Annotated in this window: 38 protein-coding genes (1 of these 38 running past the window's edge); 17 read left to right on the plus strand and 21 right to left on the minus strand. The window is 61.3% G+C overall.

The window, feature by feature from the left end:
- Nucleotides 1-479 precede the first annotated feature (479 nt).
- Nucleotides 480-1,379 (minus strand): DMT family transporter, encoded by a 900-nt coding sequence (locus ACMQ11_RS09410; RefSeq protein WP_418992513.1) that lies wholly within the window; start codon nucleotides 1,377-1,379, stop codon nucleotides 480-482.
- Between the two features lie 123 nt (nucleotides 1,380-1,502).
- Between ACMQ11_RS09410 and ACMQ11_RS09415 the strand changes: the two genes are divergently transcribed.
- On the plus strand, nucleotides 1,503-2,024 hold the full coding sequence (locus ACMQ11_RS09415; protein ID WP_418992514.1) for a ferritin-like domain-containing protein: 522 nt from the start codon (nucleotides 1,503-1,505) through the stop codon (nucleotides 2,022-2,024).
- Between the two features lie 59 nt (nucleotides 2,025-2,083).
- Here the strand turns inward: ACMQ11_RS09415 and ACMQ11_RS09420 are convergent, their stop codons facing one another.
- A complete protein-coding gene (locus ACMQ11_RS09420) occupies nucleotides 2,084-2,710 on the minus strand; it encodes a DKNYY domain-containing protein (protein ID WP_418992515.1) in 627 nt (208 codons plus the stop codon).
- A 112-nt stretch (nucleotides 2,711-2,822) separates the two neighbouring features.
- Nucleotides 2,823-4,652 (minus strand): 30S ribosomal protein S1, encoded by a 1,830-nt coding sequence (gene rpsA / locus ACMQ11_RS09425; RefSeq protein WP_418992516.1) that lies wholly within the window; start codon nucleotides 4,650-4,652, stop codon nucleotides 2,823-2,825.
- A gap of 225 nt (nucleotides 4,653-4,877) precedes the next feature.
- Between rpsA and ACMQ11_RS09430 the strand changes: the two genes are divergently transcribed.
- Nucleotides 4,878-5,462: a hypothetical protein gene (locus ACMQ11_RS09430; protein ID WP_418992517.1), complete on the plus strand. Its 585-nt coding sequence runs from the start codon at nucleotides 4,878-4,880 to the stop codon at nucleotides 5,460-5,462.
- 346 nt (nucleotides 5,463-5,808) lie between these two features.
- The gene (locus tag ACMQ11_RS09435; RefSeq protein ID WP_418992518.1) at nucleotides 5,809-7,905 is read left to right on the plus strand and encodes a KamA family radical SAM protein; all 2,097 of its coding nucleotides are present in this window, start codon (nucleotides 5,809-5,811) and stop codon (nucleotides 7,903-7,905) included.
- 116 nt (nucleotides 7,906-8,021) lie between these two features.
- On the opposite strand, the gene ACMQ11_RS09440 is transcribed toward ACMQ11_RS09435, so the two are convergent.
- Both ACMQ11_RS09440 and nadB read right to left on the minus strand, forming a co-directional pair.
- Entirely contained in the window at nucleotides 8,022-9,605 is a 1,584-nt protein-coding gene (locus ACMQ11_RS09440) for a peptide chain release factor 3 (protein ID WP_418992519.1), read from the minus strand.
- A 163-nt stretch (nucleotides 9,606-9,768) separates the two neighbouring features.
- Nucleotides 9,769-11,328, minus strand: a complete 1,560-nt coding sequence (nadB, locus tag ACMQ11_RS09445; RefSeq protein WP_418992520.1) for an L-aspartate oxidase — start codon at nucleotides 11,326-11,328, stop codon at nucleotides 9,769-9,771.
- 330 nt (nucleotides 11,329-11,658) lie between these two features.
- Between nadB and ACMQ11_RS09450 the strand changes: the two genes are divergently transcribed.
- Nucleotides 11,659-13,983: a beta-N-acetylhexosaminidase gene (locus tag ACMQ11_RS09450; RefSeq protein ID WP_418992521.1), complete on the plus strand. Its 2,325-nt coding sequence runs from the start codon at nucleotides 11,659-11,661 to the stop codon at nucleotides 13,981-13,983.
- 99 nt (nucleotides 13,984-14,082) lie between these two features.
- A complete protein-coding gene (locus tag ACMQ11_RS09455; RefSeq protein ID WP_418992522.1) occupies nucleotides 14,083-15,282 on the plus strand; it encodes an S-adenosylmethionine:tRNA ribosyltransferase-isomerase in 1,200 nt (399 codons plus the stop codon).
- Nucleotides 15,283-15,358: 76 nt separating this feature from the next.
- Here ACMQ11_RS09455 and ACMQ11_RS09460 read toward each other — a convergent pair whose 3' ends face one another.
- The 5 genes from ACMQ11_RS09460 to ACMQ11_RS09480 form a co-directional block, all read right to left on the minus strand.
- The gene (locus tag ACMQ11_RS09460) at nucleotides 15,359-15,712 is read right to left on the minus strand and encodes a hypothetical protein (protein WP_418992523.1); all 354 of its coding nucleotides are present in this window, start codon (nucleotides 15,710-15,712) and stop codon (nucleotides 15,359-15,361) included.
- Between the two features lie 10 nt (nucleotides 15,713-15,722).
- Nucleotides 15,723-16,400, minus strand: a complete 678-nt coding sequence (locus tag ACMQ11_RS09465) for a PKD domain-containing protein (protein WP_418992524.1) — start codon at nucleotides 16,398-16,400, stop codon at nucleotides 15,723-15,725.
- A 121-nt stretch (nucleotides 16,401-16,521) separates the two neighbouring features.
- Nucleotides 16,522-17,202, minus strand: coding sequence for a hypothetical protein (locus tag ACMQ11_RS09470; RefSeq protein ID WP_418992525.1), 681 nt, complete (start codon nucleotides 17,200-17,202; stop codon nucleotides 16,522-16,524).
- Nucleotides 17,203-17,221: 19 nt separating this feature from the next.
- Entirely contained in the window at nucleotides 17,222-17,800 is a 579-nt protein-coding gene (locus ACMQ11_RS09475; protein ID WP_418992526.1) for a hypothetical protein, read from the minus strand.
- A gap of 815 nt (nucleotides 17,801-18,615) precedes the next feature.
- Nucleotides 18,616-19,812 (minus strand): sodium:proton antiporter, encoded by a 1,197-nt coding sequence (locus ACMQ11_RS09480; RefSeq protein WP_418992527.1) that lies wholly within the window; start codon nucleotides 19,810-19,812, stop codon nucleotides 18,616-18,618.
- A 196-nt stretch (nucleotides 19,813-20,008) separates the two neighbouring features.
- Here ACMQ11_RS09480 and eno point away from each other — a divergent pair, with 196 nt between their 5' ends.
- The 9 genes from eno to ACMQ11_RS09525 all read left to right on the plus strand — a co-directional run bounded on the left by eno (nucleotide 20,009) and on the right by ACMQ11_RS09525 (nucleotide 37,925).
- Nucleotides 20,009-21,295 carry a phosphopyruvate hydratase gene (gene eno / locus ACMQ11_RS09485; RefSeq protein ID WP_418992528.1) on the plus strand — a complete coding sequence of 429 codons (1,287 nt, stop codon included), beginning with the start codon at nucleotides 20,009-20,011 and terminating at the stop codon, nucleotides 21,293-21,295.
- Between the two features lie 102 nt (nucleotides 21,296-21,397).
- Nucleotides 21,398-22,795 carry an alpha-L-fucosidase gene (locus ACMQ11_RS09490; RefSeq protein WP_418992529.1) on the plus strand — a complete coding sequence of 466 codons (1,398 nt, stop codon included), beginning with the start codon at nucleotides 21,398-21,400 and terminating at the stop codon, nucleotides 22,793-22,795.
- Between the two features lie 781 nt (nucleotides 22,796-23,576).
- Nucleotides 23,577-25,823 carry a hypothetical protein gene (locus ACMQ11_RS09495; RefSeq protein ID WP_418992530.1) on the plus strand — a complete coding sequence of 749 codons (2,247 nt, stop codon included), beginning with the start codon at nucleotides 23,577-23,579 and terminating at the stop codon, nucleotides 25,821-25,823.
- Nucleotides 25,824-25,891: 68 nt separating this feature from the next.
- Nucleotides 25,892-27,808: a hypothetical protein gene (locus ACMQ11_RS09500; protein ID WP_418992531.1), complete on the plus strand. Its 1,917-nt coding sequence runs from the start codon at nucleotides 25,892-25,894 to the stop codon at nucleotides 27,806-27,808.
- 160 nt (nucleotides 27,809-27,968) lie between these two features.
- Nucleotides 27,969-31,172 carry a SusC/RagA family TonB-linked outer membrane protein gene (locus ACMQ11_RS09505; RefSeq protein WP_418992532.1) on the plus strand — a complete coding sequence of 1,068 codons (3,204 nt, stop codon included), beginning with the start codon at nucleotides 27,969-27,971 and terminating at the stop codon, nucleotides 31,170-31,172.
- A gap of 6 nt (nucleotides 31,173-31,178) precedes the next feature.
- A complete protein-coding gene (locus ACMQ11_RS09510) occupies nucleotides 31,179-32,801 on the plus strand; it encodes a RagB/SusD family nutrient uptake outer membrane protein (RefSeq protein WP_418992533.1) in 1,623 nt (540 codons plus the stop codon).
- A gap of 38 nt (nucleotides 32,802-32,839) precedes the next feature.
- Nucleotides 32,840-35,335, plus strand: coding sequence for a hypothetical protein (locus ACMQ11_RS09515; protein WP_418992534.1), 2,496 nt, complete (start codon nucleotides 32,840-32,842; stop codon nucleotides 35,333-35,335).
- A gap of 93 nt (nucleotides 35,336-35,428) precedes the next feature.
- Nucleotides 35,429-37,441 (plus strand): S8 family peptidase, encoded by a 2,013-nt coding sequence (locus ACMQ11_RS09520; protein ID WP_418992535.1) that lies wholly within the window; start codon nucleotides 35,429-35,431, stop codon nucleotides 37,439-37,441.
- A gap of 19 nt (nucleotides 37,442-37,460) precedes the next feature.
- Nucleotides 37,461-37,925, plus strand: coding sequence for a lipocalin family protein (locus ACMQ11_RS09525; protein WP_418992536.1), 465 nt, complete (start codon nucleotides 37,461-37,463; stop codon nucleotides 37,923-37,925).
- Between the two features lie 72 nt (nucleotides 37,926-37,997).
- On the opposite strand, the gene ACMQ11_RS09530 is transcribed toward ACMQ11_RS09525, so the two are convergent.
- A complete protein-coding gene (locus tag ACMQ11_RS09530; RefSeq protein ID WP_418992537.1) occupies nucleotides 37,998-39,506 on the minus strand; it encodes a nucleoside hydrolase in 1,509 nt (502 codons plus the stop codon).
- Nucleotides 39,507-39,510: 4 nt separating this feature from the next.
- Nucleotides 39,511-41,409, minus strand: a complete 1,899-nt coding sequence (locus ACMQ11_RS09535) for a TonB-dependent receptor plug domain-containing protein (protein ID WP_418992538.1) — start codon at nucleotides 41,407-41,409, stop codon at nucleotides 39,511-39,513.
- Nucleotides 41,410-41,974: 565 nt separating this feature from the next.
- Here ACMQ11_RS09535 and ACMQ11_RS09540 point away from each other — a divergent pair.
- Both ACMQ11_RS09540 and ACMQ11_RS09545 read left to right on the plus strand, forming a co-directional pair.
- Complete coding sequence (locus ACMQ11_RS09540; RefSeq protein WP_418992539.1) at nucleotides 41,975-42,415, plus strand: cold-shock protein; 441 nt, start codon at nucleotides 41,975-41,977, stop codon at nucleotides 42,413-42,415.
- Between the two features lie 39 nt (nucleotides 42,416-42,454).
- Complete coding sequence (locus ACMQ11_RS09545) at nucleotides 42,455-42,775, plus strand: RNA recognition motif domain-containing protein (protein ID WP_418992540.1); 321 nt, start codon at nucleotides 42,455-42,457, stop codon at nucleotides 42,773-42,775.
- A 208-nt stretch (nucleotides 42,776-42,983) separates the two neighbouring features.
- Here ACMQ11_RS09545 and ACMQ11_RS09550 read toward each other — a convergent pair whose 3' ends face one another.
- The 7 genes from ACMQ11_RS09550 to ACMQ11_RS09580 form a co-directional block, all read right to left on the minus strand.
- On the minus strand, nucleotides 42,984-44,675 hold the full coding sequence (locus ACMQ11_RS09550) for a glycosyl hydrolase family 18 protein (RefSeq protein WP_418992541.1): 1,692 nt from the start codon (nucleotides 44,673-44,675) through the stop codon (nucleotides 42,984-42,986).
- Nucleotides 44,676-44,691: 16 nt separating this feature from the next.
- Entirely contained in the window at nucleotides 44,692-45,930 is a 1,239-nt protein-coding gene (locus tag ACMQ11_RS09555) for a DUF1735 and LamG domain-containing protein (protein WP_418992542.1), read from the minus strand.
- A gap of 5 nt (nucleotides 45,931-45,935) precedes the next feature.
- Entirely contained in the window at nucleotides 45,936-46,790 is an 855-nt protein-coding gene (locus tag ACMQ11_RS09560) for a glycoside hydrolase family 18 (protein WP_418992543.1), read from the minus strand.
- A 10-nt stretch (nucleotides 46,791-46,800) separates the two neighbouring features.
- Nucleotides 46,801-48,381, minus strand: coding sequence for a RagB/SusD family nutrient uptake outer membrane protein (locus tag ACMQ11_RS09565; RefSeq protein WP_418992544.1), 1,581 nt, complete (start codon nucleotides 48,379-48,381; stop codon nucleotides 46,801-46,803).
- Nucleotides 48,382-48,389: 8 nt separating this feature from the next.
- Complete coding sequence (locus ACMQ11_RS09570; RefSeq protein ID WP_418992545.1) at nucleotides 48,390-51,728, minus strand: SusC/RagA family TonB-linked outer membrane protein; 3,339 nt, start codon at nucleotides 51,726-51,728, stop codon at nucleotides 48,390-48,392.
- A gap of 150 nt (nucleotides 51,729-51,878) precedes the next feature.
- Nucleotides 51,879-52,820, minus strand: coding sequence for a FecR family protein (locus ACMQ11_RS09575; protein ID WP_418992546.1), 942 nt, complete (start codon nucleotides 52,818-52,820; stop codon nucleotides 51,879-51,881).
- A 72-nt stretch (nucleotides 52,821-52,892) separates the two neighbouring features.
- Nucleotides 52,893-53,489, minus strand: a complete 597-nt coding sequence (locus ACMQ11_RS09580) for a sigma-70 family RNA polymerase sigma factor (RefSeq protein WP_418992547.1) — start codon at nucleotides 53,487-53,489, stop codon at nucleotides 52,893-52,895.
- A gap of 309 nt (nucleotides 53,490-53,798) precedes the next feature.
- On the opposite strand from ACMQ11_RS09580, the gene ACMQ11_RS09585 reads away from it, so the two are divergent.
- Nucleotides 53,799-55,202, plus strand: coding sequence for an alanine/glycine:cation symporter family protein (locus ACMQ11_RS09585; protein WP_418992548.1), 1,404 nt, complete (start codon nucleotides 53,799-53,801; stop codon nucleotides 55,200-55,202).
- A 2-nt stretch (nucleotides 55,203-55,204) separates the two neighbouring features.
- Here the strand turns inward: ACMQ11_RS09585 and pflA are convergent, their stop codons facing one another.
- Nucleotides 55,205-55,930, minus strand: coding sequence for a pyruvate formate-lyase-activating protein (pflA, locus tag ACMQ11_RS09590; protein WP_418992549.1), 726 nt, complete (start codon nucleotides 55,928-55,930; stop codon nucleotides 55,205-55,207).
- A 17-nt stretch (nucleotides 55,931-55,947) separates the two neighbouring features.
- Nucleotides 55,948-57,671: the 3' portion of a formate C-acetyltransferase gene (gene pflB / locus ACMQ11_RS09595; RefSeq protein WP_418992550.1), read on the minus strand. 505 nt of this gene lie beyond the right edge of the window; 1,724 of the gene's 2,229 nt are visible here — the last part of the coding sequence; its start codon lies beyond the right edge, outside the window; its stop codon occupies nucleotides 55,948-55,950.

Genomic DNA, 57,671 nt, shown 5'->3' on the forward strand with positions numbered 1-57,671 from the left:
AAAAATCCGGCCAAACCCTTGACATCGCCTCTTCGATGTTGTATCTTTGTTCCGTCCCCCGCCGGGCGGGCCGTCGGAACTTGCGCGCAAACTCTCTTTCATGAACGACGGCAGCTATGCATGGCACCACTTGGCGATCCCGGATAACTATTCCACTTACCGATCGGTCTTCGCAGCGAACTCCCATCCAGAGTTCCTGGTCGTACACCGGATGCGGGCTTCGCGCCTCCTCCCTTTTCTCCCCCGACAAGCCGCGGGTTGTGCACGATGAACGGAAGTCGTGTACACGGTGAAATCCTCGGTCTTGCGGCTTCGGCTCAAGAAACCGTCGCTTCGGACGGAAAACCGCGCAGGAGGTTCCGAGACTCCCGTCCAAATAGTTCAAAGGCCTACCCGGCGCCGTGATGGCGGCCCCGGGCAGGCCCTTTTTTGTGGCCGCAAGCCAACGGCCCCGACAACCTGTCAAAATGCCCCTCCCGTCATTTCGCCGTTCGCCCGGACGCGACATAGGATCGCAGCACCAGCCCGACGCCGATGAAGATCACCACGGCGAAGAGCACCGTGTCGAGGTGGAGCCTGTCCAGCCCGAGCGCCACCGTAACGGCGATGGCGAGGATGGGTTGCAGGTAGGTGTAGATGCTCGATACGGTGGGAGCCACGCTTTTGAGCGCATAGTTGAGCATCAGGTTGGGAATGTAGGTCGGTACGATCAACACGAAGAGCGCCGGAAAAAGCACGTGCCGCGCGACGTCGGCGTAATCGACGTGGAGAATGGCGTCGAAACCGATGGGCAGCATGATGGCTGCCGAGATGCAGTAGATCCACCGGAGCAGGGTGGTGATGCGGTATTTGGAGACCACGCGTTTGAACCAGACCATGTAGACCGACGAGGCCAGTGCGCTCAGGAGGATCATCAGGTTGCCCCACAGGTGGGAGTGGGTGTGCGAGGCCGACACGCCGGTCAGCACCACCGCCACCGCACCGGCCATGCCTAACAGCAGCCCGATGACTTTCAGGCGCGTGAAGCGGTCGATCCCGAGGATGACCGAAAGCAGCAGCACCAGCAGCGGGACGACGGTGTCGATGATCGAACCGTCGATGGGGGAGGTCTTCGAGAGTCCGAACATGATGAAACCCTTGCGCATCACGCCGATCAAAAGCGCGGCTCCGATCATCTTCCGCACGTCTGCGCGCTCGATCCGCTCGGCCCGCTGCCAGAGGAGCGGCACGAGCGAAATGAGGGCCGTGACGGTCAGCGAACCCGCCACCATCGCGAGGGGATGGATGTAGTGCCCGAGGACCATGTTGTAAAAGGGGTAATCCAGGGCCCAGATCACATTGCACACCAACAGGGCCAGGTGGGGTTTGAGTCTGTTCATCCGAAAAGCGTTTATCCCGCTGAGGAATCAAAAACAGTGCCTTGCGCCATGCAGATGCAGCCGGCCGGGCCTGGCATAGAAATTGCCTGCAAAAGAGTATAAAACCGATAAAAAACGACTTTTATGAACACGAAAAATCAAACCGCATCCGAATCCGCCGCTTTCCGGGAGTTCTTCATCGATCAGATCAAGGATATTTACTGGGCCGAAAAACACCTGATTTCGGGCATGAAAAAGATGAAGCGGGCCGCCACGAGCCCCAAGCTGGCCGAGGCTTTCACCAACCACATCGAGGAGTCCGAGGGGCAGATCGACCGGCTGAAAAGGGTCTTCGAGCTGCTGGGCAAGCGTGCGCAGGCCAAGCGCTGCGAAGCGATGGAGGGTATCGTCGCCGAGGCCGAAGAGGTGATCGCCGACACCGAGAAAGACACCTATACGCGCGACGCCGCGCTGATTATGGCCGCACAAAAGGCCGAGCACTACGAAATCGCCTCCTACGGCACGCTGAAATACTATGCCGAGTTGATGGGCGAGGACGAGATCAGCCGCGAGCTGGACGCCACCTTGCAGGAGGAGAAGAACACCGACTCGCTGCTCACGTGCCTTACGGAAGAGGGCGTGCGCGAAATGGCGATGGCCGATTAGTTCGTAATCCCTTGTCTATTGAAAAAAGAGCTTTCCCGATGGGAGAGCTCTTTTTTGCGTCAGAAGAGGCGCCTGTGCGGAACCCGGAACGTGGCGGGCGAGGCCCCCGAAAGTTCCTTTCCGTTGCTGAAGACTTTCCAGTTGTCCCTGGCATACCCCTGTCCGAGCGTCGTGAACGACGAGGCCGAAGCACCGGCCACGATATGACCGCGGTAAAAAACTTTCCAGGCGTCCCTCGCGTAGCCGTCTTCGAGGTATTCGAAAGTCTGAGCCGAGGCGGCCTCCAGCGCGCGGTCGCGGTAGTAGACTTTCCAAGCGTCCTTGGTGTAGCCGCCGCCGAGCGGCTGCTTCGGGTCGCCCGGCCGTGACTTTTCACCCAGGTAGTAGCTGTTCCACGCATCCCGTGCGCGCCCTTTGCCCAGGTACTCGAAAGTCCGGGCCGAGGCGCCCTCGATCGCGCGGCCGCGGTAAAAGACTTTCCAGGCGTCCTTGCCGTAGCCGCCGCCCAGATCGGTGAAAGTGGAGGCCGATGCGCCCGCGACCTCCCGATCGCGGTACCATACCGTCCAACTGTCTTTGGAATAGCCTCCGCGCTCGCTTGCGGGGTCGGGACGTTGCGGCGGGCCGGCCGCGAAAACGGGGCCGAACGCCAGGGCGAGGAGCAGGAGGAGGATCGGGTTCTTCATCGGAGCGTTTTTTTAACCAACGTAAAGGTAGGGTTATTATTTTGTTTTCCAATCCGCGACGAAAAAAGGCTGCACCGTCGGTGCAACCTTTCGCTATCGTGAAGACGGGAAATTACTCCTCGCTCTTCTCCTTTTTGGCCTTGGCCGACTTGGCTTCGGCGGCCTCCATCGCGCTCTTCAGCGCAGCCAGGCCGGCGATGTCGCCCAGGGTGGTCTTCTCGACCGAAGCGTTGATCTTCTTGACGGTCGACTTGGTGGCGTCCGCAGCAGCACGCTTCTCGGCTTTCTCGGCAGCGACCTCGGCGCGCCTGGCCTCCTCGTAGGTGCGCAGGTGCGAGAGAGTGATGCGCTTGGTGGCTTTCGAGAACTCGATCACCTTGAAAGCGAGCTTGTCGCCCACTTTCGGGGTCGTGCCGTCCTCCTTGACCAGCTGGCGTGCGGGGCAGAAGCCCTCGACGCTCTCGCTCAGGGCCACGACGGCGCCCTTGTCGGTCAGCTCGGTGATGGTGCCCTCGTGGATGGTGTCGATGGAGAAGCGGCCCTCGATCTCGTTCCAGGGGTTCTCCTCCAGCTGCTTGTGGCCCAGCGACAGACGGCGGTTGTCCTTGTCGATCTCCAGCACGACGACCTCGATGTCGGCGCCCACCGACGTGAACTCGCCGGGGTGCTTGACTTTCTTGGTCCAGCTCAGGTCCGAAATGTGGATCAGTCCGTCGATGCCCTCCTCGATCTCGACGAAGACGCCGAAATTGGTAAAGTTACGCACCTTGGCCTTGCATTTCGTACCCACGGGGTATTTGGTCTCGATAAGCTCCCACGGATCGGGCGTGAGCTGCTTGATGCCCAGCGACATTTTGCGGTCTTCGCGGTCGAGCGTCAAGATGACGGCCTCGACCTCGTCGCCGACTTTCATGAACTCCTGGGCCGAACGCAGGTGCTGGCTCCACGACATCTCCGAGACGTGGATCAGCCCCTCGACACCCGGGGCGATCTCGACGAACGCGCCGTAGTCGGCCATGACGACCACGCGGCCGCGCACCTTGTCGCCAACCTTGAGCGACTGGTCGAGGGCCTCCCACGGATGGGCGGTCAGCTGCTTCAGACCCAGCGCGATGCGCTTCTTCTGATCGTCGAAATCGAGGATCACGACCTGGATCTTCTGGTCGAGTGCAACGACCTCTTCGGGGTGGTTGACACGGCCCCACGACAGGTCGGTGATGTGGATCAGACCGTCGACACCGCCCAGGTCGACGAAGACGCCGTAGGAGGTGATGTTCTTGACCGTACCCTCGAGAATCTGGCCCTTTTCGAGTTTCGACATGATGACCTGCTTCTGCGCCTCCAATTCGGCCTCGATGAGTGCCTTGTGCGAGACGACCACGTTGCGGAACTCCTGGTTGATCTTCACCACCTTGAACTCCATGGTCTTGTCGACGTATACGTCGTAGTCGCGGATGGGCTTCACGTCGATCTGCGAGCCGGGCAGGAACGCCTCGATGCCGAACACGTCGACGATCATGCCGCCCTTGGTGCGGCACTTGATGTAGCCCTTGATGATCTCGTCCTTTTCGAGGGCCTCGTTGACGCGGTCCCACGACTTGAGCTGGCGCGCTTTCTTGTGCGAAAGCGAGAGCTGGCCGTTCTTGTCTTCGGCCGAGTCGACATAGACCTCGATCTTGTCGCCGACCTGCAGATCGGGGTTGTAGCGGAACTCCGAAATGGAGATCACGCCCTCGCTCTTGTAGCCGATGTTGACCAGCACCTCGCGCTTGGTTACGGCCGTGACGGTACCCTCGACCACCTCGCCGACGTTGACGTTCGAAAGCGTCTTGTCATAGGCTTCGGCGATCTCCTCTTTGGGCTGATCGTAGACGCCCAGGTCGTTTTCGTAGGCGTTCCAGTCGAAATCCGCGTTGGCGACTACGTTCTTCGTTTCTTCCATGTGGAAAATTGTTTGCGATACAATCGCTCGTTAAATGTTAATAATGAATAGTTTATCCCTTTCGAACTGCGCTTCGTGCGCATTCGCAGGGGCTACAAAGGTAACTCTTTTCGAGGAATTTGCAAAAAAATAACAGAATCTGTGCGGGAATCGGGAATTATGCTTATTTTTGCGACTAAAATAAATATTAAATTGAATCAAATGCAATATATAATAGACTAAATGATGAAAAGAATCCGATTCGAGATCGAGAGCGACGGGCCGCTGTTGCAGCACGACGACAAGGCGGCCAATCCGTTCAATGAGTATGCCAAACGGCTGAAAGTCCTCTCGACCAAAGGGGTAAGGGGCGAAGAGGAGCTGATGGAAGCGGCGCGCACGGAGTGGATGGCCGCCCTCTACCACTCGCCCGAGCGGGGCTATTTCCTCAAGGCGGCCTGTTTCGAGGGGGCCCTCGCCGAAGCGGCCGGGGCGCGCAGGCGGGGCAAGGTATTCCGCGAGGCGGTGCGCGTGGCGGACGATCCGGCGCTGCGGTTCAAGCACGAAAAACTCGCGCCCGAGGGGTTGTTCCTCCGGGAGGAGTACAAGGATTTTCGGACCGTGAAGAGGCGGGGCGAGCGGATTCTGCGCTGCCGGCCGATCTTCAGGCAGTGGAGCTGCCGGGTCGAGGTGTGGTACGATCCGTCCCGGCTGCACGGGCAGGAGGTCGTCGAGGCGATGGAGTATGCGGGCCGCTACATCGGGCTGTGCGACTACCGGCCCCGATACGGGCGGTTCGCGGTGACGGGCGTGGAGCACCCCGAAGAGTAGACAACGGGACGGGATAGGGCGCGGTGCGGTGCCGCGGGGCGTGGTCGGGTAGGGTGAAACGGAACATGGCAGGGCAGGGCGCGGCTCGGTTTTTCCGGGATGCGGCAGCAGGAGCTGTTGTTTTGCGGGAGAACGCGGGCCGGAAAGAGACGGAACGTCGGGCAGGAAACCGGCTGCGGACAAACAAAATGCGAGAAATTTGCAGGATAGTTTGGAATTGTGGCGGATTTTGACGAAATTATCGCGCAAGGTTCCGGTGCAGTGCCGGGCCGAAGCGGGGGATCGCAGGCGCCGGACAGTCCGGATGCGCGGAGCGGTCTTGCCCAATGAAAAATACCATCTATCCATGAAACAGCGAAAAATACTTGCCTACACCCTCTCGCAGCTTGCGCAGCTCTACGGCCGGGAGTTTCCGGCGCTGAAAACGGCGGCGTTCGAGAGCGCGTCGCCCGGCGAATTCCGCCGCCGGCTGAAATATTATGTCGCCGAGCGGGCCGCGAACGCCGAGGCGGCGGAGGCGATGCGCGAGCTGATCGCCTCGGACGGACAGCAGATCGACGAACTCTCGACCGGGGAGCGGATGACGGTCGAAACTTTCGCCCTCCTGTGGCACTTTCTGCGCGGCACGCTGGAGAATCCCGAAATGCCCACCGATCTGTTCGTCGATCTCTACTGGCTGTTCCGCCGGCTGGAGGGGCCCGGACCGGCGGCCCCCTCGGCGCAGCGCGTGCGCAGCCGGATGGAGCGCTGGCCCTCGGGGTTGGACGCCGCCGTGCGGGAGGTGCGGGCCGAAAACCGCGAGCGGATGCTCCACCTCCTTATCCAGAAGATCGAGAGCCGCCCCTCGAAGATCGCCTCGCGCTTCCGCTTCGAGCCCGGAATGTCGTACGACGAGAAATACGCCCGGGTGGCGGCGTGGTGGTCGGATTTCCGCTTCCAGCTCGCCATGGCCGTGAAGAGCCCCGCGGAGTTGAACCGCCTGCTGGGCGGGACGCTTTCGCCCGAGACCATGTACCTGCTTTCGAAAGCCCGCAAGAAAGGGATGCCCTTTTTCGCCACGCCCTACTACCTCTCGCTGCTGGATGCCGCGGGCGGAAACTACGACGACCGGGCCGTTCGCAGCTACATCCTCTACTCGCCGCAGCTGGTCGAAGCCTACGGCACGATCCGGGCCTGGGAAAAGGAGGATGCGGTCGAAGCCGGTAAACCCAACGCCGCGGGGTGGCTGCTGCCCGACGGACGCAATATCCACCGCCGCTATCCGGAGGTAGCCATCCTGATCCCCGATACGATGGGACGCGCCTGCGGCGGGTTGTGCGCCTCGTGTCAGCGGATGTACGATTTCCAGAGCCAGCGACTCAATTTCGAGTTCGAGGAGCTGCGGCCCCGGGAGTCGTGGGAGCACAAGTTAGGGCGGCTGATGGCCTATTTCGAGCAGGACACCCAGCTGCGCGACCTGCTTATCACCGGAGGCGACGCGCTGATGAGCCAGAACAAGACCCTCCGCAACCTGCTCGATGCCGTCTGCCGCATGGCCGCACGCAAGCGGCGGGCCAACCGCGAGCGGCCGGAGGGCGAGAAATACGCCGAGTTGCAGCGCGTCCGGCTCGGGTCGCGCCTGCCGGCCTACCTGCCGATGCGCGTGGATGACGAGTTGGTCGAGATTCTCCGCGAGTTCCGCGAAAAGGCTTCGGCGGTCGGGGTCGGGCAGTTCATCCTCCAGACCCATTTCCAGTCGCCGTTAGAGGTGACGCCCGAGGCTGCGGAGGCCATCCGCAAGATTCTCTCGGCGGGATGGCTGGTGACCAACCAGCTCGTATTTACGGTGGCCGCATCGCGCCGCGGGCATACGGCGCGCCTGAGGCAGGTGTTGAACTCGCTCGGGGTGCTCTGCTACTACACGTTCACGGTCAAGGGGTTCGACGAAAACCGCGCCGTATTCACGCCCAACAGCCGGTCGATCGAGGAGCAGCACGAGGAGAAAATCTGCGGACGGCTCACAGCGGAGCAGTCGGCCGAACTGGCCGCGCTGGTGGCCGACGGACGCGATACGGCCGAGAAGATCCGCCGGTTCATGCGGCGGCACCGGCTGCCCTTTCTTGCGACCGACCGCAGCGTGATGAACCTGCCGGGGATCGGCAAGAGCATGACGTTCCGCGTCGTGGGCATGACGGCCGGGGGACGGCGCATCCTGCGGTTCGACCACGACCCCACGCGGCGCCACAGCCCGGCGATCGACCGCATGGGGGCGATCCATATCGTCGAGAACAAGTCGGTGGCGGCCTACCTGCGCCAGCTGGCGCAGATGGGCGAGGATCCGGAGGAGTACGCGACCGTGTGGGAGTACATGCGCGGGGAGACCGAGCCGCGCTTCGGGCTCTACGACTACCCCGTGCTGCCGTTCGTAAAGACCGACCGGGTGAGCAACCTGGAGCTCAAGTAGGGATTCACCGCGGGAAAACGAGCGCGCCGGGGCATCGGGCTCCGGCGCGTTTTGTGCGTGCCGACGAGCGGCGGACTGCGGCGCGCTATGTTTTCACGGTGGCTACTGCGGTGCGGTCAGAACTCCGAGGTGAAATGGAAGCGGATGTGCTTGAAATTCTCCTGCGCGAGCGCCAGGGCGTAGCTCGTGTCGGCCAGAAAGACATCGCGGCCGTGCTTGTCCACGGCCATGTTCGTGTGCTTGCGGCGCTTGAAATCGCTCAGTTGGGCTGCGTCGTCGCTCTCGATCCAGCACGCCTTGTAGATCGAGATCGGCTCCCAGCGGCACGAGGCGTTGTATTCGTGTTCGAGCCGGTACTGGATGACCTCGAACTGGAGCGCGCCGACCGTGCCGATGATCTTGCGGCCGTTGAGCGAGGAGGTGAAGAGCTGCGCTACGCCCTCGTCCATCAGCTGGTCGACACCCTTGGCCAGCTGCTTGAATTTCAGCGGGTCGGCATTCTCGATGTAGCGGAACTGCTCGGGAGCGAACGAGGGGATGCCCGTGAAGCGGAGACGCTCCCCCTCTGTGAACGTGTCGCCGATCTTGAAATTGCCCGTGTCGTGCAGGCCCACGATGTCGCCCGGGTAGGCCGTGTCGATGACCGATTTCTTCTCGGCCATGAAAGCCGTGGGCGAGGAGAACTTGAGCTGTTTGCCGCTGCGGACGTGGAGGTAGTTGCGGTTGCGCTCGAACACCCCCGAACAGATCTTCAGAAAGGCGATTCGGTCGCGGTGGTTGGGGTCCATGTTGGCGTGTATCTTGAAGATGAAGCCCGTCATTTTCTCCTCGGCGGGTTCCACCGTGCGCGTCACGGTCGGGGCCGGGCGCGGCGAGGGGGCGATCCGCACGAAGCAGTCCAGAAGCTCGCGCACGCCGAAATTGTTGACCGCCGAGCCGAAAAACACCGGGGCCAGCTCGCCCCTGAGGTAAGCCTCGCGGTCGAACGCATCGTAGACCCCCTCGACCAGCTCGACGTCGGAGCGCAGCTGGGCGGCCAGCTTTTCGCCCACGCGGCTGTCGAGCGTCGCATCCGAAAGGTCGGCGATCTCGACGGTCGAGGCGTCGGCAGTCAGCTTCTCTTCGGAGGTGAACAGCGACAAGTTCTTTTCGTACAGGTTGTAGACGCCTTTGAACGTCGGGCCGTTGGAGATGGGGAACGCCAGCGGCCGCACGCGGATGTGCAGCTCGCGCTCGACCTCGTCCAGGAGGTCGAACGGCTCCTTGGAGGGGCGGTCGAGCTTGTTGATGAAGACGATCACGGGGGTCTGGCGCATGCGGCATACCTCCATCAGTTTGCGCGTCTGCGCCTCGACGCCCTTGGCGCCGTCGATGACGATGATGACCGAGTCGACGGCCGTGAGCGTGCGGTAGGTGTCCTCGGCGAAATCCTCGTGGCCCGGAGTGTCGAGGATGTTGATCTTGCAGTCGCGGTATTCGAAGCCCATCACGGAGGTGGCCACCGAGATGCCGCGCTGGCGCTCGATCTCCATGAAATCGGACGTGGCGCCTTTCTTGATCTTGTTGCTCTTGACGGCCCCGGCCACGTGGATGGCGCCGCCGAAAAGGAGCAATTTTTCGGTCAGGGTCGTCTTGCCCGCGTCGGGGTGGGCGATGACCGCAAAGGTGCGGCGGCGGGCAATCTCTTCTTGTAAAGACATACTGCGTAATTAAGAATTAAAAATTAAGAATTAAAATTGGCCTCTTCGGCGAGAGAAAAGAGACGGGTCGTGGATATGCGTTATCGAAAGACCTGCGCTTCGGACGGGTTGCCGGTAAATCCCATTTTTTACTTTTTCATTCTTAATTTTTAATATGTGCGGATTATCCCTCTTTGGGATAATCCGCATTGTAGTGGCACCCCACGGACTCTTTCAGTTCGCGGCCCTGCTTGATGACCAGGTAGGCCACGGCGATCATGTTCCGCAGCTCGCACAGCTCGCGGTTGGGCTTGGTCTTGTTGTAGAGTTCCTCGGTCTCCTCGTAGAGGATTTCGAGACGCCGCATGGCGCGCTTCAGGGAGAGGTTCGAGCGCACGATGCCCACGTAGTTGGACATGATCTGCTGCACCTCGCGCTTCGACTGGATCAGCATCAGCATCTCCTCGGTGTGCTGCGTGCCCTCGAAATCCCAGTCGGGGATGCCCTCCTGAATCTGCACCCGGTCGAGCTCGGAGGCGGCGTGGCGCGCGGCCCGGTCGGCGTAGACCACGGCCTCGATAAGCGAATTGGATGCCAGCCTGTTGGCGCCGTGCAGGCCCGTGCAGGCCGTTTCGCCCAGGGCGTAGAGCCGCTGGATGGAGGTTCGGCCGTCGGTGTCGACCTTTACCCCGCCGCAGCAGTAGTGGGCCGCGGGGGTGACGGGAATCCAGTCGCGCGTGATGTCGATGCCGATCGAGAGGCATTTTTCGTAGATATTGGGAAAATGGCTGCGGATGGCCTCCGGGTCCTTGTGCGTAACGTCGAGGTAGACGAAATCCTCGCCCCGGCGCGTCATTTCGCGGTAGATGGCCCGGGCCACCACGTCGCGCGGAGCCAGCGATTTCATCGGATGGTAGTGATCCATGAACTCCTCGCCCGATTGCAGGCGCAGGATGGCCCCGAAGCCGCGCATGGCCTCGGTGATGAGGAAGTTGGGCTTCTCGGCGGGGTTGTAGAGCGTGGTGGGGTGGAACTGGATGAACTCCATGTTCTCGGTGATGGCCTTGGCGCGGTGGCACATGGCGATGCCGTCGCCCGTGGCCACGACCGGGTTGGAGGTCGTGGAGTAGATGTTGCCGCAGCCTCCGGTGGCGACGATCGTGAATTTCGAGAGCACGGTGACGATCTCGCGCGTCCGCTCGTCGAGGACGTAGGCTCCGAATGCGGCCAGGCCCCGCGTGTGGCGCGTGACGAACTCGCCGAGGTGGTGCTGCGTCAAGAGGTCGATGGCGAAATGGTGCTCCAGGACGGTGATGTTCGGGTGGCGGCGGACCGATTCGATGAGCGCGCGTTCGATCTCGGCGCCCGTGAGGTCCTGGTGATGGAGGATGCGGTGCTCGGTGTGGCCGCCCTCGCGGTTCAATTCGAAGCGGCCGTCGGGGGTCTTGTCGAAGCGCGTGCCCCAGTCGATCAGGTCGGCGATCAGCTCGGGGGCGTGCCGTACGACCAGCTCCACGGCCCGCTCGTCGCACTTGCCCGCACCGCAGACCAGCGTGTCGCGGATGTGCTTCTCAAACGAGTCGGGGGCGTAGGTCACCGAGCAGATGCCGCCCTGCGCGTAGTTGGTGTTGCATTCGGCCATCTCGCCTTTGGTGACCACGGTGACGTGGCCGCGGGAGGCGGCTTTCAGCGCGAACGAAAGTCCCGCGGCGCCGGAACCGATAACCAGAAAGTCGGTTTTCATAATTCTCAACAAGAGCAGAGACGCATTCGGGCTGTACGTAATAGCGACATCCCTCGATACGAAATCCGTCTCTGCTCTTGTCGAGGGGGACTGCGTCCCCGATTTCGTATCGACAATCCCTCTAAATCTCCCTTTGAGAAGGGAGACTTTGTGCTTTTTCAGAGTGAGCGCCGCAAAGTTACGAATAATTGGCCGATATTTCCATCCCGCGGGAACAAAAAAACGGATGGCGGCACCCCGGCGTATGACCGGGATGAGGAAAAAATCGGGGCGGGCCGAGGAAGATCGGGAAATTTTGCTACTTTTGCTTTTCGAACCAACCACCGGCTTATGAAAAAAATACTGCTGATCCTTGCCTCGGGCGTCGCGCTGGCCGCCTGCGGCGACTCGGCACGTCCCGTTGCGATCGTGCCCTATCCCAACTCGATCCAAACCCGCTCCGGCGTCTTCGACGTCCGCGGCCGGACCGTTGCGTGCGACAGCCGCGCCGACGAGCGCACGCAGCGCGCCGCATCCGAATTCGCCCGGCAGGTCGCCGCTGCCAGCAGCGCCGAAAATCCGTTCGTCGTGACCGACGAGCTGCCCGCCAGGGGGATTCGCTTCGAACTGTGCGACACGCTGCCAGAGGAGGCGTACCGGCTCGACATTACGCGCCGTGCGGTGACGGTCCGCGCCTCCGCTTTTCCGGGTTTCTTCCACGCCGTTCAAACGCTGAAGCAGCTGCTGCCGGCGGCCGTGTTCGGCGGGGAGTCGGACCCCGGCGCGGAGTGGACGCTGCCGTGTCTGGAGATCGCCGACGCGCCGCGCTTCGCCTACCGCGGGATGCACCTCGACGTGTCGCGCCATTTCTTCGGGGTCGAGGAGGTCAAGCGCTACATCGACCTCTTGGCCCTGCACAAGCTCAACCGCCTGCACTGGCACCTGACCGATGACCAGGGGTGGCGGATCGAGATTCGCCGCTACCCCGAGCTGACCGAAATCGGCAGCATCCGCCCCAAGACGATGATCCGCAAGGAGTGGGACAACTACGATACGACGCCCTACGGCGGATATTATACGCAGGACCAGATTCGTGAGGTAGTGGCCTATGCCGCCGACCGGGCCATCGAGGTGATCCCCGAGATCGACCTGCCGGGCCACATGCTCGCGGCGCTGGCGGCTTACCCGCAGCTGGGGTGTACGGGCGGTCCCTACACCGTCTGGGGGCAGTGGGGCGTGGCCGACGACGTGCTTTGCGCCGGACGCGAGGAGACGTTCGAATTCATCGAGGGGGTCCTTGCGGAGGTGATCGAACTCTTCCCCTCGCCGCTGATCCACATCGGCGGCGACGAGTGCCCGAAGGTGCGCTGGGAACGGTGTCCCCGCTGCCAGGCCCGCATCCGGCAGCTGGGGCTCAAAGACGACGTGCAGCACACGGCCGAACACTACCTCCAGAGCTACGTCATGGCCCGCGTCGGAGAGTTCCTCGCGCGCAACGGACGACGGATCATCGGCTGGGATGAGATCCTCGAGGGCGAGGCGCCCGCCGACGCCACGATCATGTCGTGGCGCGGCGACGAGGGCGGCGTGGCGGCTGCCAGGCAGGGGCACGAGGTGGTGATGACCCCTACGAGCCATTTCTATTTCGACTACTACCAGTCGCTCGATACCGAAAACGAGCCGTTCGGAATCGGCGGCTACGTGCCCGTCGAACAGGTCTACTCCTACGAGCCGCCTTTCGGGGAGCTCACGCCCGAGGAGCGGCAGCGCATCGTCGGCGTGCAGGCGAACCTCTGGACCGAGTACATCGCTTCGAACGAACACCTCGAATACATGCTGCTGCCGCGTCTGGCGGCCCTGAGCGAGGTGCAGTGGTGCCGGCCCGGAGTGCGCGACTGGCAGCGTTTCGCGGCCAATTTCCCGCTGGCTCCGATCTACCGGGCGATGGGGTGCAATTTCGCCCGCCACTTGTTCGGCGTGACGGGGGCGTGCGAGGTGGATACGGACGAGCACTGCCTGAGAATGACCCTCTCGACGCAGGGCGATGCACCGATCCGCTACACCACGGACGGCTCGGACCCCGCTCTGGCGGGAACGCCCTACACCGGCCCGGTCCGGATCGCCAAGAGCTGCCGCTTCCGGGCCGCGGCCCTGCGCGACGATGTGGAGGGGCCGCAGTACGAGCGGGAGTTCGCTTTCAGCAAGTCCACGGCCCGCCACGCCGTGCTCAATACCTCTCCGACGCCCAAATACACCTACGGCGGGGCGTCGCTGCTCGTAGACGGCTACTGCGGAGTTCCGGTCTACGCCAACGGGGCGTGGGTGGGCTTCATGCGGGAGCCACTGGACGCGACGATCGACATGCAGGGCGCCGGGCCCTATGAAGCGGTCGAACTGGAGACCCTCGTGCAGCGGGGCGAGTGGATCTTCCCGCCCGCACGGATCGAGGTGCTGACCTCGGACGACGGAACGGAGTTCGTAGCGGCCGGGTCGCTCGACGTGGCGGAGGAGCCGGCCGAAGCCGAGAACGGCATACGCCGCTACACGGTGCGCTTCCCTGCGACCGAAGCCCCGTTCCTGCGCGTGGTGGCCCGGACGGTCGCGCGGATGCCGGCCTGGCACCCGGCTGCCGGGCTGCCGGGGCACCTGTTCGTGGGAGAGATCGCCGTGAATTAGGGCGGATGGTACGCCTTGGGGCTGCGCGGCAGGAGGCCGCGCGGCCCTTTTTGCGCGAGAATGGGATCGGATGGTGAAAAAATATGTAATTTTGCGGCCATGATCGACATCAGACAATACGACTACGACCTGCCCGAGGAGCGGATCGCCAAGTTTCCGCTCGCGGAGCGCAGCGCCTCGAAGCTGCTCGTCTACCGTGCCGGTGAGATTACGGAGCGGCATTTCGCCGATCTGGGCGACGTGCTGCCCGTGGGACAGCTCGTGGTCTTCAACAACACGCGGGTCATCCGCGCGCGGATCATCATGCACAAGCCCACGGGGGCCCGCGTCGAGGTGTTCTGCCTCGAGCCGCACGACCCGGCCGACTACGAGCGGGCGTTCGCCGTGCGGGGCGCGTGCGAATGGTCGTGCATCGTGGGCAACCTCAAAAAGTGGAAAGAGGGGGACGTGCAGATCGAATTTCGCGTCGGGGAGCGTGACGAAAAGCTGCGGGCCCGGATCGTCCGTCGCGGCGGCCGCGAGCAGACGGTGCGTTTCGAGTGGACGGCGCCGATGACTTTCGGCGAGCTGCTGGAACACCTGGGGCGCATACCGATTCCGCCCTACCTCAACCGCGAGAGCGAGGAGATCGACAACACGCGCTACCAGACGGTCTACTCCCGGTTCGAGGGTTCGGTGGCCGCGCCGACGGCGGGGCTGCATTTCACGTCCGAGCTGATCGAGGGGATGCGGCTGCGCGGATTCGCGTTCGAGGAGGTGACGCTCCACGTGGGAGCGGGGACCTTTCTGCCGGTCAAGGAGCAGGACGCGACGCGCCACGCGATGCACACCGAGCATTTCGAGGTGCGCCGCCGGACGGTCGGGGCGCTGCTCTCGAAATGGGGCGCGATCACGGCGGTCGGGACTACCTCGGTCCGTACGCTCGAATCTTTGACGGCGCTGGCGTGGCGCATCCGCACGACGGGTTCGCCCGACGCGGAGCGCGCGGTAGGGCAGTGGGAACTCTACGACATTCCGTCCGCTTTCACGGGCCGCGAAGCGCTGGAGGTGCTGCTCGGGTACATGGAGCGCGAGGGGCTCGATGCACTGAAAGCCTCCACGCAGATCATGATCACCCCCGAGGGGTACGAATTCCGGATCGTAACGAATATCGTCACCAATTTCCACCAGCCCGCGTCGACGCTGCTGCTCCTGGTGTCTGCCTATGCGGGCGACGATTGGCGGCGCATCTACGACTATGCCTTGGGGCACGATTTCCGTTTTCTGAGCTACGGCGACTCGTCGGTGCTGATGCGGTAGGCGGGGCCGCGCGAAGACGCATCGAGGGCGGAACCGCAACGGTTCCGCCCTCGATGCAAATAATCGTTTGTGGTTGTCAAAGATTAAAATAATAGGTGATGGAAAGCGGTTTGGCACAATAGCGATAAAGCTTCTTGGGGTCTCTCCCAGTATAAGAGGAGTTATAGGTCGAATTTTTTGAGCAGATGGCATAATTCTTCGATTTACCGACCGTGGCATAAAAATCACTCCCTTTTCTGTAAATTTTCAAAGTCGCGGAGGTAACGGCAGCGGTACTTCCGGCATACCCAGTGATTGTTTTCACATAGGTATATTCGTTTGCAGGATTTGAATTTTCGGTGCCGGGTTCTATCCTCTCGGAATTTTCCGAACAACCGGTAAATGTAATAGATGCCGATAGGCAAAGCAGGATAGTAAGAATTTTTTTCATGATCTGCAAATTAATAGGAGAGCGAAATCTTTTTTTCAGCGCCGAAGACATCCCCATAGGTATGACCCCCGGGTTTGACCGCATAGGCTTGGTAGGTCAGCGTCTCGCTTCTGTTGTTGGTATAATGCTTTACCTCGAGCGTGGATATTCCGTCGGATTTTGCATCCCAAGAACTGTATGTCGTATTGGTCCTCAATCCCCATTTGGATGCCGATTTGTAGCCGTAATAGGAGTTCTTAATCTTGATGGTAAATTCGTATTTGTATGTTTTGCCGTTGACCAACTTGCCTGACGAATAGTATTTCTTTCCGGCGAGAGTCGCAGAAATGGTCGTTAATTCGATCGTTTTGCTGGTAACTTTTATTAGCTTGGCAGTTTTATGGTAGGCCGTTCCGTTGTATGCAGTCAGGGACGCGGAGAAAGAGCCGTATTCCGAATAGGTGTGCGTGGGGCTTTCTTCGGTGGAAACCGAGCCGTCACCGAAATTCCATTCGTATCTTTCTGCATCGGATGACGTGTTGGAAAAGGTGACCGGGGAACCGTTATAAGGTTCATCCTCTGAAACCGAGAACGAAGCCTTGGGAGTGGATCCTTTCCCACCGTATCCACTATCATCCGCATCCTCTGAGCAACCCGATAATCCGCAGCATACCAATGCGCAAAGAAATATGGTTTTTGTTTTTTTCATTTACCTCGTGTGATTATGGTTTTCGCTAAACGTCTGAGTGCCTTTTACTGTCTGCGCAATCGCCCGGTGAAAGGGCGATTGCGCAGAACAATAAAAAGATGATTATTCACGGTGCGGTACCTCAAAATTTGAGTCCGACCTTGACGAAGAAGGAGTTGATGCCGGCCTTTTCGCTCTCCTCGTCGCCGCGGTAGCTCTCCGTGAATTTCAGACCCTGGTGCTGGATGCCGAAGCCGAAATTGAGCCTTTTGTAGGTGAAGCCCAGCCCGTACTCGGCGTAGAAACCTCCTTTGAGTTTCTGTTCGACCCTACCGTCGTCCTCGCTCCACGAATCGTCCATCGAGGAGGTGGCGCAGAAACTGCCGCCGAAGCTCAGAGAGAGGTAGGGTGCGAAATGTTCCGTGACGGGGTAGCTGCCCTTGAGGTTGAGGAAGACGGGAATCATCAGCGTGTTCCACTTGTCGGACTCCTCCGAGTCGGGCGAGATTTTGCCCAGGGCATACTGCACGCTTACGCCCAGACCGGCGTACATGTAGTCGTTGAACCGGACGCCGTGTACGGTCTCGATGAACGGACGCGAGTAGTTGGTCTTCTCCTTGTCGCCGCCATCGGCCCATTTGAGCTTGCCGCCCGTGGCGAAACCGAGGTTCAGCTCGCCCTCGTAGCGGGGATCGAACCACTTGTTCGTGGAGATGTTGCGCGTCTTCTCGCGCGTGATGGTCGTGCTGGTGATTTTCTGACCGAAAGAGGTCAGGGGTGCGCACAGGACGAGTGCCAGTGCGAGGGTCGTGATTTTTTTCATGGTTTGGATGATTTGCTTGTTATTGTTTGGTGTTGGAAGCCGCTGTGTTTTTGAGAATATCCTGCACTTTCTCGATGTTGACGTAGATGTGCTGGTCGCCGTCGCGCATCTGGCCCAGGCTGTACATGTGTTTGATCCAGATGTCCTCTTTCTTCGTGGGCTGGAAATCGGTGTACTTGCCGGGGTAACCCTGCATCTGCACGTGGATGGTGTAGGTGTAGACCTCGCCCGAGACGTCGGGTTCGCCCGTGGTCTTCAGCGAGCAGAGCGAGCAGACGATCATGTCGGCCTTTTCCTGCTGCGTGAAATCGAAGAGCGCCTGCGCCTGGATGGCCTCCACGGAGGCGAAACCCTTGTTGCGGCCCGTCGGATCGACGATCAGCGGATAGTCCCTTTCGAAATAGGCCCGCTCGGCCGTGACGGCTACCTGGGCCGTGACGGGTGCGATCAGCATTTCGTGCGAGGCTCCGAGGTTGACGGCTTCGGTCTGGTTGAATGAGATTTTTTCTTCGGCTTTCTGGCGCTTGACCTGGGCCGACACGCTGCCGCTGCCGCAGATGAGGGCGGCGGCGAAAAAGAATAAGGCTATTCTTTTCATGACGAGATGTTTGGGTACATCCCGGCTCCGCGAATGTGATTTATTAAAAAAGAAAGTGTGGAGCCGTTCGTTTATCTGACGGGAGGTTCTGGAATACCTTAGGACAAATAAACAATACCCCACACTTGTACAGCATGGGGTGCAAGATGCAACCCGCATGCCGATACAAGTGATGAGTGTTGTCGTTTACCTTGCCCTACGAAAAATTTTCCAGATTTCCCGTCAAGGATAAAAGCGAAACACTTTCATCAATATGTCTTGCCGCCCTGAGACGACACGACAAAGGTAAAAAATGTTTTGCAAAACGCAACACCCGCGGGGTATCGAACGACAAATTAAGGCTATTTTTTATTGAAAATCAAGATTGAATACCGATTTTTTCTGTTTTAATTTGGCCCTTTCCGTCCACCGGGTGCAGGCGGAGAGGCGCTGGGCGCGGACGAATAGGAGGTATGCAAGATGGAAAGGTGGCGGGATGGAGGTGGGTCGGCGGGGTAATGGGAGGGAGTATTTGCCGAGACGAGACGGAGAGTCTGCGGGTGCGGACGGAGAGGCGCTGGGCGCGGATAAAGAGGAGGTACGCAAGATGGAAAGGCAGCAGGATGGAGGCGTTTGTCGGCGGGGTAATGGGAGGAGGTATTTGCCGAGACGAGACGGAGAGTTTGCGGGTGCGGGCGGAGAGGCGCTGTGCGCGGATGAATAGGAGGGATGGAGGCGTGTTGGCGCGGGACTGAAGAGGGTATGTCGTGACAGGGCGAAGATAAAGGAAGCATCCGACCGTCGGATGCTTCTTTTGGGACATAGAAGCGGCCCGGTCAGGCTGCCGAAGCGTCGGCCTCCTCCTGAGCGGGGTTGTAGCTGCGCAGCGCCAGGCGGCGGACCCAGAGGACGAAAATTCCCGTCAGGACGAGGTTCAGGACCAGCGTGAGCACCGAAATCAGCAGCGCCGGGCCGCCCAGGTTGTAGCCCAGGGCGATGAAGATGACGCCGGCACCCACCTCGCCGCGCGTGAACATGCCGATCGAGAGGGCCAGCCGTTCGCTCAGGAGGCGGTCGCGGTAGAAGAAGAGCGGGACCAGCTTGCCCAGGTTCGAGAGCGCCGAGACGGCCACCACGTGCAGCAGCAGCGTGCCCCACGGCATCATCGGCTGCGAAGCGGTGACAGAACCCGGGTCGGAGGAGCCGCCGTCGCCGATGAGCGGCATGCTCAGCCCCACGAGCAGCATGAACAGAAACGAGATACCCGTCGTGGCGCGCCGTTCGCCCGCCGAGTCGGTGTGGCGGTGGCGCATGAGCATCCCCACGACAAAGGCCGGAAGCAGCACCTCGATGTGGATGCTTTCGTCGGGTCCGTAGAGGCTCTTGGTGACCACATATATCAATTGAGTGGCAGCGCACACCACCACGGCCCAGCCCAGGATGGCCGGCCACTCCTGGCGGGCGTTCCACCGCCCCTGCCACCGCCAGCCGACCGCCAGAAGCACGACGACCACGGCCAGCAGCGCGCCCATCTGCCATTTCAGACCGATCATCAGCACTTGCAGGGGGATCATCAAGAGGATGGTGTCCAGGTCGTCGAAGATGGCAAGGACCTGAATCTTGCGGTAGATCCAGCTGCGCTTGAGTTGCAGCGCCGCCAGCATCGTGAAGAGGATGCCCGCGGAGGTGGGGGCGGCGAAGCGGCTCAGCAGCAGGTTCTCTTTCCACGCCTCGGGGCTGCTCCACAGCGATTCGGGCAGCAGGACAAAAATATAATAGACCACGATCAGCAGCCACGGAAGCGCCGCGGTGGCCATGGCGATGAAATAGTCGGCCGTGTAGCTCCGCCAGCGCGACTTGTCGATCTCGAACTCGCGGCCGACGTTGATCATGATGAATGCCAGCGCGACGTAGAGCAACGTGTCGGTGTAGGTTTTCAGCGAGGCGTAGGCTTCGCCCAGCACGCCCGGGAGCAGCTGGGACAGGACGAGGCCCAGCAGGAGGAAAAACGAGAACGAAAGGATCTTTCGCATTGACGGAATGTAGTTTACGTGGTTTGTACGCGCAACTTGCGGCGCCAAGATAGTGATTTGTCCCCGATTCTGAAAATCGCGTGCCGCAATCGTGAAAAAAATAACAGCTCCCGGCGGCAATTCACAATAATTTTGTACCTTTGCACCGGAAAATGCGAAAAAAAGAAATTTCAACCATAATCAAATTCTTACAGCTATGCAGATTGTAGAGATTCACGCAAGAGAGATCCTCGATTCACGAGGCAATCCGACCGTCGAGGTCGAGGTCCGTACCGTATCCGGCGCTTTCGGCCGCGCAGCCGTTCCGAGCGGCGCATCGACGGGCGAGAACGAGGCCCTCGAGCTTCGTGACGGCGACAAGAGCCGTTACCTGGGCAAGGGCGTGCAGCAGGCCGTCGAGAACGTCAACGAGAAGATCGCCCCCGCGATCATCGGCATGAACGTCGCCGACCAGGTGGGCATCGACAAGGCTATGATCGCACTGGACGGCACCAAGACCAAGTCGAATCTGGGCGCCAACGCCATCCTCGGCGTCTCGCTGGCCGTGGCCCGCGCCGCAGCCGACTATTTCGGCATGCCCCTCTACCGCTATATCGGCGGCTCGAACGCCAAGACGCTGCCCGTGCCGATGATGAACATCATCAACGGCGGCTCGCACTCCGACGCGCCCATCGCGTTCCAGGAGTTCATGATCCGTCCCGTGGGCGCTCCCTCGTTCAAGGAGGGCGTGCGCATGGGCGCCGAGGTGTTCCACAACCTCAAGAAAGTGCTCCACAAGCGCGGCCTCTCGACCGCCGTGGGTGACGAGGGCGGCTTCGCTCCCGCGCTCAACGGCACCGAGGACGCCATCGAGTCGATCCTCGAGGCCATCAAGGCCGCCGGCTACGAGCCCGGAAAAGATGTGATGATCGGCATGGACTGCGCCTCGTCGGAGTTCTACAAGGACGGCGTCTACGACTACACCAAGTTCGAGGGCGAGAAAGGCGCCAAGCGCTCGTCGAAAGAGCAGGTCGAGTACCTCAAGGGGCTGGTGGAGAAATACCCCATCGACTCGATTGAGGACGGCATGTCCGAGAACGACTGGGAGGGCTGGCAGATGCTGACCGCCGCCATTGGCGACAAGTGCCAGCTCGTCGGCGACGACCTGTTCGTAACGAATGTCGATTTCCTGAAAAAGGGTATCGAAATGGGCTGCGGCAACTCGATCCTCATCAAGGTCAACCAGATCGGTTCGCTGACCGAGACGCTCGACGCCATCGAGATGGCGCACCGCGCCGGTTACACCTCGGTGACCTCGCACCGTTCGGGCGAGACCGAGGACTCGACCATCGCCGACATCGCCGTGGCTACGAATTCGGGCCAGATCAAGACCGGCTCGATGTCGCGTTCGGACCGCATGGCCAAATACAACCAGCTGCTGCGCATCGAGGAGGAGCTGGGCGACGAGGCGATCTACGGCTACAAGAAGATCTACCGCAAGTAACGGGGGTTCGGACCCCTTTGTCGAGACCGCCCCGGACATTTCGTCCGGGGCGGTTTTGTTTTCCGGTCGTTTTTCGTATCTTTACGAAAACTGCTGACGAATATGAATCGGTGTAACTTTTTCGGAATGCTGGCCGCGATCGGTGCGGCAATGCTTTCTGCGGCGTGCGGGGATGGCAACCCGAACCCCGCTGACGTGCTGCCGTCGGCCGGGCAGACGGAGTGGCAGCGGATGGAATACTGCATGTTCGTCCATTTCGGTCCCAACACGTTCACCGATTCGGAGTGGGGAACGGGCGCGGAGCACCCGGCCGTCTTCGCCCCCGAGGCCCTCGACTGCCGCCAGTGGGCCGCAACGGCCCGCGCGGCGGGGATGAAAGGGATCATCCTCACGGCCAAGCACCACGACGGCTTCTGCCTCTGGCCGAGCCGCCTGAGCACCCACACGGTGCGGGAGAGCGGCTGGCGCGGCGGCCGGGGCGACGTGCTGCGCGAACTGGCGGACGCTTGCCGCGAATACGGGCTGCGGTTCGGGGTCTACGTCTCGCCCTGGGATCGCAACCATCCGGCCTACGGCACGCCGGCCTACAACGAGGTCTTCGCCGGGATGCTGCGCGAGGTGCTTACGGAATACGGCGAGGTGTTCGAGCTGTGGCTCGACGGCGCGAACGGCGAGGGACCCGGCGGAAAGCGGCAGGAGTACGACTGGGAATTGTTCCTCGGAACGATCCGCGCATGTCAGCCGCAGACTATCGTGTTCAGCGACGTGGGGCCCGGCTGCCGCTGGATCGGCAACGAGCGCGGGTATGCGGGCGAGACGTGCTGGGCCCGGCTCGACACGGCGGGATTCGAACCCGGAGCGGGTGCGCCGCCGACAGATACGCTCAACCGCGGCAATGTGTTCGGGGCGGCGTGGGTGCCGGGCGAAGCGGATGTTTCGATCCGGCCGGGATGGTTCTATTCGCCCGCGACGGACGCAAAGGTGAAGCGCGTTGAAGAGCTCTTCGATATTTATTGTGCATCGGTCGGTCGCAACGCCAACCTGCTGCTCAACGTGCCCGCCGACCGGCGCGGACGCATTCCGGCACCCGACTCGCTGCGCCTGGTGGAGCTGCGCGGGATGCTCGATCGCGTGTTCGGTCATAGCCTGGCGGCCGGCGCGGCCGGAGCGCTGACGGACGGCGATCCCGATACTTACAGGGAGTTCGGAGCGCGTGGAGGAGCGTTCGAAATCGTTCTCCCGGAGCCCGTGACTTTCGATATGCTGGTGTTGCAGGAGTACACGCCCTGCGGGCAGCTCGTCGCGGGCTGGGAGGCCGAGTATCGCGGGGCGGACGGGGAGTGGATCCGCTTTGTGCGGGGGACGACGATCGGGCACAAACGCATCGTGCGCTTCGACCCCGTGACGGCGCGGCGCGTGCGGGTGCGCATCACCCGAGCGCTGGGCCGCTGCCGGATCGCTGAAGCGGGGCTGTACTGCACCGCTGAGGGGGCGCGTTAAGGGGACGAGCGCAGTGGAAAACGGGGCTGCCTATTTATATATATAGGTAACCCTTTTTTTGTGGCTCGGGTTCTACGAGGCCGCAGCCCGGACGCAGGCGGAATCGGAGTCGAGAAAGAAAAATCGGCGGAAACGGAATGATTTTGGATAATAAAAATAGGTATTCGTACTTTTTGTCGGATGAAAAAACCCGCAAGGCGTATTTTTATCCCCGCCAGGGGGCAATCCGAAACGTTCGGCCGCTCCTGGCATGGCTGGTAAAACCGCTGCCTGACAGCGATATAAACCGGCGGCCGGTGCGTTGCGCCGGCTCGAAAGCCCTGCTTACAAAAAGATGGATTTTGCCACGTTGAAATTATAATTTTTATAGTCAATATTGATTTTCACAAACATTTTATTCAAATTTACACCCGCAACAGCTCCAAAAAAGGAAGACAACGCTTGCATTTTCGAAATATGTTTCTTATTTTTGGGCGACATATTAACACGGAAGTGTAAGTTTATTCTCACAGTGGAATCTGGAAAATTCAATTGGAGAGAGAATAGGCAGTTTTCTTCTTGCGTCGTATCCATTCTCGGGTATAGGCGTGGAGCTGTTGCTTATTTTATCTCCAAGGTATTCCAGAACCTCACTGTAAAAATAATCTTCAGCACCACGCTTCCTTTTTTCAATCCTGCTTTCAAGGTGCGGTGAGCAACCCCCGTTTCTCTGCAACGGCAACGGGGCATAAACGACCGAAATTCCGGCCGGGCCGTCCGGCTACACTTAAACCTCACCTCTATGAAAAAATTTTATCCAGTGTGTCTGCTGCTGTTCCTTTGCGGAATTTGCAGTTACGGGTTATCCTCCTGCTCGAACGACGATGAAAGCGTTTCGTCCGCCGAGCCGTTGAACAACACGTTGGTCTATGGGGATGCGCAAAGCAAGATCGAGTCGGTGGTCTATACGGTAGACGACCAAAAGGTCTATACTTTCTATTTCTCCCCGACCAAGGGCATCGTCGATCTCGAAGCAATGCTGCTGGCCGACGACTACCTGAAGATCGTGACCAAAACCCCCTCGGGGCCGATCGATCTGCTTGCGAGCGGCAACCAACTGCGCTACAAGGACCTGGAGGTTTCTGCCGCCACGGCGGACGAGGTGACCAACGCCACCCTCTCGTTGCAGTTGACCTCGCTCTTCACGGCCAAGATGAGCCTGGAGGTCAAGACCCGGACGGGACAGACGCTCCGGGCCGAGTTCCACGAGGTCTGCACCCGCCTGAGCCAGGATGATGAGGAGCAGGGCGACTACGACATTACGCTCACGAAGAAGATATTTTCCTACTACCGGGGTGTGGAGAAAGACGCCGGCACGGACAGCTACTACATAGCCATGACCAATGCCGACTATATTTCGATGGGTACGCAGTTCCAACTCAATGAGGAGGGGTATGTGCTCCTGCTGAGTTACTACGGTACGCCCGGCGATGACTGGAAAAAGATGCCGACCGGATCGTTCTTCGAGAGCGACAAGCTGAGCGACCATACCTATTTTAATGATTACAGCTTCGTCTACTACGTGGACGCCGACAAAAAAGCGAAAGCGTACCAGTTGCTCGACCCGGTTAAAATCGAGAAAGACGATGCGGGCCTCTTCACGGTCACGGCCACGTTCCTCGACGACGACCGCAAGGAGCGCACGATCGGTTACGTGGGCGAGTTGAAGCTGGCCGATGCCACGACAGGTAACATGTTGCCGCAGATCGCGCAGGATGTCGTTTTCGAAGGAGTCTACGGTGCGGGAATCTATGCAGGCGACATCAACGAGAACGGTACCGGCGTGGTGGAAATCACGCTCTACGACTGGAAAGGAGAGAACAACGAGCCCAACGGTTCGGCGATGAAGATCACGCTGGCAGGCAAGAAATTCGACAACCCGGCTGCGAAGCGCGGCCTGACACCCGGTACCTATACGGCCAGCAAGGGAGGCGAGTTCATGACCTGGGCCCCGGCCGAAGAGATGTACATGCCGCTGTTCGGCATCGTCTACCCGACAGGTACCTACTACGCCTACGACGACGGCACGCAGAGCGGACTCTACTCCTATGCCGAGTCCGGCACCATCACCGTCACCGAGGCCGTCAACCACATCTACACGATCGAGTTCGACCTCGTGTCGCAGGACGGCTACTCGATCCGCGGAACGTTCACGGGGGACGTCTACCTCGACAACCAGTCGCACGACGAGAAGAACGACGGTTCGACGACGCTCGAGACCAATTACGAGATGGACCTGGAATATATCACGCGCGCCACGCTCGATCCGAGGCAGACTATCGTTGTCCCGTCGCTGAGCGGCGAGATCACGCTGGAGGAGTGCTACAAGCATTCCCCGGGGGAATTCGGCTACCAGTACTTGCAGTTGGGTACGATCACTTACGAGGAGGACCCCGAATACCCCGTGAAAGGCAAGCTCAAGGAGAGCGACCTGGTTACGATCGAACTGGTCGTCAAAAAAGGCCAGGAGAGAACTCTCGTGCCGGGTATCTACCAGGTTACGCCCAACCGCTTCCCGATACGGTTCGTTCCGGGCAGTTGCATACGCGGTTATACAGGGGGCGCTCCCATCGACGGCACCTGCTGGAAAGGCGTTCGCAGCGCCATCGGCTGGGGCTATCCCACCGGGTATTACGATCCGGATTACATGGTGGTTGGCGGATGGCTCAATGTTCCTACAATAAACGAGTACGCGGCGATCTATTCGGGTTCCATCCTGGTGGCCAAAGCCGATGGCGGCGACAACCGGTTCACGTTCCAGATCAATGGTGAGGACGTGCTGGGGCACACCGTCTCGGGCACGTGGACCGGACCGGTCTACCTGACCGGCAGCGGCGAGCCCGTGCTGCCGGGCGGAGAGAATCCCCAGAGCCAGAAACAACAGGCGGTGCGCAAGGGTGCCCTGGGCATGATCCGCACCGGGGCCGAACTCCGCGAAATGGGCGCCACGCCGCGGGCTTCGACGATGTATCGCATGAAAAACGAGTAAAAAATCCGGGTTCGGAGCGCGGGTCTGAACGCCCGCGCTCCCGCGCCCACCTTAAAACAGCAATTCTTATGAAAAACTTTTACTGGTCGAGACTACGCGCTCTGACATGGGCAGTCCTGTTCACTGCCGGCGGTATGGTTTCCTGCTCCGACGACGATAAGAAAGACGATACGCCACCGCCTCCCCCTCCCGTCGAACTCAAGGATCAGATTGAATACGACGGAGGCAAACTCATCGACATCAAATCGGCCATCTACGAGGTGGAAGACACCGACCTCTACACGTTCCTGCTCTCGCCCACGTCGGGTATCGAGACCGTGGCCGCGATGGAAGAGGCCGGCGACTACCTGCGCGTCCAGGTGCGCAACCCGCGCGGTGCGGTCGACACCGGGACCGAAACGTTCGAAATCGGCTACAAGGATATTTCGGTCCGCAAGCAGACCATGACCGACATCGAGACCGTGAAGCTCTCGGCCGACTACCTCAAGGAGTTGCAACGGCTCAACCTGCGCGTCGAGGTCGTACTCAAATCGGGCAAGAAGCTGCTGGCGCGCTACAACAACATTTGCACCGAGGCCAAGCCCCGGGCGCTGGTCAACCAGTTCGAGCTGAACAAGGCCGTCAAGGAGATCGGCAGTGCGGTGTCCTGGTACAGCCCCGCCACGGCCACCACGACGTGGTATTTCTATTCGGGAGCAGGCGTGACCGCCCCGTCGGAAGACACGCCGGCCGATCTGCAAATCACGCTGGCCGACGGCGTGGAGACCGCCTCCATCGACCTTTCGGCGACCGAACCCGAAAAGGTGAAGATCGTCTGCGGCGCGTTCGAGAGCGGGGCCGGAACGACCGGCACGCTGGCGCTGAACCGCAAGAGCGACGGCACGATGACCCTTTCGATCGACGCCCAGGCCGGCGACAACCGCCTGCGCGCCGCATTCCTCGGAGCCTTTACCGCTGGAACCGACACCCGCAATTTCCTCAAGGTGACCGCCGGCGAGACCCCCGTGGAGGCGCAGCTCAGCCGCGTATTCTACAACAAGCCCTCCGGGATGGGGAACGATTTCGCATTCGGTATCCAGAACGCCACGACCCCTGAGGGGCTGATGGAGGGACGCTATGCAGCCATCCTGAGCGCCAACGACATCAATTTCGGCAAGACGGTCGACGTGGCAAGCGAGCCGGGCAAGATCAACCTTTTGGTTTACGACTACGAGACCTACGAGGTGTGGAATGCCAGCGAGGGCGCTACCGGAACGATCGCCACGGCCGGCACCGTGGAGCATCCCTATTTCCACATTTCGGTCGCTTTCACCAACGGACCCGCCATCGAAGCCGAGTGGTACGGCGACGTGACCGCATCGGCCACCGGATTCGACGGGCTGGTGCCGGTCAAGCCGTTCGAGCCCCACATCACGGTTTTGCCGGTGGAAGGCAATGAGCCGAAGAGCTATAAGAAGATCGCTTCCATGGAAGTGCGCCTGGAGAAGAATTACAGGCTGCGTGGCGGCGATCCGCAGTATGGCGGCGCAACGTTCGATGCCTATTTCCTCTATTTCCGGCCCGAAGGCACGGAGAACGAATCGGTCGATGACGACTATTCAGGTATACCCGTGCTGATGATCGCAGCACCCTACCTGGGTTCCACGGACCTCAAACTCTACGAGCCGCAAGACGATCTGCACTGGAATTTCATGTATTTCACGGAAAGCAATCTTCAATACGGTAGCCAGGGGTATTCCGAGACCTATACGAACTGGGGTTCGACTTATGGATATTGTCCCTCCGATGCGAAAGTCACCGTGGTCAAGAACGAGGACAAGACGTGGACGGTCGCCTTTACCATGACCGACTCCGGAAATGGTGTGGATTACAAGGGAGATCCAATGCCCTGGGGTTCCAAGAACAGGCTCGTCATCGAGTGGAGAGACGTTGCGACCAAGTACACCGGCACGAAAAAGAACGATCTCACCGAAGCAGACTATTGATTTCCAAGACGGTCCGTCAAGGCCGTCCACACCTCGCCCGACCGGTCCCGGAGCGCTTCGCCCGGGACCGGAAGAGGGGGTGAAAGGGGGTCGTAGGGCCTTGCGGAAAGGCCCGGGACCCGCGGACGGAGGGGCTACACGTGAAAAAAATCCTTATTTTATGATAAAAAAACTACTTATACCACTCGTAGTTGCGCTGGGTGCATGCTTCATGTCCTTTGCACAGCAAACCGAGGTCACCGGTACGGTCCGAGACCACGCCGGAGCACCCGTCGCGGGCGCGACGATTCTGGTCGACGGCACCACGCGCGGTACGACTACCAATTCGGACGGCACCTACTCCATCGCGGCACCGGCCGACGGCACGCTGCTCGTATCGTTCATCGGCTACGAGCCGCAGCAGGTCGCCGTGGCCGGCAAGACACGCATCGACATCGTGCTCCGGGAGGAGGCGCAGAAGATCGACGACGTGATCGTCATGGCGTTCGGTACGGCCAAGAAAGAGGCCTTTACCGGTTCGGCGACGGTCATCAAGGCCGACGACATCGCCAAGACGCAGAACTCCAACGTGGCCCAGTCGCTCGCCGGAAAGGTCGCGGGCGTGCAGCTGATAAACAGCTCGGGCCAGCCCGGCAAGAGCCCCGACATCCGCATCCGCGGTTTCAGTTCGCTCAACGCCGGCAACAGCCCGCTGTGGATCGTCGACGGCATGCCCTACTCGGGCGACCTTGCGAACCTCAACCCGGCCGACATCGAGTCGATGACCGTGCTGAAAGACGCCGCCTCGAACTCCCTGTACGGCGCCCGCGGCGCCAACGGCGTGGTGATGATTACGACCAAGAAGGCCCGTTCGCGCGAGGCGACCGTCACGGTGGATGCCAAATGGGGCGTCAACTCGCGGGCGCTGAAGAACTACGAGTACATCACCGACCCGGCCATGTTTTACGAGACGCATTACAAAGCCTTGAAAAACTACTACACGGATTCGGGTTACAGCACCGTCGACGCCCATGCACGCGCCAACCGCAACCTCACGGGTTCGGCGAACGAAGGGGGTCTGGGGTACATGGTCTACACGCTGCCCGAAGGCCAGGAGTTCATCGGCGCAAACGGCAAGGTCAACCCCCGTGCCACGCTGGGCCGCCACCTCATCTACGAGGGCGAGGAGTACTACGTGCGCCCCGACGACTGGACCGACGAGGCGTTCCGTTCGTCGCTCCGCCAGGAGTACAACGTGAGCATCGCCGGTTCGACCGAAAAGACCTCGATTTACGCCTCGTTCGGCTACCTGGACGACCAGGGTATCGTCGAGAACTCGAACATGGACCGCTTCACGGGCCGCATCAAGGTGGACTACCAGGCCAAGAAATGGCTCAAGATGGGTGTGAACGCCAACTATGCCCGCTTCCATTATAACAAGGTGGACGACGGCGGCGCGGGGAACAGTTCGGGCAACATCTTCGCCTACACCTCGCTCATCGGTCCGATCTATCCGCTCTACATCCGCGGCGGCGACGGACGGGTGCTCTATACCGAGGAGGGAATCAAGCGCTACGACTACGGCCGCAACGCCGGCATGGAGCGCTCGATCTTCACCGACAGCAACGCCATCTCCGAATCGCAGCTCAACACGGATCAGAGCGAGGGCAACGCCTTCAACGGCACGGCCTATTTCGACATCTCGTTCCTGAAGGATTTCAAATTCACGTTCAACGCCGGCGTGACGCTCGACGAGACGCGCTCGACCGACATCCGGAACCCCTATTTCGGTCAGTTCGCCAGCGAGGAGGGCCTCATTTCGAAGGGGCACGGACGTCATCTGGAGTACAACACGCAGCAGATTCTGAACTACACCAAGCAGATCGGCGCCCACAACCTCAACGTGATGGCCGGTCACGAGTACTACAACGAGAAGATCACCTCCCTGATCGCTGCCAAGAGCCACATGCTCACCGAGGACAACGACGAGCTGGCCGGTGCCATCATCGACATGCAGACGGGCAATTCGGCACGCGACGAGTACAACAACGAGGGCTGGTTCGCCCGCGTCATGTACGACTACGACAACCGCTATTTCTTCTCGGCATCCTACCGCCGCGACGCCTCCTCGCGCTTCCACCACAAACACCGCTGGGGCAATTTCTGGTCGCTGGGCGGGGCCTGGATCCTCTCGCGCGAAGCGTTCATGCAGGGGAGCGAATCGTGGCTGGACAACCTCAAGGTGAAAGCCTCGATCGGTTCTCAGGGTAACGACAACATCGGTAATTTCCGATACACGAACACTTATTCGATCCAGAACGCCAACGGCCAGGTGGCTACCGTCTTCAATTCGAAAGGCTCGGAGAAGATCACCTGGGAGACCAACTCCAACTTCAACGCCGGCGTCGAGTTCGGCTTCGGCCAGGGGCTGGTGTCGGGCGGCATCGAATATTTCCTGCGCCGCACCACCGACATGCTGCTCGCGTTCCCCGTGCCGCCTTCGATGGGCTACTCCTCCTACTACGCCAATGTAGGCGACATGCGCAACAGCGGTGTCGAGATCGAACTCAACTTCTCGCCCGTACGCCGGGAGAAGGTGCAGTGGGACATCAACCTCAACATGACCCACCTGAGAAACAAGATCACCATGCTGCCCCCCGAGCGCCGCAACACCGTCGTGGATGGGTACCACGGCTACGTGAGCGGCACCACCTTCTACGGCGAGGGGCTTCCCATGTACACGTTCTACATGAAGAAATACGCCGGCGTTTCGGACAAGGGCGAGTCGATGTGGTATATGGATGAACTGGACCAGGCCAAGAATCCCACCGGACGCCGGGTTACCACCACGGACTACTCCAAAGCATCGGACTATCTCTGCGGAAACCCCATTCCGGACCTCTACGGCGGCTTCGGAACCAGTCTGAGTTTCTACGGATTCGACCTGAGCGTGGCGTTCAACTACCAGATCGGCGGTCTGGCCGTCGATTCGGGTTATCAGGCGTCGATGTACTCTCCGGCCAACAAGTCGACCGGGCAGAACTGGCACAAGGACATGCTCAAGGCCTGGAGCCCGCAGAACGCCTCGTCGAACATTCCGCGCCTGCAATACGAGGACCAGGACCAGAACGCGCTGTCGGACCGCTTCCTGATGGACGCCAGCTACCTGAACCTCCAGAATATCAATTTCGGCTACACGCTGCCGCAGCGCATCACGCAGAAATTCGGCGTCGAGCGGCTGCGCATCTACCTCGCATGCGAGAACGTCTGGTACTGGTCCAAGCGGCAGGGCTTCGACCCGCGCTACTCCTACTCGGGTTCGACCTCGCAGGCCGCCTATTCACCCGTGCGCACGATTTCGGGCGGCATCAACCTCCAATTCTAAGACCCTATGAAAAACATGCTTAAAATAGCGGCGCTCTTCGCCGGGCTTCTGTTGAGCAGCTGTATCAAAGACGCCATCCCCACGACCATCGCCACCGAAGACCAGGTAACGCTCGAAACGCAGGTCCGCGGTATTCCGGCGGCGCTCGTCCAGGCCAACTCGCTGGGCTACGGCGGGCAGGGCGCGGCCTGGGATTTCTCCTATCCGGCCATCCACATCGCTACGGAGTCGATGACGGGCGACCTGGTGGTGACCGGCAACATCGGTTACGACTGGTTCAACCAGTGGGGAACCAACGATGCGCTCGGTCCGGAATACGCCGTGGGCGCACTCACGTGGAACAACTACTACAAGTGGATCATGATGGCCAACAACGTCATCAGCCTGATCGACGAATCGAACCTTGCGGCGCTGGACGCCACCGAGCGCACTTACCTGGGCTTTGCCTACACCTACCGGGCGCTGTTCTACCTCGACCTGGTGCGGCTCTACGAGTTCAAGGAGAACACCGTGACCAATGCGCCCGAACTGATCGGCCTGGGTGTTCCGATCGTGCTGCCCGACACCAAGGAGGCCGACGCCAAGAACAACCCCCGCGCTACGGTGGACGATATTTACAACAAGATCATCTTCCCCGACCTGAACAAGGCCGAGGAGCTGCTCGAATCGTTCCGCGCGCCCGACAAGTACACCATCAGCCTGGCGCTCGTATACGGACTCAAAGCCCGGGCCTACCTGGAACGCGGCACCTCGGAGAACGACGCCGCAGCCTACCGTTCGGCAGCCGAATACGCCCGCAAGGCCATCAATACGAGCGGTTGCACGCCGCTCACGCAGGAGCAGTGGGAGGACCCCAACAACGGGTTCAACAACGCAGGGACGAACAATGCCTGGATCTGGGGCCTGGCGCTTCCGAGCGAAAGCGTCGCCAACCTGCTGTGCTTCACGGTTCACATGAGCTGCGAGAATGACTGGGCGCCCTACCACGCGGGCCGCGGAATCAACCGCAACCTCTACAACAGCATCGACATCAGGGATTTCCGCCGCCACTCGTGGCTCGATCCCGACCGCAGTTCGTACGCCTACAAGAGCTGCCGCAGCGACAGCAAGGAGTACTTTGCCAACCAACTCAAGGACTACGCCAATATCAAGTTCCGTCCGGCACAGGGCGCTTACAAGGAGTTCAAGGTGGGCGGTGCGGCCGACCACTGCTGCATGCGCGTCGAGGAGATGTATTTCATCGAAGCCGAGGCCACGGCCCAGGCGGGCGACGTGGCCGGCGGCATCCGGCTGCTCAACGAGTTCATGAACTCCTACCGCATGACCCGCGGCTTCTACGACTGCTCGAACAAGTCGGTGCTCAAGAGCTTCATCAACGAGCTGATGCTCCAGAAGCGCATCGAGTTTTGGGGCGAGGGCATCGTCCTGTACGACATGAAGCGGCTGGACATGTCCAGCAAACGCGGTTACGTCGGCACCAACGCGCCGGCGTCGTACCGGCTCAACGTCGAGGGACGCGCTCCGTACTGGAATTTCGTGATCGGCCGCAACGAGGTGCAGAACAACTCGGCCATCGCCTCCCAGAACAACCCCGATCCCTCGGGACAGGTCGATCCCTGGAAAGGTTAAGCAGCTGAATAATGTGTAAATATCTAAATCAGAGCACAGTGAAGACACTCAAACATATCTTGTGGGCATTTCTGGCATCAGCAGTATGCGCCGGATGCTCAAGCGATCTGACCTACACGCCCGGTGCCGAGGACAACCCGGACAACTACGGCGTCTATTTCCCCGAGCAGGATGTTTCGACCACCGTGGAACGCGACCCGGCCGACGAGCCGACGGTCTCGTTCAAGGTCCGCCGCACACGCTACCTGGAGGCCATCACGGTTCCCGTGGTCATCACCCCCAGCGAGGAGGGAATCCTCGAGATCGAGCCGATCACTTTCGGCCCGGGCGAGGCGGAGACCGAATTCGAGGTCTCGTTCCCCAATGCCGTGGAGGGTACCGAATACAAGTGCGACATCCGCATCGAGGACCCTGACTACATCTCGCTCTACGGTCCCCGCTCCACCGAACTGTCGTTTTCGGTCGTCCGTGCGGGCTGGGAACTGGTGAAAGGTCCCGAGGGAGAGACCAAGGGCAAGTGGCGCGACGATTTCGTCAGCAACATGTACAGCAACGCATCGCCGGGTTTCAACAAGAATCCCGAGGTCGAGGTCGAGATCTACCAGCGGCGGGACATGCCCGGATACTACCGCATGAAAGTGTTCAACCAGGCATTGATCACTGCGATGGTGGGTGGAAACCTGCCCGTGACCTCACGGGATTTGTGGACTATCGTCGACGCCCGCAAACCCGAACGGGTCTACATTCCCTACCAGTCTACCGGACTGACGATTCTTACCGAGAACGGCGAACTGAAGATCGCTTCCAACTGCTCGGAGAATTTCATGATGGAGGAGTCGGCCAGCGAATACGGAACGCTCGAAAACGGAATCATCACATTCCCCGCCCAGAGCATCATGGCCGAACTGGAAAACGAAGCCGGGAAATTCTTCCGTTGCAACCGCGACGGTATGTTGCGTATTCAGCTTCCGGGCGTGGTCATACCCGACTATACGGTCACGCTCTCGAAGAACGACCCGGCGGACGGCGTGGTCGAGATCGCCGCGACGTTGGTGGCCGACGCCGCCGCGTTGAAATTCTCGGTATTCGAGGGAACGCTCGATGCCGGACAGGCCAGTCTGGCGGCGCAGGACATGGATGCCGCAAAAGAATTCGACGGTCAGATAACCGCTTCGGGCACCATCCGCATCGAAAACAAGGCGACGGGCAAATATACGCTCGTGGGCTGCGTCTACGACGAGAAAGATTTCATGCAGGACTACGTCTACGTCAATTTCGGCTACGTGGCCAAGGGCGACGAACAGCCGGTGATCGTGACCATGGGGCTGGAGGCTACCAATGAATACGCCGGCCAGGGAATCAGTACGGACAATGCGGTCAAGTTCTATGCTTACGGCGAAAATATCGAGTCGGTGACCTACGGTCTGTTCCGTACCGACCGGATGAACGGTGCCGATCCCGAAGCGCTGCTCAACGAGCGGGGCATCGCCTTTACGGCCGAACAGCTCGAAGCGCTCAACGGAGGCCATTTCAGCACGATGCTGACCAAACTGGCGAGCGACCGCGAATTCACGCTGCTGATGCGCGCCTACAACGGGTATGTCCACAAGATCTTCACGGCGACCTGCCGCACGACGGGTACCTACAACGCGCTGATGGATACGTTCGAGTTCTCCGATTTCCTGCCCTTCAACGAGCAGCCCTCGGTCGGGACGCTGACGGGTACCGAGTGGAACTACTATGCGTTGAATTTCGTGGACGAGAAAGCCACGCGGCGCAAGATCGGAAAGGTGACCATGAAAGAGGGAGATAGCAGTACGGCCTACACGCCGAAACTGAGTATCTTCGGTCTTTCCGGTCTGCAATTCGACAGCGACGGGGGAATCAACAGCGATTACATGCCCGGCGTGAGCGATTTCTCGAACAAGGACGTCTACGGAGGCGCTCTGCGGCTCAACATCCAGCAAACCGATGCGAAGCCAGTATACAAGGGCCAGGAGACGATCGTGGGCTTCATCACGGTAGAGGACCTCGCCCAGGGAAAACTCAATATCTATTCGGGTCCCTGCATGTACATGGGTGCCGTAGCCGACGGATGTCTCTATTGCGTGCCTTCGGTGGATGGGATCAATTCGGGCTATACTTTCCGGTTCCTCTTCTCGGGTAGCAACTCCGAGATCTTCAGCCTCATGGACGAGATGCTGCTCATCGACCCGACCAAGGATCACGGAATGGCGCCCAGCGCCGCGCTGGAGAATATTGCCGCCCTGCGCCGGCAGATGTACGCCTCGCTTGCGGTGCGCAATCTGGTCGAGCAGCGCGAATTCACCGGCGTGGGCGGCTACCTGCCGCCCGTGGAGGTCCGCATGCCGATCAACCTCGTCACCACGCCGCTGCCCGCTTCGGCGCCGGCCGTGAAGCGAGCTCCGGCCGCCATCAGCATCGAGACCACCTCTGTTCAGGCTGCGCCTGCGGCTGCGACGAGCGGTTTCGTCCGCACGGCGGGGCTCGAGGCAGCGCAGGTAGAAAGATAGCAGGACCGGGGCGGAACCGGCAGCAGGGCATGATGCCGGTTCCGCCCTTTTCCTAAAACGAAAGACATGCCTTTCACTCAATAAGACAATTTTATGCGGAACAACAAGAAATTTCTGATCTTTGCATCCATTCTGCTGGCGGCATGTACCTCCGACCCCATGCAGGAGAGGCCGGATGCGACCGGCGCCGCCGGGGACACGGCCGCAGCCAAGATATGCAATACCTCGGACCACGCGGCGCAAGGGACGCTGATCGCCAAGTTCGACGAGCAGGCCGTCCCGCAACTGGAACAGGCCGCGGCCGCTTTCGCGGCGACCCGCTCGGCGGTGACCCGTTCGGGGATCGAGTCGGTGGACGAGATTCTCGCCGATCTGGGCGTCACATCGCTCGAAAGGGTATTCTCCCACGCCGGGGAGCGCGAAGCTGCCACCCGCGCAGCGGGGCTGCACCGCTGGTACGTGCTGCATTTCGACGAAGAGCAGGACCTCGACGAGGCGGCCCGCCGACTCTCGGCCGTGGCCGAAATCTCGACCATCCAGTTCAGCGCCGAGCGCCAGTTGAGCTACCGAGGCGAGGCGATTCCTTTCCGGGAGAGCGCCCGCACGGAGAGCCGCTCGCTCATCCGCTCGGAGTTCAACGACCCCGACATCTTCTGGCAGTGGCACTACATCAACAACGCCGATCAGGCCGTGGGAACCCAGGCCGTGGCGGGTGCCGACATCAACGTGGCCGAGGCGTGGAAACTCACCGGCGGCGACCGGCGGGTGATCGTGGCCGTGATCGACGAGGGGGTGAAATACACCCATCCCGACCTGGCGCCCAACATGTGGACCAATCCCAACCCCTCGCCCGAATACAACTACCAGGACATCCACGGCTGGAATTTTTGCGACAACGGACCCATCACGTGGGACAAGGTCGAAAAAGATGCCACGGGTAAAAACGAGGGCGATAAGGGCCACGGCACGCACGTGGCCGGAACGGTGGCCGCCGTCAACAACAACAGCATCGGCGTGGCGGGCGTAGCCGGGGGTACGGGAAACAACGACGGCGTGCGCATCATGTCGTGTCAGATCTTCTCGGGCAAGAACAAGTCGACGGACCTGATCGTCAGCCGCGCCATCAAGTATGCCGCCGACCACGGAGCCTCCATTCTCCAGTGCTCGTACGGCTACGAGGGCTCCTCCATCGCAAACGACCGCGACTACCGCAAGTCGGCGCCGCTGGAATGCGAAGCAATCCACTATTTTCTCTCGCAGAACAACTGTCCCGCACTCGAGGGCGGTCTGGCCATCTACGCTGCGGGGAACGACGGCAAGAATTTATCAAGCTATCCCGGGTGTTACCGCGAGTGCATCTCCGTGACGGCGCTCGCTCCCGACTGCCTGCCGGCTCCCTACACCTGCTACGGCGACGGCTGCAACATCGCCGCCCCGGGCGGACAGACCGAAGGATTTACGGGCGGCGAGAAAGCCGGCGTGCTTTCGACGCTCTGCTCGGAGGTCAGCGATGCCGATTACGGCTACATGCAGGGAACGTCGATGGCCTGCCCGCACGTGTCGGGCGTGGCGGCGCTCGGACTTTCGTATGCACTGGCCAAGGGCAGGCGTTTCACCCGCGAGGAGTTCACGGCCATGCTGCTGACCTCGGTGAACGAGATTTATTCGCGCTTCGAGGGGACCAAGACCACGGGCGGAAAACTCAAGCTCGACCAATACCGCGGGCAGATGGGAACGGGTCTGATCGATGCCTACCAGTTGCTGATGCAGGTCGAGGGTACGCCCTGCATTCAGGTTGCATGCGGCAAACTCGAACTGGTGACGCTCACCAAGCATTTCGGCGGCGCGGCACAGGAGATGACCTACCGGGGAGTCGAGGTTTCGCCTGAAGACCGCAACCGGCTGGGCATGGAGGCGGCACCGAAAATGTACAACGGCCAGCTGATGATAAAATGTACGCGGCCGGGCGTCGCGCACATTACGGTCAAGGCGGTAGCCGGAGGTGTCCGGCCCGGAACGGACGTGGTGCCGGGCGGCACGGAGATTTCGAAGACTTTTGCCGTCATCGCCCGCGAAGCCGGTTCCGAGAACGGAGGTTGGTTATAAACGAAAGAGCTGAAAAAGTATGAAAAAATACATCTATTCCCTGTTAACGGCCGCCGTGCTTCTGTTCGCTGCCGGATGTTCGAAGGACGACGATGGGCCGAAAACGGTCGATTCGGGCGTGGTCGGCCAGTGGCACCAGACCGACTGGAACGGCCAGATGCCCTCCGAGTTCGATGTCTATGTCGAGTTTGCGGTGGATGGTCGGTGTACCATCTACCAGCAGGTCGAAACCTCGTTCTTCGAGAAGCGCACCGGAACCTATGCGGTCGAGGGTGCGCGCCTGACGGGTGTGTACAGCAGCGGCGCTCCGTGGCGTTCGGCCTACGATTTCACGCTGAGCGCCGACGGCAACACGCTGACCATGACCAGCAATGCTTCGGCCGCCGTCGAGAGCGTCTACGTACGGACCACCATTCCCGAGGAGATACGCAATGCGCCCGAGGTACGCTCGGCGCACGAAGCGGATATTCCCTGGATTTTCTGATCCGCCGACACATTCATACCAACGGACGGGCCTTTGCGGGCCCGTCCGTTTTTTTAGCGGGGAGGGAGCATCCTATCTTGCGGTGAGGAGGCCGCCGGGCTGCTCGACGTAAAGGTCGAATAGTTCGTGCCGGTCGAAATCGCGCCAGTAGGCCAGAGCCAGCCCCCGTACATAGAGCCAGTAGGGTTCGGTCAGATCGCCGTGCAGCTCGATGCCCCGCGCGACGTCGCGGCGGATGCGCTCGGCATACTCCGGTTTGAGCGCCAGCCGGATGGTCTTGCCCTTGAACGAGAAGCGGGCTTCGGGGCGCGGCGGGGTCCGCTCGGCCACCCGGATCAGGCCGTGGCCCACGGTGGCTCCGGTGCTGACCTGCAAGCCGTCGTTCATGCAACTGACGGGGGGCTTGCTGCCTGCGTAGCTTAGGACCTCGATGTCGTCGACTCCGATGTTGAAATACTCGCGGGCGCGGATGCCCATCTTCACGCCTACGGTGGCATAGATGCCCAGGTGGCCGTGCAGCTCGTTGGTCAGCACACCCGCGCGCCATTCGCTGAGGCCGTGGCGGGCGATGCAGGTGTCGATGATCGCCGCCACGTCGGGTGCGTAATCGCCGTACCGCACGGGAAAGTCGTAAAATACGCGGTTCTCCGCGTCGGGCTTGCCGCGCAGGATGGCCACTATCTCGGCCTCGGCCTGCCCGACCGCCCCATCGGAAAGGGTGCAGGCGAATACCTGACCGCCCGCTCCGCGCTGCGAAAGGCCGGCCTTTCCGCCGACCTCGCGGACGGCGAACAGCTCGGGCCGGAAGAGGCAGACGGCCGCCAGCTCGTCCCAGGCCTGCAAATGCCGCTCCCGGACCAGCCGGGCGAGCGGCTCGGCGCGGTGCGTGCGGACGATCCGGGCGGCATAAGGTGTAGGGATGGCGGCGATGGAGTCGAGAAGCGCCGGAGTGATGAGGAGCGGCCGGGCGGGGGCGGCCGAAACGACATAGACCGGGATGCCGCTCGCAAGGACGCTCCGGGCCGCTTCGGGGTCGGCGGCATAGTTGGCGCCCGCGAGCGGCTGCGCGGAGTCGTTGTACCACAAGATCCGGTCGAAACGCGCGGCGAGCGACGGGTCCTGCGCCAGCGCGTCCTGCATGTTGGTCAAGGCACCGAGGGCGATGAAAAAGACCTTTTCCTCCTCGTCCCGGAGCGTTTCGCAGATCAGCTCCGCAGCCGCGGGCAGCGGTTGCGGCGTGTCGGGTGCCTCTCCCCATGCGACCTCTTCGGAGTGGGCGCGCCAGGCCGGAGCGGGAGCCCGGACCGCACGCCCCACGCCGACCGGGACGCCCTCGTGGTAGAGCGATCGGGTGAGGGAGGCGACTTTCCGTGCGGCCCGGTCGGGCGTCAGCGCCCCTGAGGAGGTGGTCACAGCCAGTACCTCGACTTCGCGGTTTCCGAGTAGCAGGCAGAGCGTGCGCAGGTCGTCGGCCGCGCCGTCGGTGTCGATCAGGACGTGGAAACGGGCCTTGCCCGAGTGGGCGGAGGCGATGGACGCGAGGCCCAGCAGCATCGCGGTAAGCAGCAGGAGACGCTTCATGGCTCTAAAAATGGATGTTCAGACCGCCCAGGGCCGTAGCCCGTGGCATGGGATAACCCGCGTTAATCTCGTAGCGCTGTGCCAGCAGGTTCTCGCCCCGCACGAACAGATCGAGCCAGCGGTTGAGGCGGAACGAGAGGTTGGCGTTCCAGAGAACGAACGAGTCCCGAAGCTCGGGCTTTTTCTGCGTGATGAGGTTGCGGATGTACTGCACGCCCGTCGAGACGTTCCAACGCCCCCGCACATAGGTGGCCCCGACCCAGAGTTTGTGCTCGGGAGCCGCCACGACGGGGAATTTCATGTGGAGGTAGCTGTAATTGGCCGTGAGGGTCCAGGCTTTCGACAAACGGGCCGAGAGATCGGCCTCGACGCCCCAGTTCTCGATCCGGCCGGTGTTGACGTTCTTCATCTTGCCGTCGACCGGAATAGCCTGGATCATGTTGTCGCCGTCGATGTAGAAGATACTCGCCCCGTACGAGAACCCGCCGCCCGGGCTGCGCTGGGTGAACGAAAGTTCGTAGTTCATCAGCTTCTCGGGCTTCAGGTCGGGGTTCTGCGGCGGGAACATGTACATTTCGCGGATCGTCGGAAAGCGGAAGCCCTTGCTGACCATCGCCTTGAGCTGGGCGTTGCGCGGCAGCAGCAGCGAGAGGCCGCCCTGCGGCACCCACTCCGTGCCGGCCTCGGAGTGGTGGTCGAGGCGCAGGCCCGCGTCCAGAATGAGCCAGCGCGTGAGCGACTGTCGGAAATCGACGTATCCGGCCACCTCCTGTATCGTCTTGTCGGCCGTCGTCTTGTCCGGCTTGCCGTCGGTGTAGCGATTCCACGCCTTTCCGCCGAAACGCTGGTAGTCGAGACCCACGGTCAGGCGGTTGCCCGGGAAGAGCTGCACGCTCTGGTACCACGAGAGGCCCAGCATCCGGTCGCGCGAGTTGAAGCGGTAGTCGAGCGGCTCGCCGCCGGGCGAGTAGCCGTCGTCGATCTTGTGGCGGCCCCAGTTGTAGAAGAAGCTCAGGGCGCCCGAGGTCCGGCCGTAGTCGTTGCGCAGCGCCACGGAGGTCATGCCGCGCGTGATGCGCTGGTCGTTGTCCACGAGCGGCGCGGTCAGGGAGCCCGGATTCGAGGCGTTGAAATGCGTGAGGTTCACGTCGGCATAAGCATCCCATGCCCGCGAGATGCGATAACCCAGTTTGGCGTAACCGCCGTATTGCTCGAATCCCATGTCCTTGCGGTGGCCGTCGGTGCGGTTGTAGGAGCCCGTCACGGTCGAGGTGAAGCGTCCGGCCTGCACCTGGTTCGTGACCTCGGTTTCGAGCGTGTTGTAGGAGCCGTAGCCCGCATGGAGCGTAGTTCGCACCCCATCGCGGGGCATGCGGCGCGTGACGATGTTGATCACCCCGCCCATGGCGTTCGAGCCGTAGAGCACCGAGGCCGGGCCGCGCACGACCTCGACCTTTTCGGCCAGCATCGACTGGTAGGCGTCGGCGATGGGGTGACCCATCAATCCCATGTACTGCGGGTGGCCGTCGATGAGCACCAGGAGGCCGGTGGTCGGGCCGCCCGTCGGCGTGCCTCCCACGCCGCGCAGGGTCATCTGACCCGCTGCGCCGCCCGAGACGCCGTAGCCCATGATGCCGCGCCCGGTGGCGAAGAGGCCCGGGACCTGCTCGGTAAGGGTCGGGAGCAGCGAGGGCTCGTATCCGTTTTCGATCTTCGCACGGTCGACGACCGAGATGGTCATCGGCAGGTGGCGCGGGTCCGTTTCGCTGCGCGTGCCCGTCACGACGACCTCCGAAATGGGGTGGATCGTCTCCTTGCGCGAGGTATCGCGGGTTTGGGAATGCGCTGCGCACAGCGGGAGGATACTGCCCAGAAGCAGTATCGAAGCAAGGCTGTTTTTCATTGTCGTACTGTTTGTTATACTTGAGATTGTATCTTGACAGTGTGTTCTCCGGTATGGTGACGGCGCATGAACGGCCGGGCGAGTACGATTGAAGCGTTATTTTCCGTTGGCTGCATGACGGGTCGGGCATTCAATTTCGGTGCCAGACCCGCAAAGGGGGTGCGCGGCGTTATCGACAGGCGGGAACGATCCTGTTTTCCGGGGCGACGGTCCGAATCCGCCGCCCGACGGAAAAATATTTTTCGCAAAAAAGGTGCGAACGGCAAAATTTTCGCTACCTTTGTCCCGTAAACATTGCGAGTTCATTCTGATCCTTTCTTTTCTGTGCATTCCCCGGATGCGTTCCGTCCGGCGCTTTTCATCGTTGAATCGACTTTTTGCAGCTTCCTTGTTTTTAGATTTTTAATATCCGGGCAGTTTACACGCTTATCTGCAAGGAGGCAATACAGAGTATTACGAGAACGAGATCATTTCCTTTACGGCCCCACGAGCCACACCGCCTGCCGCAGCAGGCGGTGCGAAGCATTGTCCATGTCCGACACATACCTAATTCAATATAGTTTTAATGGCAGGATCGCAATCATTCCAGAAGAGAGAGAACGAAAAGAAGAAGCAGGCCAAGCGCCTCGAAAAACAGAAACGCAAGGAGGAGCGCCAGAGCGGCGGCACGGCCTCGCACGACGAGATGATCGCCTACGTGGACGAAAACGGCAACATCACCGACACGCCGCCTGAGATGCGGGCCCGCGAGGAGGTCAAGTTGGAGGACATCGTGATCGCCACGCCCAAAAAGGAGGACGTGGAGGAGGAACCGCTCCGCGGACGGGTCGAGTATTTCAATGCGGACAAGGGCTACGGCTTCATCAAGGATGCGACGTCGGGCGAAAAGTACTTTTTCCACATCACGGCAGCGCCCGCCGACATTGCGGAGGGGCGGATCGTCACGTTCGAACTGGAGCGGGGCACGCGCGGGATGAACGCCGTGCGGATCGCACTGGCACAGTAAGAGAGAACACAACAGTTATTCACAATAAAAAATCAAAAAATGAACATTTACGTTTCAAATCTGAATTTCCGCACGCAGAACGATGCGTTGCAGGCTCTTTTCGCCGAGTACGGCGAGGTCACCTCGGCCAACATCATCAACGACCGCGATACGGGCCGTTCGCGCGGCTTCGGTTTCGTGGAGATGGCCAACGACAGCGAGGGCCAGGCAGCCATCGACGCGCTGAACAATACCGAGTTCGAGGGTAAAGTGCTGACGGTGAACGTCGCCCGCCCCAAGACCGAGCGCAGCAACGACGGCTACGGCCGAAGCGGCTACGGTCGCGGCAACGGCGGCGGTTATGGCCGCAACCGCTACTAAACCGAGCGGTTCGTATTGTGGAGAGGGCGTTCGACCAAGCGGTCGGACGCTCTTTTTGTGTGCGGAGCGGAGTTTGTGGGACGAATGTTTCCCGGACAAGCCCTTTTTTCGGGGGGGCTGTCCGCGAACGGAAACGCCTGCACACCGGGAGGGTGCGCAGGCGTTCTTCATTTCGGAGCCGAGATTCAACGGGTCCGGCCGTCATGTGTCAATACCGCAGCCAGTCGGGGTAATAGAGTTGGTTGGCATGACTTGGAAGACCGGAGGTGTAAGGGGGTATGGCTCCGGCACCTAACCAGACGTTATCTGTCCCCGGGCCACTATTCCAAGTAATCCAAGCGATAGGCCCGCTGTCCGGTATTGTATACCTCGGCGGCAAGACGAACCCGAGAACATCGTTGAAGATACGGGTTCCGGTAGACATTTCCGCTCCTTCAATCATAGGTAGCAGTTCTGCTGTTACCAAGCGAGGAATTTCGGGATTGATTCGCCATTCTTCGTAAATCATATGGTTTTCCTGGATACGTTTGTTATCATAGTCACGATACCGAGCGAATAAAAGACCGTATTTGCTGCGGTCGAGCCCGGCAATTGGTTTGCGGGATGCTCCCGTTTCGAAAGGATTGACATTATCAAAGGTATTCCCGCTCCAGGCGTAATCAAGGTATTCGCCGGCCTGTATGCCGTCGTGCGCCTCGTAGAGTGTGGCAGACGGTTCGCCCACATCCGTGAGGGTGATGACCTTTCCTGCGGGAAGCGCCGCTCGCAAATCGCGGATAAACTTGGCATACGACGCGGGGTCGACCGGTGCCATCCCCTCGCGTCCGTAGCCCGACTGCTCGTCGTAGAGGTTTACCCCGTCCAGTTCGTATTGAGCAACAGTCTGGCGGATTTGCTCGACAAGTGCTGTGCGCTGTGCATCGTCGAGGTTGCAGAATCCGATGCCGGTCCCTCCGCCGCTTAAGATAACATGGACCTGGATTCCTGCCTCCCGAATCGGAGCCAGGTACTTGGAGTTGTTGCGCAGCAGGTGGATCAGATTGGAGTCGAATGCCAGTTTGGGTATCTTCTTTTCGGTATCGTAAATTACGGTAGCACCCCATATCGCTATTGCATCTATTGCATCATAGTTTATTTTTTCATTGATATTCTGGTTACGAATCCATATCCAACGTTGCAACTCACACTCCATGACGCAGCGGGGATCAATCAAAGAGGGGTCAATCATAGCGGTAATGTAGGGCAGACGCGGCTGTTCCACGCAGTCGGCTATGTCTGTTTTCTTCTTTCGTTCTCCGAAAGTGCGGCTTACGATCGGATCGTAACGCAACTGGTAGTAGAATGACTGAACGATCGGCTTCCCCTCTTCGTTCGTGTATTCCGCCTGCAATACGGCAAGATGCTGGCTGTTGGCTGCTACCGCTTTCGAAAGATCGAACCTCACTCCGATACGCACCCCGTTGCTGCCGGCCGGAATCGTCAGATTTCCCAGCGGCAATGTACACGCTTCCAGGGGCAAGTAGGCGCATTTCATATTCGTATTGAAATTGTAGCTATTGAAATCGGGATAGCTGCTCTCGCTATTGTACCGATTCAGCCATTCGTCGTCGGACAGCAGCGACAGGGTTATTTCCTTGTCAACAGGGGCCTCTTTCGGAAGACCGAATATCAATTCATCTTCGAATTTCGAGCCCGGTACCACGTCCATCATCACCATCGTATCGGAGATGGCCAGCCGACTGTAAAATCCCGGACGGGCCTCGCCCACGGGGTCGAATGCGGCGTCGGAACCCGCATCGAATTCGATGGGGTCGGCCGTGCAGGCCGCCAGTCCGGCGGCCAGCAGCAGCGACAGCGCGGCGGCGCAAAGCGAATGCAATAAGTTATTGTATGTTTTCATAATTGCTGCCATTAAGTTATTCCTTGTTGATTTGCGGCACCTCGACCGAGGTGTTCCACTTGAGCGGTTTGGCCGCCACGCCGTCGTTGCCGTGGCCGGTCATGTCGCGGATAATGTCGCCGTCCTCGGGCGTATCGAATTTCCAGTAACCCAAGAGACCGTCCGCGGCGGGGTCGACATCGTACATGTGGTCCCAGATCTCCTTTGCGGTGCGGACTTTCGACCACACCCGGGCCTCGGCCACCTCGCCCTGCAAGGGACGCTTCTCGTCGTAGGAGTAGCCGATAAGGAACTGGTAGGCCTCTTTGAGCGAGGCGTTCGTTTCGGGGTCGGCATCGTACTTGGCCCGCATGGCCAGGTCGACGGCTTCTCCCGACCACTTGGCCTTTCCCTCGCTCTGCACCTCGCCGTTGACATAGATGCGCATGTCGCCGGCCAGAACGTCGTAGGTCATGGCCAGGTGGTACCACTCGTTCGCTTCGAGCGACTTGACGTCGTCCGCATCGGGGAATTTCGAGCCCCCGGCCTGCACCTGCAGCTGCTGGCGCGGAAAACTCGTGTCGCCGAAGCGGAGCAGCAGGTATTGCTCGACGCCCATCACCGAGGAGATTTCGGCTTTCTGCTTGTCGAATTTCTTGACCCGCACGATGATCTCGTACGTCACGGCCGTCAGCCCGTTGAAGAGGTCGCTCTGCGGACCGGCCTTGTCGAGGGTTGGGAACGTGATCCAGTTGTCCGTCAGGTCGGCCACGGTCGTCACGGCGCTGGTCTGCTTGACGAGGTACCAGACGCGCGACGAGGCGCCCAGCAGCCCCACGTCGGAACTGGCGATGGTGACGGGGACCAGATAGGTCACGTCGATGGGAAGCGCGGTCAGATTCTTGAACTGCACGGTTGCGGGTTTGGAGTTGACCTCGCCCGCAGCGATCGAGAGCGCGTTGGTCGAGAGTTCGTAGTGGCTCTTGTCGAGCAACTCGTAGTCGGTGCCGTGGCGGGCATTGTAGAGGTCGACCAGCGCGGGATCGACGGCGAGCGAGGCTTCGATGTCGTGGCTCAGGGGGCTGCTCAGCACCGCCATCAGGTTTTTCTGCTGGGTCTCGACGGTGCGTTTGAAAAAGACGTTGATGTCCGGACGCGACGCCGCGGCATCGAGGTAGAGGGCCGGATCGTTGGGCGTCTTGTCCTTGTATTCATCTCGGTCGCAGGCTGTGGCCGCCAGGACCAGCAACGCCGCGAAAAGGAAGATTCGTTTCATGGTGCTCAGTTTTTAGGCATTAGGTTCAGGCGGGCGATCAGCTCGCGCGTGCGCCGGTAATTGATGGTCGTGTGGTAGTAGTCGCGGCCGATGTCGTAGAGCGAAATCCCGGCCAGCGCCCGCGAGGTGACGATCTGCTGCCCGAGGGTCATGGCGTCCTGCTTCGCGTTCTTGTAGTCGCGCCAGACGGCGCCCGGCATGGCCCCGAAGAGGATTTTGGAGGCCGGAACCCCGGCCCGCAGCGCCTCGTCGTACAGGAGGTCCATCTCCGCGAGGTAGGTCATCTGCGCCGTGGGCAGCACCACCAGGTCCAGTTCGGCCACCGAGGCGGCGTCGAGCGCCGAGGGGTCGCCCTCGTAGCTCACCAACCCGGCTTCGCCCAGCGTGCGGAGCGTGGCCGCGAGGTCGGCGAACGGCCGGTCGGCGATGAGCGCCACGCCGTCGAAGCCATGGCGGGCGATCATCGAGGAGGCCAGCGCCGGATCGCCGTCCGGGCCCAGACCGTAGAGGACGCGGGTGCCCAGCTTGTGCAGGCGGTCGAGGTCCTCCAGATCGGCGGCCGAGGGGGCGTTGCGCAGCGACACGATGTCGAGCGAGTCGGGCAGCGAGCGCAGGAAATCGCGCTCGGAGAGCGAAACGTCGGGGGCGTTGAGCATTGAGGCGTAGACCAGCGTGTGCGCGGTTTTCTTATAGGCCCGCACCGTCGCGGCATAGGCCGCCCAGGCGGCGGGGTCCTTGGTGTCGGGGCGGCCGATGGTGGTGCCGACCCCCTCCTGCTCGGTCCAGTCGTCGCACGACTGGAGGGCGCAGGTCGCGGCGCAGAGCGCCAGCGTCGTCAGTATGATCTCTCTGATTTTCATATCGCTAAGGTTACAGGTTTTTGACGTCCCACCACAGCCGCGTGCCGCAGTTGTCCGTGCCGCCGAGTTTGCGGACGGCGTCGGCCACGTGGACGGGGTTCTCGGTGTACTCCTCGGCGGGGTAGTTCAGGCGGCGCGCACCGAGGCTCGCGTCGACTGTCCCGCCCGAGTTGTTGCGCGGGGCGGGCAGCAGCCGCGGATAGCCCGTGCGGCGGTATTCGGCCCACGCCTCGGTGCCCAAGGGGAAAATGGCGATCCATTTCTGGGTGATGATGCGTTCGAGGTTGCGCTCGAAAGCCGCCTCGCCCTCCTCCCAGGGGATGGTGATCTCGCTCAGCGCCCGTGCGTTGGCTGCGCCCAGGTTGTCGACGTAGTCGGCGGGCTTGGCTTCGGTCTGCGCAAGGTAGTCGGCGGCTCCGGCGGCTCCGCGCTCCTCGAACGAAAGTTCGACGCCCTTTTCGTAGAGCGCGCGGGCCTCGTCGGCGCTGCCCCAGCGCAGTTCGTACTCGGCCCTGAGGAAAGCGACCTCGGCGGCGTTCATCCACAGGTAGGGCGTCGTGCCGCTGATGAGGATGTTCGAATAGGCCGCCTTGGCGTCGTCCTTGCTGGTGGGGACGGTGCCGATGCGCAGGCCGGCGAAGCCCTGCCTGGCCTGCTCGCCCTCTCCGAGCGTTACTTTCGTAAACATTTTCTCGCGGCGCGGGTCGTTGTAGCCGTTCATGCAGGCGATGATGTCGCCACCGACGCGGTGGTCGCCCCAGTCGTTCCAGCAGAGGGCCGTGCGGTTCTCCTCGAGGCGCAGGTTGGCGTTGTCGTCGTTGGTGAGGATGACACCCGCGGCGATGGCCTCCGCAGCCTTGGTCCGGGCCGTGGTTTGGTCGACATACGAAAGGCGCATGGCCAGGCGCAGCTTGAGCGAGTTGGCGTACTTGAGCCACTTCGTGATGTCGCCTCCGTAGACGCCGTCAAACTTGCCGAAAGCCGCGGTCGAGAGGGTGCGGTTGGCATCGAGTACGGAGATGGCCGCGTCGAGCTCCGAGAACATGTGGGTGTAGACCTCCTGCTGGGAGTCGTAGGCCACCGCGAGCGACTCTTTCTTGTTCTCGACGACTTTCGAATAGGGGATCGGGCCGTAGGTGTCGGTCATGCGGTGCATGATGGCCACGCGCAGCACGTCGGCCAGGGCGAGGATGGCCTCGTTGTCGGTGCCGTTCCGCACGCCCCGGTAGTAGGGGTAGGTCTCCGACATGACGTTCACGAAAGGCCATTTGAGCCAGTCCACGGTGGGGTTGAACGTCGAGAACTTATTTTGCCAGCCGTCGGGCGTGCCCTCGGCGTAACCGGCGTAGGAGCAGCCCATCAGGAGTTCGTTGAACTGGTAGATGTGCTCCTCGGCGGGGACCACCAGGCCGATCAGGCCCTTGATGTTGGCTCCGGTCTTGTAGTTCTCGCGCTGGATCTCCGCCTCGGTGACCTCGTTGGGGTTGCGGTTGATCTCCTCGAAATTGCCCGTGCAGGAGGGCACGAGGCCGACGAGTGCCGTTGCCAGGAGCGCTGCGGCGATAGGATTTGTAAGACGTATGGTTTTCATAGCGGTCGTCAGAATGTGAGTTTAACGTTGAAGCCCACGCTGCGCAGCGACGGCATCATGAAATAGTCGATGCCCTGGTAGAAGCTGTCGGTCGAGGCGGTGGACTCGGGGTCGAACGGCGCCTTGCAGTAGATCATCCAGAGGTTGCGGGCCACCAGCGAGACATTGATCCGGCAGGCGTCGCGGAACCAGCGCGCGGGCAGCGTGTAGCCCAGCGAGAGCTCCTGAAGACGGACGTTGGTCGCCGAATAGGTGTAGTACTGGGGCAGACCGCCCTGCGCCGAAACGGCCTGGTACCATTTCTGGGGGTCGACCGTCGAGCGGCCGTTGACCAGGACGCCGCCCGCGTCGCGCGCTGCGGCCGTCGATTCCGAGACGCCGAACTGGTCCATCCACGCCTGGGTGGCCGAGTAGCAGATGCCGCCGATGCGGGCCGAGATGAGGAACCCGAGATTCACACCTTTCCACTGGAAATCGTTGCGCCAGGCGAGGTTGTAGTCGGGAAGCACCGAACCCAGCAGGATCTCGGTCTTGTCGCTGAGGTTGTCCTCAACGGTCACGTTGCCCCGATCGTCGAGTTCGACATAGCCCTTTTCGCTGTACTTGAGGTGCGAGGCAGTGTAGAGGTCGCCCATCGTGCCGCCCGGCTTGAGCACGTACTTGGCTTTGGCCAGCCCCTTGATTTCGAGCCGCTCCTTGGTGATCGGCTCGCCCGTCTCGGGGTGCGTGTAGTTGTGGACCAGCTCGATGATGCGGTTGCGGTTCCACGAGAACGTGACGCCCGAGTCCCAGGCGAAGCCGCGCCACTCGTTCGAATAGCCCAGCGTGGCCTCGACGCCCGTGTTGCGGACATGGCCCGTCTGGAGGTAGATCGTCGAATAGCCCGACGAGACCGAAATCAGGGGGTCGAACGTCTGGTTGTAGGTGTCGGCCCGGTACCACGAAGCGCTCAGGCTGAGCCGCTTCCACAACCTCAGGTCGATACCCGCCTCCCAGGTCTTGGTCCGTTCGGGGTGCAGGTCGCCGATGGGGTAGTGCGTCTTGGGCTTCCACGCCTGGTTGGTGGCGTCGTACTCGTAGGTCGGGACCGTGAGGTGGCGCGGGAACGGTACGCCCACCGACGAATAGGAGCCGCGAACCTTGAAATAGCTGATGGCTTCAGGCAGGTCGAAGGTCTCGCTCGGCAGCCACGAGAGGCCTACCGAGGGGTAGAAGAACGACGACTGGGGCGATGCGGCCAGCTGTGAAGCCCAGTCGTTGCGGCCCGTGAGGGTCAGGTAAAGCATCTGCCGCCAGCCCACCTCGACCGAGGCGAACACCGACTGCGTCTGCTCCCGCCAGCCGGTTTTCGAGGCCCGCTTCTTGGTGTTGTCCAGGTCGAAGACCGAGAAGACGTTGGGAATGCCCTCGGTGCGGATGGGACCGCGGTAGTCCAGCTCGTCGGTGCGGGTGTCGTTGATCGAGGCGCCCGCGTTGGCGTTGAGCGACCACTCCTCGCCGAACGACTTGTTGATGCTGAGGATCACGTCGCCGTAAATCTGCTTGTCGTAGCGGCGCGCCTCGCCGTAGTAACCCTGGGTGCTGCCCTCGGTGATGGTCGCATCGGACGAGGCGTAGAGTTTCTGCGTGTAGAGGTTGTTGGCGTTGTCCACGCGGACACGGCCCGCCACGCTCAGCCAGTCGTTGAACCGGTAGGAGAGCGCCGCCGAGAGCATGTAGCGGTCGCGGCTGTTGTTCCTCAGATTGCGGTAGGCGATCCAGTAGGGGTTCTGCATCCGCAGGTCGCCGCCCTCGCCATAGGGCCAGAACTGTTCGTAAATACCGCGGGCGGGGTTCCAGCGCTCGAAATTCTCGGTGAGCGAGAAGTCCTCGCCGCGCGGGAAGAGGTAGGCCGAGACCAGCGGGTTGGAGTAGACGCCCTGGTTGGTCATGTTCTGGTCTCTCTGCACGATGTAGCTGGCACCGACGTCCAACTTGAGACGGTCCTGAAGAAAGAGCGTCGTGTTGCGGAACGTGAAATTGTAGCGGTCGTAATAGTTGTTCGGAACGAGCCCCTCGGAGTTGACCGTTGCGGCCGAGAAAAAAGTCTGGTTCTTCTCCGATCCGCCCGAGAGGGTCACCGAGTTGGTCGTCACGTAGCCCGTTTCGAAGAAATCGACCGGATCGTACCCCGTGCGGGCCGCGGGCAGGAGCTTCGGGCCCCAGCTCTGGACGGGCGAACCGTCGCGCTTGCCGTTGCTGCCCGTCCCGTAGCGGTTCTGGAAATCGGGCATTATGAAAGGCCGCATGAATTCGTTGTTGGTCGTCAGCCTCACGTCCAGTTTCCCGGCGCGCCCGCGGCGCGTGGAGATCATCACCGCACCGTTGGCGGCGTTCGAACCGTAGAGGGCCGACGCGGCGGCGCCGTTGAGGACCGAGATCGACTCGATGTCCTCTGGGTTGAGGTCGGCAATGGCCTCCGATTCGCCCTTGGAGTCGAACTCCGTGCCTCCGCCGCCCCCGAAATTGTACATGGGTATGCCGTCCACGACGTAGAGCACGTTCGACGACTGCGAGATCGACTTGGGACCGCGCAGCACCACTTTCGACGCGCCGCCGACGCCCGACGAGGAGGCGTTGACCTGCAAACCCGCGACCTTGCCGGCCAGCGAGTTCATGAAGTTGGCGTCCTTGACCTGGGTGATCTGGTCGGCCGTGACCTGCTGGACGTTATATGACAATGCTTTCTCCGAGCGCTTGATACCCAGCGCGGTCACGACGACCTGCTCGATCTGGGCCGCGGCTTCGCGCAGCGTGATCTCGAATGCGGTGCGCGTACCGACGGGCACCGTGCGCGTCTCGTAGCCCAGAAAGCTGACCTCCAGCTGCGCCTCGGCGGCCGGAGCGGGAACGGTCAGCGTGAAGCGCCCCTCGGCGTCGGTCGTGGTGCCGCTCGAGGTGCCGCGCACCAGGACGGTGGCCCCGGCGACGGGTTGGCGCCGCTCGTCGAGCACCTGTCCGTTGATCTGGGCGGGGAGGAGTGCGGGGTTGCGGGTCAGGAGGATGTTCATGCCCGAGGCGATCCGGTAGCTGACATCGGTGCCGCGAACCATGCGGTCGAGCGCTTCGCGCAAGGGGAGGTCGGTGCCCACGACCGTGACGGTCTGACCCACATTGGCATCCTGATTGAGGAAGAGGTATTTGGTCTGCCGTTCGATTTCGGCCATGACGCGCTCCATCGGGACGCTTTCGAGGCGGAGGGTCACGCGGGCCGTCTGCGCGTGTGCCGCGGAGGAGTTGAGGCACAGAAACGCGGCGAACGCCAAAGTACACAGACCTCGGATTTTGCCGAATACTTTTTTATTCATAAATTTGTAGAATTAAGGTACGATAGTTTGTGGTTTTGCGATGAACTGTTGTCCGGGCCTGTTCGGTGTTGGCGCACCGGCAGGCCGTTTTTTCTGACAACGGACTCGGTTGGTCGGTCAGGCGATGGTCTATGTCATAGGCACGAGGGTTTAAAAGATGGTGACGGTATTGGTCTCGGGGTCGCGTTCGAAGCGGAACGCGGCGCCCATTTGGAGGTTTCTGAGGGCATTGTCGATCCCCTCGCTGACGTAGAGTTTGCCGGAGAGGAAATTCACGTCGGGTATCTTCTCGCACCGAATCTCGATCCGCACGCCGAAGACCCGCTCGAAACGGGCCATCAGTTCTTCGAACCCGAGCCCCGCGATGTTGACGATCCCATCGGGCCAGAGGTATTCGGCCCGGTCGGTGATCGCGTGGCGGCAGAGGCGCCCGCCCGCGAGGTGGACCCGCTCGTCGGGCCGCAGGATCAGCTGCTCGCCCCCGTTGCGGTCGGTGACTTTCACGCTGCCGCGGAACAGTGCCGCCGAAAAGGTGCCCCGCTCGGCGTCGGCCGCCACGTCGAACTCGGTGCCCAGCACCTCGACGTCGCAGGCGAAAGTCTCCACCACGAACGGATGGCGCGCGTCGTGCTCCACGCGGAAGAGGGCTTCGCCCGCGAGCTTCACCCGCCGTTCGGAGCGGGCGAAGACCGGCGGGTATTCGATCGTCGTGCCGGCGTTGAGGCTGACGGCCGTGCCGTCGGGCAGCACCACGTCGAGCGTCTTGCCGGCCGGGACGCGGAGGGTCATCGTCCGCTCGGCCCAACGGCCCAAGGTGCGGTGTGCCACAAGGTACCCCACGCCGGCGCTCAGCGCAAGAACGGCAGCCGCCTGCACGGCATAGCGCGCGAGGCGCTGCCGGAGGATCGCAAAGCGCGGCGTGCGGAACGCTTGGGGTTCGGGCGCGTGGACCACCGCGGCGAAATAGGCCATGCTGGCGGCGTGTACCTCGTGTAGATTCCGGTCGTCCTGGAGAATCCACTCCTCCACCTCCTTGCGCTCGTCGGGGGCGGCTTCGCCCCGGACGTATCGGTCGATTTTTTCTGTCTGCATACAACCTTATGACAAACGGCAGCGCCGGATTCGTAAAAATCCGGCGCAAGGGATGCAAATAAATTTTTTTAATTACTGGATACCGCCGACGAGCAGGGCGATCAGCGCGGCGGGCAGGTAGTCGCTCAGGGCGCGACGCAAGAGGCGGGCGGCCTTGCGGTGTTCGTTGTCGATCTTCGAAGCCGAAATGCCCAGCTCGGCGGCGATTTCGCGGTACGATTTCTCCTCGTAGCGCAGTTTTTCGAAGACGGCGCGCGTCAGCGGAGGCATTTCGCGGAGCGTGCGCTGCACGGTCTCGGCGATCTCGCGGGTGAAAAGCTCCTCGGGGGCGAACAGTTCCAGACGCCGGAGCGCCACGTCCATCTCGCGCAGGCGGTCGGTGTAGAGTTCCGAAGCGATCTCCATCCCACGGCGGCGGCGCGAGAGGTAGTTACGGCATTGGTTCTTGAGGATGGTGAGGATGAAAGCCGGCACGTTATCGACCTCCGTACCCCCCCCCTCGGGGTCCGAGATCAGTTCCCAGTAGCGGCTGAAACTCTCCTGCACCAGGTCCTCGGCGACTACCGCGTCGTAGACGTAACTGCGCGCGATGGCTTCGAAACGGGGTTTGCAGGTGTTGAAAACCTCTGTGAATTCGCGGGTCGTGGATATGGCGGTTTTGTCGGGCATGCGTTCCTGGGGGCGTTCTTCGGCAGCTAAAGGTAGGAATTTATTTCGAAAAGCCGCGTGCGCAGAGCCAATAAAATTAGCCGTGGTAAATCGGCTTGCGAAAGCAATCGGCAGAAAATCGATTTCTACACCCGGTGCGCTATCCGGCGCTTCAGGCTGGCCGGCGCTCTCTCCTGATTGGGAGCGGACGAGGCCGTCCGGCAGCAGATTGCGATGTTTTTGTGTAGCGCGCGCTTTGCACTATCTTTGCCTGTGTATAACCGTCCGGCCCGGCATTTGCGCCGTGGACCGGAGCGTAAAATGCGACCGATGGAAACAATCCGTTTGTGGATAGATGCGCTGAACGACGTAATGTGGTCCTACCTGCTGGTGGGGCTGCTGCTGGGCTGCGCCGTGTGGTTCACCGTGCGTACGCGCGGCGTGCAGTTCCGCATGCTGGGCGAGATGGTGCGCCTCTTGGGCGAGTCGGCCGGAGGACACACGGGCGCAGACGGCCACCGCCACGTCTCGTCGTTCCAGGCTTTCGCCGTGTCGCTGGCCAGCCGCGTGGGGACGGGGAACCTGGCCGGAGTGGCGACGGCGATCGTGGTCGGAGGTCCCGGGGCGGTCTTCTGGATGTGGGTCATCGCCCTGGTGGGCGCTGCGAGCGCATTCGTCGAGTCGACCCTCGCGCAGCTCTACAAGCGGCGCGGGCGCGATTCGTTCGTGGGCGGTCCGGCCTACTACATGGAGCGGGGGCTGGGTCGCAGGTGGATGGGCGTGGTGTTCGCCGTGCTGATCTCGGTGACTTTCGGGTTCGCATTCAACTCGGTGCAGAGCAACACGATCTGCGCGGCGTGGGAGGGGGCGTTCGGCCTGGACCATGCGTGGGTGGGCGTGGGTCTTACTGTGCTGACGCTCGGGGTGATCTTCGGCGGCATCCACCGCATCGCCCGCGTAAGCGGGGTGGTCGTGCCCGTCATGGCGCTGGGGTATATCGCCCTGGCGCTGGGCGTGGTGCTCTTCAACCTGGGACGGCTGCCGGAGGTGCTGGAACTGATCCTCGCGGACGCGTTCGGTTGGAAGCAGGCGCTGGGCGGCGGGGTCGGTGCCGCGTTGATGCAGGGCATCAAGCGGGGGCTGTTCAGCAACGAGGCGGGGATGGGTTCGGCGCCCAACGTCGCCGCCACCGCCCGCGTATCGCACCCCGTCAAGCAGGGGCTGATCCAGACCCTGGGGGTCTTTACCGACACGCTGGTGATCTGTTCGTGTACGGCGTTCATCATCCTCTTCGGCGGTGCGCCCGACCCGTCGCTCAACGGGATTCAACTCACGCAGGCGGCCCTGGTGTCGGAGATCGGCCCCGCGGGCGGTGTCTTCGTCGCCGTGGCGATCTTTCTGTTCGCTTTTTCGTCGATCATCGGCAACTACTACTACGGCGAAGCCAATATCCGCTTCATCACCTCCCGGCGCGGGGTGCTTACCGGCTACCGGGTGCTGGTGGGCGGCATGGTGCTGTTCGGGGCCCTGACCACCCTCGAGATGGCGTGGAGCCTGGCGGATGTGACGATGGCCCTGATGACCCTGTTCAACTTGACGGCCATCCTGCTGCTGGGGCGGCAGGCCTTGCTGCTGCTCGGCGACTACATGGCGCAGAAGCGGTCGGGCATCAAAAATCCGGTCTTTACCAAAGACCGGATTCCCGAACTCGAGGACAAGGCCGAGAGCTGGTAGCGTCAGTTGACCACCACCGTGGCGAAATACTCCCGGAGCAGGGCCGCGGCCCGGTCGATCTGCCCGGGGGTGTTCTCCGGGACCCCCGCAAGGGCGTATTTTTGGCCCATCGCTTCGTATTTGTGCACTCCGAGGGTGTGATAGGGCAGCAGCTCGACCCGCTCGATGGAGGCGTATCCGCCCAGCCGGTCGCCCAGTGCACGGATGTGGGCCTCCGCGTCGCTCACCCCGGGCACCAGCACGTAGCGCAGCCAGAAAGGTTTGCGGTGTGCTTCGAGCCACGCCGCCGTGCGGAGCGTCTGTGTGTGGCTGCGGCCCGTAAGGGCGCGGTGCTGAGAGGGATCGGCCTGCTTGACGTCGAGCAGCACCAGATCGGTGAGCGTCAGCAGTTCCTCGACCGCCGGGTTCCACACCCCGCCGTTGGTGTCCAGACAAACGTGGATTCCCTCCTTTTTCAGTTTCCTGACGAGCGGCACCAGTTCCGCGGCCTGGAAGGTCGGCTCGCCTCCGGAGAAAGTCACGCCGCCCCGCCGCCCGAAAAAGGGCTTCTGCTCCAGGGCCATGCGGACGATCTCCTGAGGGTCGGTCGGGGTGCCGCCCGACGGGTCGATCGTGTCGGGATTGGCGCAGTAGAGGCAGCGGAAATTGCACCCTTGGAGGAACACGACGAGCCGGAGTCCCGGCCCGTCGTAGGTTCCCATCGATTCATAGGAGTGAACGCGGATCATTTCACCTTTAACCTTGATTACATTCTTTCGTGGAAGCTGCGGTTGATGACCTCCAGCTGGTGCTCGCGGCTCAGTTTTACGAAATTCACCGCATAGCCCGATACGCGGATCGTGAGTTGCGGGTACTGCTCGGGGTGCTCCATGGCGTCGAGCAGCATTTCGCGGTTCAGCACATTGACGTTCAGGTGATGGGCTCCCTTGGTGAAATAGCCGTCCAGCATCGTCACCAGGTTCTCCACGCGCTCCTCCACGGTGGGACCCAGCGAGCGGGGGATGATCGAGAACGTGTTGGAGATGCCGTCCTGCGAGTCGCGGTAGCGGAGCTTGGCCACCGACGCGAGCGAGGCGATGGCGCCGTTGCGGTCACGCCCGTGCATCGGGTTGGCACCCGGAGCGAACGCCACGCCCTTGGCGCGTCCGTCCGGCGTCGCGCCGGTCTTCTTGCCATACATCACGTTCGAGGTGATCGTAAGCAGCGAGAGCGTGGGACGCGCATTTTTGTAGACGGGCAGCTTCTTCAGCTCCTCGCTGAAATAGTAGACCAGGTCGACGCCCAGGTGGTCGACGCGGTCGTCGTTGTTGCCGAAGCACGGGAACGTTCCCTCGATGTCGAAACCCTCGGTCAGCCCCTCGGCGTTGCGGCGCGGGGTGACGCGGGCGTATTTGATCGCCGAGAGCGAGTCGATGGCGATCGAGAGACCGGCCACGCCGTAGGCGAGGTTGATGCGCGGGTCGGTATCCACGAAAGCCATCTGCGCCTTTTCGTAGTAGTACTTGTCGTGCATGTAGTGGATGATGTTCATCGCCTCGTTGTAGACGCGGGCGATCTCGCGCAGCACTTTCTTGTAGTTCTGCATCACCTCCTCGAAGCGCAGCGGACCCTCGGAAAGCGCCGGGATGCCCTGGATCATCACCGTGCCGGTGTTCTCGCAGCGGCCCCCGTTGATAGCCAGCAGCAGGGCTTTAGCGAGGTTGGCGCGTGCGCCGAAGAATTGGATCTGGCGGCCGATGTCCTGGTACGAGACGCAGCAGGCGATGCCGTAGTCGTCCGAGTGACGGACCTCGCGCATCAATTCGTCGTTCTCGTACTGGATCGAACTCGTGTCGGCCGAGACGCGCGCGCAGAACTTCTTGAAGCCTGCGGGCAGTTCGGGGCTCCAGAGCACGGTCATGTTCGGTTCGGGCGAGGGCCCGAGGTTGTAGAGCGTTTGCAGGAAGCGGAACGAGGTCTTGGTGACTTTCGTGCGGCCGTCGTTGAAGCGTCCGCCGAGGGCCTCGGTCACCCACGTGGGGTCGCCCGCGAAGATGTCGTTGTAAGACTGCATCCGCAGGTGGCGCACCATGCGCAGCTTGATGACCAGCTGGTCGATCAACTCCTGGGCGAACGTCTCGTCGATGAGCCTGTGTGCCAGGTCGTACTCGATGAAGATGTCCAGGAACGACGAGACGTTCCCGAGCGACATGGCCGCGCCGTCCTGCTCCTTGACGGCCGCCAGGTAGGCCATGTAGACCCACTGCACGGCCTCCTGCGCCGAATGGGCCGGGCGGCTCAGGTCCAGCCCGTAGAATTCGCCCATCGTGCGGATGTCCCCGAGGGCCTTGATCTGCTCGGCGACCTCCTCCCGGAGCCGGATGCGCGCCTCGGTCATGGGGCCGGTCAGTGCGCGCAGGTCCGCCTGCTTGGCTTCGATCAGCCGGTCGGTGCCGTAGAGGGCCAGCCGGCGGTAGTCGCCGATGATGC

It is taken from the genome of Alistipes sp. (genome assembly GCF_048465575.1).
Lineage (GTDB): Bacteria > Bacteroidota > Bacteroidia > Bacteroidales > Rikenellaceae > Alistipes.

What these genes read in the sequence shown, in the direction of transcription:
- ACMQ11_RS09410 (WP_418992513.1), bottom strand. Translation starts at nt 1,379, where the DNA reads ATGAACAGACTCAAACCCCACCTGGCCCTGTTGGTGTGCAATGTGATC.
- ACMQ11_RS09415 (WP_418992514.1), top strand. Translation starts at nt 1,503, where the DNA reads ATGAACACGAAAAATCAAACCGCATCCGAATCCGCCGCTTTCCGGGAG.
- ACMQ11_RS09420 (WP_418992515.1), bottom strand. Translation starts at nt 2,710, where the DNA reads ATGAAGAACCCGATCCTCCTCCTGCTCCTCGCCCTGGCGTTCGGCCCC.
- rpsA (WP_418992516.1), bottom strand. Translation starts at nt 4,652, where the DNA reads ATGGAAGAAACGAAGAACGTAGTCGCCAACGCGGATTTCGACTGGAAC.
- ACMQ11_RS09430 (WP_418992517.1), top strand. Translation starts at nt 4,878, where the DNA reads ATGAAAAGAATCCGATTCGAGATCGAGAGCGACGGGCCGCTGTTGCAG.
- ACMQ11_RS09435 (WP_418992518.1), top strand. Translation starts at nt 5,809, where the DNA reads ATGAAACAGCGAAAAATACTTGCCTACACCCTCTCGCAGCTTGCGCAG.
- ACMQ11_RS09440 (WP_418992519.1), bottom strand. Translation starts at nt 9,605, where the DNA reads ATGTCTTTACAAGAAGAGATTGCCCGCCGCCGCACCTTTGCGGTCATC.
- nadB (WP_418992520.1), bottom strand. Translation starts at nt 11,328, where the DNA reads ATGAAAACCGACTTTCTGGTTATCGGTTCCGGCGCCGCGGGACTTTCG.
- ACMQ11_RS09450 (WP_418992521.1), top strand. Translation starts at nt 11,659, where the DNA reads ATGAAAAAAATACTGCTGATCCTTGCCTCGGGCGTCGCGCTGGCCGCC.
- ACMQ11_RS09455 (WP_418992522.1), top strand. Translation starts at nt 14,083, where the DNA reads ATGATCGACATCAGACAATACGACTACGACCTGCCCGAGGAGCGGATC.
- ACMQ11_RS09460 (WP_418992523.1), bottom strand. Translation starts at nt 15,712, where the DNA reads ATGAAAAAAATTCTTACTATCCTGCTTTGCCTATCGGCATCTATTACA.
- ACMQ11_RS09465 (WP_418992524.1), bottom strand. Translation starts at nt 16,400, where the DNA reads ATGAAAAAAACAAAAACCATATTTCTTTGCGCATTGGTATGCTGCGGA.
- ACMQ11_RS09470 (WP_418992525.1), bottom strand. Translation starts at nt 17,202, where the DNA reads ATGAAAAAAATCACGACCCTCGCACTGGCACTCGTCCTGTGCGCACCC.
- ACMQ11_RS09475 (WP_418992526.1), bottom strand. Translation starts at nt 17,800, where the DNA reads ATGAAAAGAATAGCCTTATTCTTTTTCGCCGCCGCCCTCATCTGCGGC.
- ACMQ11_RS09480 (WP_418992527.1), bottom strand. Translation starts at nt 19,812, where the DNA reads ATGCGAAAGATCCTTTCGTTCTCGTTTTTCCTCCTGCTGGGCCTCGTC.
- eno (WP_418992528.1), top strand. Translation starts at nt 20,009, where the DNA reads ATGCAGATTGTAGAGATTCACGCAAGAGAGATCCTCGATTCACGAGGC.
- ACMQ11_RS09490 (WP_418992529.1), top strand. Translation starts at nt 21,398, where the DNA reads ATGAATCGGTGTAACTTTTTCGGAATGCTGGCCGCGATCGGTGCGGCA.
- ACMQ11_RS09495 (WP_418992530.1), top strand. Translation starts at nt 23,577, where the DNA reads ATGAAAAAATTTTATCCAGTGTGTCTGCTGCTGTTCCTTTGCGGAATT.
- ACMQ11_RS09500 (WP_418992531.1), top strand. Translation starts at nt 25,892, where the DNA reads ATGAAAAACTTTTACTGGTCGAGACTACGCGCTCTGACATGGGCAGTC.
- ACMQ11_RS09505 (WP_418992532.1), top strand. Translation starts at nt 27,969, where the DNA reads ATGATAAAAAAACTACTTATACCACTCGTAGTTGCGCTGGGTGCATGC.
- ACMQ11_RS09510 (WP_418992533.1), top strand. Translation starts at nt 31,179, where the DNA reads ATGAAAAACATGCTTAAAATAGCGGCGCTCTTCGCCGGGCTTCTGTTG.
- ACMQ11_RS09520 (WP_418992535.1), top strand. Translation starts at nt 35,429, where the DNA reads ATGCGGAACAACAAGAAATTTCTGATCTTTGCATCCATTCTGCTGGCG.
- ACMQ11_RS09525 (WP_418992536.1), top strand. Translation starts at nt 37,461, where the DNA reads ATGAAAAAATACATCTATTCCCTGTTAACGGCCGCCGTGCTTCTGTTC.
- ACMQ11_RS09530 (WP_418992537.1), bottom strand. Translation starts at nt 39,506, where the DNA reads ATGAAGCGTCTCCTGCTGCTTACCGCGATGCTGCTGGGCCTCGCGTCC.
- ACMQ11_RS09535 (WP_418992538.1), bottom strand. Translation starts at nt 41,409, where the DNA reads ATGAAAAACAGCCTTGCTTCGATACTGCTTCTGGGCAGTATCCTCCCG.
- ACMQ11_RS09540 (WP_418992539.1), top strand. Translation starts at nt 41,975, where the DNA reads ATGGCAGGATCGCAATCATTCCAGAAGAGAGAGAACGAAAAGAAGAAG.
- ACMQ11_RS09545 (WP_418992540.1), top strand. Translation starts at nt 42,455, where the DNA reads ATGAACATTTACGTTTCAAATCTGAATTTCCGCACGCAGAACGATGCG.
- ACMQ11_RS09550 (WP_418992541.1), bottom strand. Translation starts at nt 44,675, where the DNA reads ATGAAAACATACAATAACTTATTGCATTCGCTTTGCGCCGCCGCGCTG.
- ACMQ11_RS09555 (WP_418992542.1), bottom strand. Translation starts at nt 45,930, where the DNA reads ATGAAACGAATCTTCCTTTTCGCGGCGTTGCTGGTCCTGGCGGCCACA.
- ACMQ11_RS09560 (WP_418992543.1), bottom strand. Translation starts at nt 46,790, where the DNA reads ATGAAAATCAGAGAGATCATACTGACGACGCTGGCGCTCTGCGCCGCG.
- ACMQ11_RS09565 (WP_418992544.1), bottom strand. Translation starts at nt 48,381, where the DNA reads ATGAAAACCATACGTCTTACAAATCCTATCGCCGCAGCGCTCCTGGCA.
- ACMQ11_RS09570 (WP_418992545.1), bottom strand. Translation starts at nt 51,728, where the DNA reads ATGAATAAAAAAGTATTCGGCAAAATCCGAGGTCTGTGTACTTTGGCG.
- ACMQ11_RS09575 (WP_418992546.1), bottom strand. Translation starts at nt 52,820, where the DNA reads ATGCAGACAGAAAAAATCGACCGATACGTCCGGGGCGAAGCCGCCCCC.
- ACMQ11_RS09580 (WP_418992547.1), bottom strand. Translation starts at nt 53,489, where the DNA reads ATGCCCGACAAAACCGCCATATCCACGACCCGCGAATTCACAGAGGTT.
- ACMQ11_RS09585 (WP_418992548.1), top strand. Translation starts at nt 53,799, where the DNA reads ATGGAAACAATCCGTTTGTGGATAGATGCGCTGAACGACGTAATGTGG.
- pflA (WP_418992549.1), bottom strand. Translation starts at nt 55,930, where the DNA reads ATGATCCGCGTTCACTCCTATGAATCGATGGGAACCTACGACGGGCCG.